The organism is Paenibacillus sp. DRB1-1 (genome assembly GCF_052119485.1).
Lineage (GTDB): Bacteria > Bacillota > Bacilli > Paenibacillales > Paenibacillaceae > Paenibacillus > Paenibacillus polymyxa_B.
Genome location: NZ_JBODQH010000001.1, coordinates 3,721,200 through 3,778,870 on the forward strand (window position 1 = coordinate 3,721,200; position 57,671 = coordinate 3,778,870).

The following is a 57,671-nucleotide window of genomic DNA, read 5'->3' on the forward strand; positions in this document are numbered from 1 at the left end:
AGGAGAAGGCGCTGGAGAACATACGGCACAAATTAGCGTTACTGCCGGATGCATCAGGCTGTTACCTGATGAAGAATAGCGAAGGCACCATTATTTATGTCGGCAAGGCCAAAGTGTTGAAAAACCGGGTCCGTTCCTATTTTACAGGTAGCCATAACGGCAAGACGCAGCGACTGGTTTCCGATATCCGTGATTTTGAATATATCGTTACAGGCAGTAATATGGAGGCGCTCATTTTGGAGTGCAACCTCATTAAAAAGTACCAGCCGCGCTATAACGTGCTATTGAAGGATGATAAAACCTTCCCGTATTTGAAAATTACGAACGAGGCACACCCTAAGCTGGAGGTGACCCGTCGCGTTCTGAAAGATAAAGCAAAATATTTTGGACCGTACCCCAATTCCTACGCGGCACATCAGACGAAGAAGCTGCTGGATCGTATGTATCCGTTACGCAAGTGTGGTGTGATGCCAAAAGAAGTGTGTCTGTATTATCACATGCATCAATGTTTGGGGCCTTGTGTGAAAGAGGTCGAGAAGGAAACGTATGACCAGATTGGTCAGGAGATTGGTTCCTTTTTGAGCGGGGGACATGAGGAAATTAAAAAGGATCTTCAGCGTAAAATGCAGGAGGCCGCAGAGGAATTATATTTTGAGCGGGCCAAGGAGCTGCGAGATCAGATTATCAGCATCGACGCGATGATGGAAAAGCAAAAAATCACCACATCGGATGCGAAAGATCGAGATGTATTCGGTTTTTCAGTAGATAAGGGCTGGATGTGTGTACAAATCCTATATGTCCGCAAAGGTAAAATGATCGAGCGCCATATGTCGACTTTTCCTTTCTACGGTGAGGCTTACAGTGATTTTATGTCCTATGTGACGCAATATTATAGTGACAACCCGGCAGTGCCGCAGGAAATATTGCTGCCGGATTCTCCTAAGCTGATGCAGGCGGAACAGGTCAATGTCGATCAACCGGTTGCGGCAGAAACTGCACTCCACAGTGCACCTACAGCCGATGCTACCGGACAGGCAGATGACAAAGCGATACAAACGGAGACAGAGCATTCTGCTGACTCACTGCTGGTGGCTGAAGAACGAGCAACTTATGCAGCAGCAACGAATCAAGACCAAGTTGGTGACCAAGACACTGGAGTAAAGGAAACAGAAACCCAACTATCCGGTGGACTGGAGGACCCAGCTACGGCGGCTCTCGCTCTGGCTGAATGGTTGGATGTAAAGGTACTTGTACCGCAGCGTGGACTGAAAAAGCAAATGACAGGCATGGCGACGGAAAATGCACGTGTTGCTTTGGATGAGAAATTTAAGCTAATCGAGCGGGATGAGGAACGGACATCCAAAGCTGCAAGCAATCTCGGACGTGCCATTGGGCTGGATAGCTTGCACCGGGTGGAGGCGTTTGATAACTCCAACATCCAGGGTTCCGATCCAGTCTCCGCCATGATCGTGTTTATTGATGGCAAGCCTGCCAAGAAGGAGTATAGAAAATATAAGATCCGTTCTGTGCAGGGACCAGATGATTATGAAACGATGCGTGAGGTTATTCGGCGTAGATATGAACGTGTGCTTAAGGAAAATCTGGAACGTCCCGACTTGATCGTTGTGGATGGTGGACGTGGACAAATTAAGGCGGCGACCGATGTACTGCAAAATGAGCTGGGTTTGTTCATTCCTGTGTGTGGTCTGGTGAAGGATGCCAAACATAGAACTTCCCAACTATTAGTGGGAGAGTCCTCTGAGGCCGTGACACTTGCACGCAATAGCGAAGAATTTTATCTGCTGCAACGGATTCAGGACGAGGTTCACCGTTTTGCCATCACGTTCCACCGCGAGCAACGCGGCAAATCTATGGTAACTTCCCGGCTGGACTCTATTCCAGGCATCGGCGAGAAACGGCGTAAGTTACTGCTTAAGCATTTTGGATCACTCAAAAAAATAAGAGAGGCCAGCGTCGAAGAATTCCGGCCTCTCTCTATTGGGGATAAGCTTGCGCGTCAGATTATAGCTGCCCTTCGGGAGGAGGAGTCGTAGAATACGGCTCCTCTTTTTTGATAGGTTCAAACATAATTCGATTTGGCTTTTTAGGACTAAACCAATAAATGATGTAACCCACAATGGCTGGAAGTAAGATCCAGAATAGACCAGCGCTCACATTCACAGTGTCTCCCAGACTCATCACACTAAGCCCCATTAGAATGCTGTCAAAAATAACGTGGCTGAACATGGCGGCAATAAAACCGTAACGCAGGAACACAAAACTGAACAGCAAACCAAGAAAAGTCAGCTCAATAGGTCTAGAAATCACCGGATAGATTGGATAAAGTGTATGTCCCAGTGCCCAAATCAGCGTGGTGATCAGACAAGCAACAAAAGTGTTTTTTACTATTTTTTTGACCATCGGAATACCAAACAGACGGTAGACAGTCTCTTCTCCAATACCTGCCATCCAGGCCATAATCGGCAGTAACCATGGATAAGCCATATTGTAAGGGGATTGCGTGGCATCGGTTGTGGAGAATGTATTAAATGTGCGCTCCAGTATAAAGAATAAGATGGATTGTACCCCGAGTAAAATAAAGGCCCACAAGTAGCCAACATACATACTGCGAAGCACATACAGCCCATAGCCCGGCTCTTTCGCACGCGGCCATGCATTCAGTCCAACCTGACGCATAAGTCCGTCACCGCCGACCAAGGAGAAGTAGAGCGCTACCGCCATGAAGAAGGTAACACCAATCTGGAACACCATAAGAAATATAAGCATGCCCTTACCGCCTGCTTCTGCTTGCAATAAAGGCAGCATGTTCATTGTCCCAGCTATACTAGCAATAAAGTATATAATTGACAGAACAATCCCACGTACAAATGAAGTATGTCGTCGGGTGAGTGACGCATACACAATGGCAAGTACGCCCAGCACAAAACTAAATAGGGCATAACCCGCATAGGTCATCCAATTCGCCCAAAATGTTTGCTTTTCGATATAATCGGTATAGGACGACGGGGCCGAAAAGCTTTGAGAGAAGGAGCGAACATCACCGTCTTCGAAAGTAAAAGCCAGTGTAAGTACCGAGGCGCCGATTTTTTTATCGTCTACGGTATACTTTAATCCGCCTTCTTTTTCAGTGGTGGCGAGCTTCAAGTCCGACGGCTTAAAGCCAAAGCGCTTGACCCATACTGCGGCCGCCTGCTCCTTCGCTTCAAGTGTCATGCCGTCCTCAGCTACACGTACAAGCCTGTTACGTGCTTGTTCATCCGTAGAAATATCAGCCTGTGTGTAATTGGTACTGGAGGTGATCCGTTTAAAGCTAACGACCTTCCCAGTGGATAAATCTACATGAATTTGTAGTTTGCTTTTCGCTGAGGATTCAGGCAGATCAACCCGAAAGGTTTCGTAAGGGTAATTTTTCTTCCATGTACGGTCGTACTGTTGAAGCAGTTTTTCTCTAGATAAATAACCGTACAAATCTGTTTCGGCCTGATAGGTCACGACAGGCTCCTCTGGCTGTGATTCAGTATAGCCCAACTCGGAGCGGGCAAAGTCCAATGCGTGTATGACCGCTTCTTGTTTGCTGATGACCTTTGCGTTCATTACTGATTCTGGACTCGGATTGCTAAGCGAGGGAATAAGCAATTGAAAGATAAAAAAGCAAATCAGGCCAATCCCGCCCAGCAAGCCTAATTTTTTGAAGTTGGCCGTGAGCACGACCGGTTTCCCGATAGGATTCATGAGTTTCCTCCTTAATCTGTAAATAAGAACATCCATTAAAGATATCATACTGCACAGGTTCCCGCCAACAGACCAGCGATATTCATGAAAATAGAGTGAAAGCACTTTAAAGTTCCAATAAAATAAGATAAGCTGCGATTAAACGATGCCCATTCGCAAAATAAAGCCAATTTCACGTTTTTTCGGCGAAATCGGTTTTGTGATCTGGATATAGAAGGATTATAATCTTGAGGCAATGCCTATGAAATACATAGGTAATGATATACAGTTGAGCCGAATTTCTATGGGAAAACGGGGGAACCATGTTACTGGGGTGAATTTTACAGCCGATCCTGGTGGATCGGAAGTGTAAATAGGGCATACTGTGCTGCCCGAATCCGTCAGCTAACCTCGTAGGCTGTGAGCAGGAACCAAGTCAGGCACTCGGTTTTCCGGTGTCTTTTTTTGTGTGTATAAAAGTGTATGGATTGGTTAGACCGCTGCGGGTGCAGATTATTCTTCCGATTGCTGTTATCCCCGAATTTTTTGATTGTATAACCACTTTAATGGTTAAAATCCGAAGATAAAGGCAAACGCTTCGCTTCTTCAGAACAATTCTGCCCCCTTCGCTGCTGCCCGCCAATAGCACAGGGGGCCGAGTAGTGCTTGACATGCATTCTTCTTTATCCAGGGAATGCTAAATTATAGTTACTTTGTCACCCTTACGATAAAACCGTGGTTTTAAGGCGGTGGGTAGCGAAGCGGTCCATTTGAATCTGTAGAAGCGGTAGCGTTCGCCTTTGCCTCTGAATTTTAACCTTGTCAAGGTAAAGAAAATCAAAAAATTCAGGGGCAACAGCGATCGGAAGATCAAATGGAACGCGTAGCGGGCTTACACCGTATTAAATCACTGTTTTTATAGTTTTAAGGAGTAGGAGAAGTGATGAATAGATGAATCCCAATGCAAGCTGGCTCCGTCTTTCTCCACCGCAGATATTCGTTGCGGGCTTTGCCATTATCATTCTAATAGGTAGTTTATTGTTAATGCTGCCGATCTCCAATACAACAGGAAAGCCACTTGCGTTTATAGACGCTTTGTTTACTGCCGCTTCCGCGACCTGTGTTACAGGGCTTGTCGTAAAGGATACGGGGACCTTTTTTACAACCTTTGGTCAAGTTGTTATCGCTGCGCTCATTCAGATCGGCGGTCTGGGCTTTATGACTATGGCTACCTTGATCGCGCTGGTGTTCAAACGTCGGATTTCCTTACGGGAGCGCCTCATTTTACAGGAAGCGATGAATCAGACCTCTGTCGAAGGAATTGTCGGATTGATTCGTAAGGTGCTGCTGTACTCGCTGGTCATTGAAGGCGTATGTGCTGCAATATTTGCGATTCGCTGGTCGTTTGATATGCCTGTAGGCAGGGCGATTTATTTTGGGATTTGGCATGCCATCTCCATGTTTAACAATGCTGGTTTTGACTTATTCGGGCACTTTCGCAGCCTGACAGGTTATGTATATGATCCGATTGTTAATTTTACAGCTATGTTCCTGATTATTTCAGGCGGCATTGGTTTTGTAGTGATGTCGGACCTGGCAGAATATCGCAAGCGCAAGAGACTGTCCTTGCATACTAAGGTGGTACTCAGCATGACGGGCGTTCTGATTGTAGTCGGCACGCTCGTGATTTTTGTATTTGAATTTACGAATCCAAAGACTCTTGGCTCGCTTGATTGGGGTGGCAAACTGCTGGGATCTTTATTCCAGTCCGTCACCCCTCGTACCGCAGGTGCCAATACACTGGACATTGCAGGCTTGCGGCAGGCTACGCAGTTTTTTATCATCATACTCATGTTTATCGGGGCTTCTCCTGGCTCTACTGGAGGCGGGATTAAGACCACAACATTCGCGCTGCTCATTGGAGCCGTGATTTCGATGCTACGGGGACGTGAAGATATTGTGCTGTTCAGGTACCGACTTGCGCAGGGACGAATTTACAAGGCTTTGACCATTACCCTGCTGGGGCTGCTGTTCGTGATCGGGGTGACCATGATTTTGTCGGCAACCGAAGATCATCATTTTTTGATGATCTTGTTCGAGACGGTGTCTGCGTTTGGTACGGTGGGGCTGTCGATAGGGCTTACACCTGATTTGACAGTCATAGGCAAACTGGTGATTACCCTGACGATGTTTGCAGGTAGACTGGGGCCACTCACGCTAGCTTATGCACTAGGGCCGAAAAAGGGTAAAGAATTATATCGTCATCCGGAAGGCAAAATGATTATAGGATGAATCCATTTCATAATACCCTCAGTAGCTTTGATAAAGAGTACATATAGATCAAAATGGTTTGATTTTGTCTATATGCACTAAATAATTCGTTGGTTTAATCATTTCAGGATTTTGCAAAATCCTCATTTATGAAATTGATTCAGATAAGGGAGTTTTCGAGTAGATATGAAAACGCAGCAGTTTGTAGTTATTGGCTTGGGGCGGTTTGGCTCAAGCCTGGCTTTGCAATTGGTGGATATGGGGTGCGAGGTGCTAGGCATCGACCGGAATGAGGATGTGGTGGACAGTATGAGTGAGATGTTGACACATACTGTCGTGGCCGACGCTACTGATGAAGACTCATTGCGATCACTGGGCATCCGTAATTTCGATTGCGGCATTGTTGCTATTGGTGATGACATTCAAGTAAGCATCCTGACCGCCATTTTGCTGAAGGAGCTGGGTGTGAAAAAAGTCGTAGCCAAAGCCATATCTGTGCTGCACGGGCGTGCGTTAGAGAAGCTCGGTGTGGACCGGATCATTTATCCGGAACGGGATATGGGTATCCGCGTAGCTCATCAGCTAGTCACGCCTAATTTGCTCGATTATTTGGAGTTGTCCAAAGAATACAGTATTGTGGAACTCAATGTACCTGCATGTCTGAATGGCAAAACGCTAGCAGAGCTAAATGCCCGTACTCGCTTTGGCTGTAGTGTCGTGGCGCTTCATACGGCGAACGGTATCCTGATCGCACCGACGGCTATGGATCGGCTAAAAGCAGACGATATTATGGTTATCATCGGCTCGAATGACAATATCGGTCGCTTTGAGGATGAGGTTGTTAATGTTAATGAAGAGGGTTAACCCTCTACACCATACGGTAGCCTGCAAACGACGCACGTGTCTCGCTAATCCAGCGTCGTGCTGTCGGACCGAGATCGGTCGTCTCCGAGTAAATGAGGGAGGTCGTTCGGCGTGTCTCCTTCAAATCGGGCAAGTACAATGCAGTCAGTCCATTATCCCGCAGCAGTTCGCTGCGCAAATAGGATTTGGGTAGCAAGGCAGAAGCCTTACAGGTTGGAAGCAGGCGTACAATCGCCTCAAAGGAGTCGATTTCCATTCGGATATCCGGCATGATGCCGCTGCGCTGGAACAAGTCATCCGTCAGACTGCGGTACCAGGTTCCTTTGGAGAATATAATCATCGGCAATCCTTGCAGATCTTTCATCGAGGCCGTTTCTGTCTTGACGGTTAATTCATGTCCAATGGGAACAACGAGCTCCAAATGATCATCAAATAGCGGAATGCAACGCAGCCCGGCTTCATGAATGGCAGACCCGACAATACCGGCGTCTGCTTTTTTATCACGTACAAAGGCGACGATTTCATGGGTTTTACCGGTGAGCAGCTTCAGCTCGGTTTGAGGATGCTTGCTCATGAAAGCTTCGACGAGGGTAGGCAGCGTCGTTTGGAGTGTCGTGAGGCTTGCGCCGAGTGTAAGCATACTCTGGGCTTCATTTTTGTGCTGGGACAGCTTTTGTAAAAAGCGAAGCTGTCGTTGCCGTTGCTCTAGCGCGAATGTATAAACAAATCGGCCAGTGGACGTAATTTCGAGCCGTTTGCCCCGACGATCAAAGAGATTCACACCCAGCTCTTCCTCCAGCTTGGCAATTTTGCGAGACAGGGCAGGTTGGGACAGATTCAGCAGTTTAGAGGCTTTATTCAGGCTGGACTGCTCGACAATGACGGCAAAAGCGTTCAAATCCTCAAACAAATCATCCACTTCCTCTCTATATGCAAAAAAGACATAATAATTAATACGTATATTGCAATTCCATTATAAGCCGAAAAGGAGTAACATGAAAGCGACACAAGATGTTCACACTTTTGTTTTTCCTTATAAGGGACACCTTGTTGGACATTTCCTGTCGGGAACTGTCATTTTATATGTTATATTACTATTGAAAACGCTATTATTGGGAGAAGGGAGCATGACCTAGATGAGAGGATTTTATTCCAGAAAGCTGCATTCGCTTCTTGGCGTCATTCCGTTGGCTCTATTTTTTGTTGAGCATTTGGTGACGAACTTCACAGCGGTGGAGGGCGGCAAGGAAGGATTTAATCGCAGCGTGGCCTTCCTGAATGGTTTGCCGCTGGTTATTGTGCTAGAAACGTTATTCATCTACTTGCCATTACTGTTCCACGGAATCTATGGCTTGTATATCGCTTATCAGGCTGACCCGAATGTCAAAAGGTTCGGATATTCACGTAACTGGCGCTTTCTGTTCCAGCGTATTTCTGGCGTCATTACATTTGTATTTATTATCTGGCACGTATACGACACACGCTTTCAGGTGGCTCTGGGTAAAGTAACTCATGAGGAGCTAGGCGGCGTTATGCATGGCATCGTGACGAACCCGGTTTATTTCATTTTGTATTTAATCAGTGTCGTTTCGGCATCCTTTCACTTTGCTAACGGACTGTGGGCATTTATGGTCAGTTGGGGGATTACTGTGGGACCACGTGCGCAAAAAGTATCTTCTTATATCTGTATGACCCTGTTCGTGGTGGTGTCTATCGGCTTCATCGCTTCCCTGCTTGCATTCCGCAGCGCGGAATTTCAGGAAACGGCAACTGCCTTGGTGCAATGCAGCGCTTTTAAACAGCTACTGTAAATGAGTCATATCCATTATACATCGTGTTGAGATTCTATTTTTAAACGTAAAAGGGGATTTGGTTAAAATCCTGAAAAAAAGGAGTGAGCAGAAATGGCAGCATCCAACATTATTGTCGTGGGCGGCGGTCTGGCAGGTCTAATGGCTACGATCAAGGCGGCAGAGGCGGGAGTTCACGTTCATTTATTTTCTTTGGTTCCGGTCAAAAGGTCCCACTCCGTTTGTGCTCAAGGCGGCATCAATGGTGCGGTAAATACCAAGGGTGAGGGAGACTCACCCTGGATTCACTTTGATGATTCGGTCTATGGCGGGGACTTTCTGGCCAACCAGCCTCCGGTAAAAGCGATGTGCGAAGCGGCTCCGGGGATCATTCATCTCATGGACCGCATGGGCGTCATGTTTAACCGGACACCGGAAGGACTGCTGGACTTCCGCCGCTTCGGTGGTACCCAGCATCATCGGACCGCCTTTGCTGGTGCGACGACAGGACAGCAGCTTCTGTACGCTCTCGATGAGCAGGTACGGCGCTGGGAATCTGCTGGTTTGGTGACCAAGTATGAAAACTGGGAGTTTTTACAGGCTGTACTGGATGATGAAGGCATCTGTCGAGGGATTTGCGGGCAGGATTTGCGTACGATGGAAGTGAAGACTTTTGCGGCGGATGCAGTTATTTTGGCGTCTGGTGGCCCCGGGATTATTTTCGGTAAAACCACGAATTCCGTCATTAATACGGGCACAGCTGCTGGTGCGGTGTATCAGCAAGGCGTACGCTATGCGAACGGTGAGTTTATCCAGATTCATCCGACGGCTATACCAGGGGATGACAAGCTGCGTCTCATGTCCGAGTCGGCACGGGGAGAGGGCGGTCGTATTTGGACGTATAAGGACGGTAAGCCATGGTATTTCCTCGAAGAAAAGTATCCAGCTTATGGAAATTTGGTTCCTCGCGATATTGCGACACGTGAAATATTCAGTGTATGCGTTGATGATGGACTGGGTATTAATGGCGAGAACATGGTCTACCTTGATCTGTCCCACAAGGACCCGAAAGAGCTGGATGTAAAGCTAGGCGGCATTATTGAAATCTATGAAAAATTCGTCGGTGACGATCCGCGCAAAATCCCGATGAAAATATTCCCGGCTGTTCATTATTCAATGGGCGGCATGTGGGTCGACTACAATCAGATGACGAATATACCGGGCTTGTTCGCGGCTGGTGAGTGTGAATTCCAATATCACGGAGCGAACCGTTTGGGTGCGAACTCGTTGCTGTCAGCCATTTACGGCGGGATGGTAGCTGGACCTAAGGCTGTGGAATATATCAAAGGCTTGAAAAAATCTGCACAGGATATAGCTACTTCCGTATTTGATGCGGCAGTTAATCAGCAGACGGAGAAGTATGAGCGTATTTTGCATATGGACGGAAAAGAAAATGCTTATGTTCTTCATAAAGAGCTTGGCGAGTGGATGACGAACAACATGACTGTGGTTCGTTATAATGACAAGCTGGAAGCTACGATCCACAAGATCAAGGAGCTGAAGGAGCGTTACTCTAACATTAACATCAATGACGCTTCGCGCTGGAACAATGCGGGTGCGGCGTTTACACGGCAACTGTGGAATATGATGGAGCTGGCCGAAGCGATGACCAAAGGTGCGCTACTGCGCAACGAAAGCCGCGGGGCCCATTACAAACCAGACTTCCCGGATCGCAACGATGAGGATTTCCTGAAAACGACGATTGCGGACTGGACACCGGAAGGGCCACAAATCTCGTATGAAGCGGTGGATGTTTCGCTGATCAAGCCGCGTATTCGGGATTATTCCAAGAACAAATAACGGAAGGGAGTGTATTTAGATGTCGGAGCAAGCAGTGAAGTCGAATAAAACAGTGAAGTTCGTTGTGACCCGTCAAGCTGATCCTAAAGCCAGTTCCTATACGGAAGAATTTGAATTGGCTTATCGTCCGGGGATGAATGTGATTAGCGCGCTGATGGAAATTCAGCGTAACCCGGTGGACAGTCATGGTAAAGAGACGGCTCCGGTGTGCTGGGAGTCGAATTGCCTAGAGGAAGTATGCGGAGCATGCTCCATGGTGATTAACGGCAAGCCGCGTCAGGCCTGTGCGGCGCTCGTCGATAAGCTGGAGCAACCGATTACGATTGCGCCGATGAGCACGTTCCCGGTAGTTCGGGATTTGGTCATCGACCGCAGCCGGATGTTTAATGCGCTCAAGAAGGTCAAAGCGTGGATTCCGATCGACGGTACCTACGATCTAGGCCCTGGTCCTAGAATGGCAGAGAAAAAGCGTCAGTGGGCGTATGAGCTGTCCAAGTGCATGACCTGCGGTGTCTGTCTGGAAGCTTGCCCGAACGTCAACGAGAAGACGACGTTCATCGGACCTGCGGCGATATCTCAGGTTCGCCTGTTCAACAGCCATCCGACAGGGGAAATGAATCAGGAAGAGCGGCTGGAGGCGTTGATGACGGACGACGGGCTGGAAGGGTGCGGGAACTCGCAAAACTGCGTACGTTCTTGCCCGAAAGGCATTCCGTTGACAACTTCTATTGCCGAAATGAACAAGGAAACGACCAAGCATATGTTCAAGCGCTGGCTGACTGTATAGCACTGGACAGCGTATAGGTTATGCCCAAACAGGCTTTTTCTCAAACTGGAGAAAGCCTGTTTTTTTGCGCTCAGGAATGATGGAGGGTAACATGGAGGAAGGAGCACGGGATAGCAGTTATGGTATAATTATGGTATTGTGTATCGTTTTTGGTGAAAAGGAGGCTGGACAGGTGACTGTACAACCGATAACGAATCGACCTGTCACTAGGTCGGATGTAATGAAGGGATTAAAGGATCTGGGAGTTCGGAGCGGCATGACATTGCTTGTTCACTCGTCGATGCGCAGCTTTGGACGCTTTGTTCCAGGCGGGGCCTCGGCCATTCTTGCCGCTCTAACCGAAGTGGTTGGCCCGGAAGGGACGCTGGTAATGCCGACACAGTCTCATGACTTGACTGATCCCTCGACTTGGATGAACCCGCCTCTGGATGAGTCATGGTGGGAACTGGTACGCGAGGAAATACCCGCTTATGATCCGGCTTGGACGCTGACCGGAGGGATGGGCGTCATTGTAGAAACGTTCCGCGGTCTGCCGGGAACCAAGCGTAGCGGACATCCGCATGTTTCTCTGGCGGCACGTGGACCTGCTGCTTCAGACTTGCTGGAAGCGCATGAGCTTGATTTTGGGCTGGGTGAGCATTCGCCCTTGGCAAAGCTGTATGAGGCAGATGCCTATGTACTGCTGTTGGGCTGCGGACATGACAGCAATACGTCCTTGCATTTGGCGGAATATCGAACAGCCTATAATGGACGAGAAGTGATCACGCATCAAGCTCCTATGATGGTGGATGGAGCAAAAGCGTGGGTATCTTTTCAGGATTTTAATATTACCTCAGATGACTTTGAGAAGCTGGGACTTGATTTTGAACGGGACTGTCCCTCAGCCTTTATGCGGGTGAACATCGGAGAGGCTTCATGTTTTTTCGCGAGGCAACGTGATTTGGTAGACTATGCGGAGCAGTGGTTGTCCAACTACCGCTAAAGCAGCTTCTGGACAGCAAGAATTTCTAAAAAGTGAGATCAAGGAATAGATTGCAGGGGGAATGCATATGGAGAAGACGCCGCACACCCGCCGCGAGAGTCAGGATGGCCCGCATCAGGGGGCCGCTATCCCTCCCGGTTCTTCGCGGCGTTCCATTTCAAATGAACCAGCCAATCCTTCGCGCCGCCATTTTTTGAAAAAAGCGGCTTTAGCCACAGCCGGAACCGCGCTTCTGGCTGGAGGATATGCTTCCTTATGGGAGCCTAATCATTTGGAAATTACACGCTTCAACTTGTCTCTCCCTCGTCTTCCGTCTGCTTTTGACGGAATCAGGGTCGTACATTTTAGTGATGTGCACTTGGGTTTTCACATGGATGAGCAGGATCTACGCGAGCTTGCGGACCGTATAGCAGGTCTGAAGCCAGATTTGCTCTGTTTTACAGGCGATATTGTGGATGACTATGCAGTATCCATGAAGGCTGCTGTTCCAGTTATGGCTTCTATGCACGCCACACTTGGCAAATTTGCTATTCTGGGCAATCATGATTATAGAGGTTTACCAGCCGGAGTACAGGAATTGTATCCGAAAACCGGGTTTACGTTGCTGAGAAACGAGCATGCGATTGTAGAGCTTGCGGGACAGCGTGTAGCCATGGTCGGTTTAGAGGATAACATCATGGGCAAGCCCAATCCGCAGCTTGCCATCCACGGACTACCTGATGAGATGTGCAAGCTCCTGCTGATGCATGAGCCGGACTATGCAGATGTGGCGGCGCAAATGTCCTTTGATCTTCAACTGTCAGGGCATACGCATGGAGGACAGGTACGCTTGCCGGTCATTGGAGCGCCGATGCCGCCTCCGGGTGGACGCAAGTACATCCAGGGATTATTTCATGTGGGGACGGAGAGAATGCCGCTGTATGTCAGCCGAGGCATTGGCATGACACATCTGCCGATTCGCGTGCTGTGCAGACCGGAGCTTAGTGTTATTACGTTAAAATCCGGCCAATAGGCCATGATCTTTTTTTCATCTTTATCATATATGTTGGAACTACATAAAGATGGCTTGAATGTAGTGTAGAGATGTAGTCGTTTCGGACAAAGGAGTGAGGTTCAGATGGATCGTATTGCTGTCATTTCAGATATTCATGGCAATTGGCCTGCCTGTGAGGCGGTGCTGGAGGATATTGCTTCCCGAGGCATTAGCCGTGTGTTTTGTTTGGGGGATCTGATCGGCAAAGGGCCTAGCCCGTGCGAGGTTCTGGATGCTGTCCGTCAACGTTGTGAAGTGGTCGTGCGGGGGAATTGGGATGAGCTGGTTAGTATTACGGATGATCTCAATTTTAGCTGGCAAGCTGAACGCTTGGGGGCAGAACGAGTGCAGTATTTGGCACAGTTACCGTTTCATTATGATTTCAGAATGAGCGGACGCCGTATCCGTCTGGTGCATGCCTCGCCGCAAAGTGTATATCACCGTGTGCAGCCATGGGATGAGCCGGAAAAACGGCTTGCCATGTTCGATCCATTAGCAGAAGAAAATGGAAAAGTTGCTTTTGCTCCGGATGTCGTGGGATATGGTGATGTGCACAATGCTTTTATCCAGCATTTTCAGGGAAAAACACTTTTTAACGTCGGTAGTGTCGGGAATCCGTTGGATGTTACGCAGGCTTCCTACTGCATTTTAGAGGGGGAGATGGGAGAGGAGCAGCCTACGTCCTTCTCCATTCATTTTGTACGTGTACCTTATGATATAGAACTGGCGGTAAAGCAAGCGGAGGAAGCTGCTGTACCTTCTTTGCCGTATTATATTCGAGAGCTGCGCACAGGAATTTACCGGGGGATTCAGGACCTGGATTAAGTATGGAAACATCCATTTCTAAAAGCCAATCCATCCGCAGGAGGGGACATTGTGCTGACCAGAGAAATGCTTCGTCTTGGGCTACCGGAGCTTTACGCCCGTCGAGTCCGATTGCGCCAGCTAAGAGCAGAGGATTATCCCGCGCTGGAACGGATCCTATCCGATCCATTGGTGATCCAATATGTGAATCGAATTCGCAAGCCAGTCTATACACGAATGCGGCGTCTGGTTGCGCAAATTAAAGTATCTGCTGATTCACTAGATTCCCTGCATTTTGCGGTGGAATGGCATCAGAGAAATGCAGGAGAGAGCAATTTACTTGGTGAGTCCAATGAGCTTACCTCCTCACCGTTGCTCGGTATCGTCTCTTTTCAGCAATGGAATGAAAGAACGGGTGAGGCGCAATTGGGCTATATTCTGGATCGTCCTTTTTGGGGACAGGGGCTGGCTACAGAAATGGTAGGAGAAATGCTGAATTTTGGTTTCGGATCTTTGAAGCTCAAGCGGATCGAAAGTCGTTGCCAAGAGGATAATCAGGCTTCCATGCGCGTGCTTATTAAAAATAAGATGCGCCTGCTGCGTACAATTGGTGCTTATGATCCCTCAGGCGAGGTACCGAGTGTATTGGTATTTTCGATGACCCAAGGGGATTATGCGTAGAAATGGCAGTGGAATATTTTGTTACAAAGATGAAATATAACTGCAAAACAACTCTAACACAGGACGGGTACAATACAGACATGACCCCCTTTTGAATAATATATGTTGCTGGGACCCGATGATTCGGGTCCTCTTTTTTTGTTATCCTATAGCTAGAACCGAACAGGAAAGAAGGGCTGGCATTGGCTTTAAATATATGGAGTGCAGACATTCATCATTTATTTGACCAATTCACTGAGCTTGTGGATGGTCATATTCATCATAAAAAATCGGAGCAACAACTCACGATTCCCCCGCATATGGGTAAGGGAAGTATGACTCGCACACGGATTCGTCCAGGTATGGAAATCGTGGTCACGGATCTCACCTTTGAACAGAATATGAAGCTTCATATTCAGGAGGCTTGTCCGCTCTTTGAACTCAGCTATTGCTTAAACGGTGAAATATACTGTGAATGGAACGGCAAAGAAAGTCATACCAATCGCTTGACCGGGAATGTTTTATATTTAGAGGATGAACTGGTTTATGAGGAAAAGAAGGCAGGTGTTCACCACCAAATGGTGGAAATAAGGTGTTCTCCCCAAGAGCTAATTTCTTACGCCGGAGATATTGCAGAAAAGCATAGCATAGAAACATGGTTACAGCGTTACAAAGGGAATATTGACGCCTACGCGGATACGCCCGCCATGCACAAGTGTGTTTATGACATGATACATTGTAACTACAATGGGACGATGAAACGGTTATACATGGAAAGTAAGGCAATGGAGTTTATTGCATTGTTTGGGGAGATGGATGGACATGTAACAAGGGGGATAAGCCATTTTATAAGTCGTGAAGATATTTCAAAGCTCCATAAGGCTCGTGAATTCGTCATTCTTCATTTTGAGCACCCCCTGTCGATTCAAGCGTTGGCCCGAAAGGTTGGGCTTAATGAATTCAAGCTAAAGAAAGGATTCCCCCATTTATTCGGAATGACTATTTTTGAAATGGTGCGTAAGCAAAGAATGGAAAAAGCTCTCTGGTACTTGGAAGTTGAACAATTAAACATTGGAGAGACGGCATTTTCAATCGGGTACAGCAACGCCAGTAATTTTACGACAACCTTTCGAAAGTATTATGGTTGTAATCCTAGCGAATATATCAAAAAAATACGTAATCCAGATACATTTACGAATAAATTTTAATGAAACAATCCTTCAAGCATGTCCATCATGTTTGGAGGATTTTTTATTGGTGCTCCTTCTATAGGCATAGAAAATACCTTTGCAGGTAGAGACCCCCTTACTTTATAGATGATAATGGTTATCAGTTGAGATGAGAAATGAAAAGATTAAAGATGCCCATTATAGGTTGGAGGAACTACAATGAAAGATCGTTTTGCCATAGCCATGACTAATCCTCAAGCAGTACAGCAGGTAGATTCGCGTCGCTGGTACGCATTAGCTCTTATTTTACTTCCTACTTTATTAATTTCACTGAACAACTATATGATGCAGGTTGCCCTTCCGATGATGCAGGCGGACCTGCATGCCAGTTTTTCAGAGGCACAGCTCATATTTACGGGATATTCTCTGGGATTGGCTGTGGCCTTGATATTGGGCGGCAAACTTGGAGATATGTATGGTAGAAGACGCATGTTATGTATCGGGGTGTTGGGATTTACATTGATGGCTCTGTTAGGGGGGATCGTATCGAAGCCTACGTTAATCATTATGATTCGTGTGCTTCAAGGGATATCAGCTGCCATGATTCAACCCCAGGTTCTATCTATCATGCAAAGCAGCTTTCTTCCCAAAGAGAAGGGACTGGTATTTGCAATTTACGGAGCTATCATTGGGGTTGGGTTTACACTTGGTTTAATACTGGGTGGATTTTTGGTAGACTGGAACCTTTTCGGCCTGGGCTGGCGCATCATTTTCTTTTTTAATGTCCCCTTTGGGCTGTTAGTGTTACTCTTTTGTCCTATTATTACGGAATCCTATGGCAGATCCGTGCCGAATATGGATTGGAGTGGGGCTTTTCTATTGCTTCTTGGTTTATTGCTGTTTGTCTATCCGTTGACAACCGGGCAAAAGCAGGGCTGGGCTTTATGGACATGGGGGTGTCTGCTGTTGTCCATTCTGGTTTTGGTTGCTTTTATAGTTACGCAGATGGGAAAAGAAAAGAGGGAAGGCTCGCCTTTTATTCGTCTATCTATATTTAGAAAGAGTTCATTCGGCGCAGGGATATTGACGGTAATTGTCATCTATCTTAGTATGTTTTCGTTCTTCTTTATTTTAAATTATTATGTACAATCCGGTTTGAAATACAATGTTCGATCCACAAGCATGGTCTTTTTACCGCTTGGTGTTGGCTTTTTTCTCACCTCATTATGGTCGTCCAGGCTAGTAAAGAAGTGGGGGAATAAGGTGTTGAAATCAGGTATGCTAATCATGGGGATTTGTAGCTTTCTGCTCATTGGATCGTTACATCTAGATGCAATCCATTTATGTCATATTCAAAATATCATGATACTAGGTGTATATGGTCTGGGTCTCGGGATGGCCACAACGCCACTGGCCCATGTCGTCCTTGGTGCTGTATCGGCTGAAGAGGCAGGAACGGGTTCAGGCTTGTTTACGACCTTTATGTACTTGGCTAATTCGTTGGGAGTCGCTTTGATCGGGTTCTTGTTCTCTTCCTTGCTCAATCACACGCTTTCAGAAGCTAATCTGTCAGATTATATCAGAGCATTCTCTATTTCTGTGGCAGTGAGTGGAGTTCTTGCCTTGGCTGGACTCATTTGCATTTCATTTTGTTACAAAGATGAAACATAACTGCAAAGTTACTTTAACATAGAGTGGGTACAACATAGATATGACCCCCTTTGAATTATATATATTGCTGGGACCCGAAGCTTCGGGTCCTCTTTTTTATGATTTTAGGAACGGTTCAGGCTGGTTATCAGCTCTAGAAGCCATTCATTTAGGGAGAGAAATGAGTACCCCTCTGACTGGGCTTTGGACGTATCCATGTACCACGATTGTGTAATACCAAATGGAGACATGTGCTCGTCTGCTGTTTTTTCTTTCACCACAGCTTGTTTTCCCGTTGCCTGCTCAATGATCGAAATGATCTCTCCAATTCTCACTGTACCGTCGGAACAAGCATTTACAGGACCTGTTAAATAAGTGTGACCGAGCCAAAGCAGAAAATCTGCGGCTTCATCGGAACGAATAAATGAGATTTGTGCTGTGGAATTAGGTACTCCGATTTCTGTTCCTTCACGAACATGTTCGATATGAAAATGAAGCCTTTTCGTATAATCATCTGTTCCCAATACAATCGGAAAACGAACAGCGACTACAGGGAATGTAGCTTGTTGCATAAAAACTGCTTCTGCCTGCCGTTTAGCCTCCTGATATGTAAAATCGTCTTTCCCGCCCTTGCGAACCGGGTAAGTTTGAGGATTAAAGATGTTCTCTGTCAGCACTTCCGGGCTCGAATCATAGACGGATAGGCTGGAGGTCACAATATACCTCCTGGCTTTAGCATCAAAAATCCGGCAGGCTTCGCTGGCTTCATCTGGAGAAAAGCAAATATTATCATAAACAATGTCCCACACTTGCTCACCTACCGCCTCTGCGAGCGCTTGCGGGTCGGTACGGTCTGCACAGATCCGCTGAACGCGGTCACCAAACGAATCGCTTGTTTGGCCTCGTGTGAGGATGGTAACGGAGTTCTCGGAACTCTCCAGCAGACGTTCCACTAGTCTCTTGCCAAAAAAGCGCGTTCCACCCAATACAAGTACCTTTTTCATACTTTAATCACTCCTTATAAGCTTGTTTTCATAGATCAGGATTTTGTAAAAATTCGATTCCAGTCGCTTATTGGTTTTTTGCAAAATCCTCAAATATTAAGGTAGACGAAATAATGACTGTAAAGGGTACAGAGCGAATGAAAAGAGCTTAACATACTTTGATGAAGTGTTCTTAGTGCGGAGCCATTTTGCAATCTATCATATACTTAGTTTATTTACATAGTTCATCTAACAGTTAAGTAAAAAAAAGGAGGATCATATGCCATACGTAGAGATTCAGGATTTAGAAATGTATTACGAAAAAATGGGTACAGCTGTGGAGGTAATGTGGCTTTATACTGCGCGGTGAAGCACCCTCAAATGTTCGCGACCGTTACGACCATAGGCTGTAGTGGAGTCGCATGTCCTGAGGGGGCAGATGAATTTGAACCGGAGTGGCTCATCAAAAACGAACGTTATGAAATGATTCATCAAATGGTGGAACGGCATGAGGAGGCACATCAGGGGAATTGGCAAGAATTTATGCGACAGAGTGCACAGGATTGGCGCCAATATCCGCAATTGACACGTAACGAGCTAAGCAGCATTACGTGCCCTGCATTATTTATCGCGGGTGAACATGATGATTTCGCCACCGAAGAGCAGCTTCTGGAATTATGCTCATGGGTACAAGACTCACGTTATCTAATTGCTCCGGGTTGTAGTCATCGACCGCACATGCTTAGAGAGAAGCCGATCTTAATCAATGATTCTATTCTTTCATTTTTGAACAAGCATGCAATCCGTTGATCATAAAATCAAATTATTCGCATAGCGGTGGAGCGCCGCCTAATCTTACTCTCCTAGAAGCTTCAAGAAATTGGCCGGCACCGTAATTTGCTGATTATTAATTATAATCTTCCGAAGCTCCTCTATGGAGTCCTCTTCACCTCTAGCGTCTTTAATTTCCTTGATCTCACGATGTAGACGCTCCATTTGGAGATCTAGCGCATTAGCGGAATCCGCTGCGTTCTTTAATTCACGTGTCAGACTTTCGGGAACGGACTGGTTGTACTTATAAAAGATTTTATGCTCCAGGCTGGCCCAGAAATCCATCGCAATGGTTCGAATTTGCACCTCTACGCAGACTAGCTCCTCACAATCCGACATGAATACAGGAACTTGAACCAGCAAATGCAGGCTCTGGTAACCGTTCGGCTTGGGATTCTTGATGTAATCCTTAATTTCCAGTACCTTCAAGTCACTTTGTCTCTGAAGCATGTTACTGACATCATAAATGTCAGAAATAAAAGAGCAAGTAATACGTAAGCCGGCGATATCCTTGATATGATCTTTGATAGCATCCAGCGATAACTCGCTATTTTTACGAATCATTTTATTCATGATGCTCTCAGGAGATTTAAGGCGTGATTTAGTATGCTCAATAGGGCTGTAATCGTGCAATGCTTGAAATTCCTGCTTTAATATTTCAATCTTGGTTTCCATTTCGTCGAGCGCAAATTTATAGATTAGCATAAATCGCGTGATATCATGTTTTAGCTTTTTGAACTTGTCCATAGGATCTTCCAAGTGCATATGTAATTCTCCTCACACATAGATGTCATAATCTTGCTAAGCGTTCGCCTTTGCAATGGAATTATCACCATATAAATACAATCCCCAACAATCCCATTGCAGCAACGTTCGTAAGATCAAATGATTTGCGGAGCGGCAATTCCCGCCTTAAATTTTAAAGCGCCACAGGAATTTTACGTTTTTCTTTAAAATAGACCCATTCCCGGAAGCCGATATCCTTCAGCATTGCCTTTACTTCTTCCCAATCATCGCCTACCCGCGAAGGCTTATGGGCATCCGAACCAAAAGTAACCTCTACACCAAAATGGTGCGCTCTTTCTAAAATAGAAGCAGACGGGTACCATCCGCCACTTAACTTGGTTTTACCCGAAGTGTTAATTTCAATCGCCACATTGGATTCCGCAATTACCTGCAAGGTTTCATCAATGGCTTCATCGGCAGGAATGTCTGAAAAGGCAGGGAAGTTCCCCTTCATTGCGTCAATATGACCCAAAATCTGAAACATGCCACTTCGCGCAGATTCCTGAATGAGCGTATAGTAGGCTTGTTTGACCTCGATTTTACGAGCGTCGCTTAATTTGTTCCAACGGTTACGGTTAAAAATGCTATCCCCTTCGACATTGTGAATCGACCCAATGAGGTAATCAAATGGATAAGGAGCCAGAGTGGAACGATATAATTCAGCAAAATCAGGAAAATAATCCGTTTCCAATCCGAGGAGCACGTCAATACGGCCTTCATATTCCTTTTTAAGCTGTTGTACCTCTTCTACGTATTCAGCAAGCTGTGACTTAGCCATATAAATTTTAGGAAAAGCCTGATCCTGTTCGCTGCCCAGGAAAGGGGAATGGTCCGAAATACCAATCGCTTGTAAGCCCGACTGAATGCCTGCTTCAATGTAATCTCGAATGTTTCCGTCTGCATGACCGCAGCGGAAATGATGGGTGTGCAGATCAAATTTCATAGTCTGTCTTCCTTTCGTAATCAGGGTTTATATTTCGTATGGTGTTCATAGCGAATTACGTTATTCAGAACTGGTGAAATTCGTCTCCGGCATCCCCTTCAGATCACTTAAAAATTGCTGCATGGCTGAGTTTAGATATCGGCCGGATTTATAAATCACTCCTACCGGATGACTAACTTCCAGCTCGGGAATATGGATCATTTTTAATGTGCCTGCACGCAGTTCAGAAGTGACCGATAGTCTGGAAATAATGGCAGCACCGAGATTAATTTCGACCATCCGTTTGACTTCCTCGCTGCTGGACAACTCGATCACGACATGAGGTACGATTTGGTGCTTTTTAAATACATCATCCACGAATTTTCGTCCCACCGTATCGGGAGAGAGCAGAATCAGCGGAATTTCCCGAAGGGCTTCAATGGTAGCATGTGGTTGTGAGGCCAGTGGATGAGTAGGAGACACGACTAGCTCAAAGGAATCGTAGTACAGAACCGAAGTGCTTAAGTTGGGATTACGTTCAATCAGATAACCGATGCCAACATCAATAAGTCCGTTCTCCACCTGCTGATAAATCATTGAGGAAGCCATGGATTGAATGGAGGTTTTGATGAGAGGGAACTGATCCTGAAAGTAGGAAAGCACGCGCGGTAAAATTTGAATAGCGATGGATGTTGTGGTGCCCAGCGCAATGTGACCCTGCGGTGTTTCGTTTAGATCGTATAATTTTTGTCTTAATTCCTCAACAACCTCTAATATGCGCTCGGCGTGTTCCAAAAAAACAGCTCCCCGGTCGGTCAGGGTGACAGGCTGGTTGCGGTCAATCAGAATGGTTTTGAACTCATCCTCTAGACTTTTAATTTGGGCGGACACCGCCGGCTGCGTCAAATTGAGAAGTTCTCCGGCTTTGCGGAAGCTCATCGTTTTGGAAATCATGATAAGTGTTTCAAGTTGACTGATGTTCATGAAGTTCCTCCTCTCTTTTCTTAATCTTATCGCAGCTGTATAGAATGAATATTTTTAGCCAATCCATAGGTTCATATGTAAAACCGTCGTTATGCTTTATTTCATTAAATTATAGGTTATTCGAGCAGGAAGGGCAATGAATCGAAGCAGAGCACCTTAAAGTGTGGTATATTGGGAAATAAAGACTAAAGTCCTGATATCCTTCAAAAATAATCAATCTAAAACCGGTAAGAAGTAAAGATATAGGACATTATTCACATTTTTTGTGATTTAGCTATAAAAAATTACCGGGTAGCTGTCGATAAGTGATATAGAGAGCATTTTATTGAGGATCGATTCGTTTTACAGTAGTATTTAATTAAAAAATTCTAATTTAAATGGGACTTTTGTTGTATGTCTAAAAGCCCATCGTAAAGGGGCGCTTTGATCGTGAAGGCAGAAGTGATAAATCCTTTTTTGGAGTCGGCGCGACGGGTCATTGAACAATTGATCCAAGTATCTCCTTCACCCGGAAATCTTGGTGTGAAAAATGTCGAGCTGGTGGACGACCACATCTGGATTATGATCGGGATGACCGGACAGCTTAGCGGAAATATTGTGTTCGGCCTGAATGAACAGGTGGCGCTACGTATGGTATCAGCGATGATGGGCGGATTTGTGTTGACTGAAATTGATGAGATGGGAAAAAGCGCAATTTCAGAATTGGGCAATATGATTAGTGGTAATGCCAGTACGATTTTGTCCAATCAGGGAATTGTCGTGGATATTACGCCTCCGCAGGTCATGAAATCAGAAAACTTGACCACTTTTGTGCCTCAGCGTGCCCTTTATATTCCGCTCACGGTGGAAGGAATCGGTGAGCTGGATATTCAGGTGATGATCTCTTAATATTAAAGGAGCAAGTTTCTTTAGTGTGGAGGGATGACCGTGAGTATACTACAGGACAAGATAGTTGTGATTACAGGTGCATCTAGTGGAATTGGCGCCCTTTGCGCTCAGTTGTTAAGCGAAAAGGGCGCGATTCCTATTTTAACAGCACGCTCGCAGGAGCGACTGAAGCAAGTATCTGCGGGAATCAGCGGCAGGCATGAGCTTATCCAACTGGACGTCACCCGCCAGGAGCAGGTAGAGGCTGTTGCTGCACGAGTATTGGAACAGTACGGACGGGTCGATATATTGCTTAACAATGCGGGCTACGGAAAATTTGAGTATTTTAATGAAACGGACCTGACGGAGTTTGAACAAATGATGGACGTGAACTACATGGGTGTTGTTCGCTGCATCAAGGCGTTTCTGCCGCAAATGACAGAGCGGGGCCATGGACAGATCGTCAATGTAGCATCGATGGCTGGGAAAATCGGGACAGCCAAATCGTCTTCTTACACGGCGACGAAGCATGCTTTGCTCGGTTTCAGCAATGCGCTCCGGCAAGAGCTGCGCGGGAGTGGAGTGACTGTAACGACGATTAATCCGGGGCCGATCGACACACCGTTTTTTGAGCTGGCAGATCCTACAGGAGGATATGTTCGCAATGTAAGCTGGTTTATGCTAAAACCTGATAAGGTAGCACGGCATATCGTAAGAGCGATGGAGCTTGGCAAGGAAGAGGTTAATCTGCCACGGTGGGTATCTCCTTTTCTCAAGCTGTATCAGTTAGCTCCCAGACTAACCGACAAGCTGGGTCATGGCGTGATGAATAAGAAATAAAAGATGTCCCGTAAGCCATTAGCTATGGTGAGGGACATCTTTTATTTTTGTGATTTGGTAACAGGGCTATTTTCGCATATAATGGAGAGTAACGAATTTACGTATAGGGGTTGGACCTTTTCATGACATTGAATTTTGAATCGCTCGGCGTTGAACAAGATCTGTTGGACAAATTGACTGAGCATGAAATTACACAGCCTTCGCCAGTTCAGGCAGAGGCTATACCGGAAATAATGAAGGGAAAGCATGTTTTGGCGCGTTCACAAACTGGCACAGGCAAGACACTGGCTTATTTGTTGCCGCTGTTGCAAGCGATTGATCCACAGAAAAAGGCTACGCAAAAGCTGATACTAGCTCCAAGCCAGGAACTGGCCATGCAAATTGTACGTGAGGGTCAGCGGTACGGAGAGCATCGCGGAATCCGTGTACTCGGTCTGATTGGTGGGGCGGCTATCAAACGTCAAATCGAAAAGCTCAAGGACCATCCACAGCTTGTCGTGGGCACACCAGGACGTGTACGGGAACTCATCGCTTCGAAAAAGTTGAAAATGCACAATATTACAGCCATTGTCATCGATGAGGTGGATCAGATGTTCCAGCTCGGCGGAGCAGGCGATGTAACAAACATATTGGGCACCGCCCAACGTGATCGTCAATTGGTATTCCTGTCCGCGACGCTGAACGATGAGATCCAGTCGCTGGCGAAACGGGAGATGCGTGACTACGTAGAAATTGGGATTGATCCCGACCAGAAGACAGCCAGTGGATTGGAACACTATTACTTTGTATCTGAAGAACGGGATAAGGTGGATATGCTGCGCCGTCTGGTACGTCATTTTAATCCAAGAAAAGCGCTGGTGTTCGTGAATACAACCAATGCCATCGGGGAGATTGAAGCCAAGCTCAAGCATATGGGGCTGACTACGGCATCCTTGTATGGAGATGCGGATAAAGTCACGCGTAGCAACGTGTTGGCCCGATTCCGCGAGGACAAGCTCAAAGTGCTGGTCGCTTCGGATGTGGCAGCCCGTGGTCTGGATATTGAGGGCCTTGAAATGGTCATTCATTTTGACCCGGCTACGGATAGTCAAGCTTATGTTCACCGTGCAGGACGGACAGGACGGATGGGACGCAAAGGATTGGTGGCGTCGGTTGTCACCGACCGTGAAACGTTCATCATGCGTAAGTTCTCCCGTGAACTGGGCATTGACATCGCAGAGCGTGCGTTGCACGGAGGTCGAGTAGTTGTGCCGCGTCCGGCGGATGCCAAGCGTGCACCTGTAAGACCATCCGAGGCCAGATCCATATCTGACGGAGCACAGACGGAAAACCGTAAGGCACCTGTTCGTACCGAAAACGGACGTCCTGGCAGGAATTCCGCGAACGGTTCAGCTCCAGGCAAGAGCAAAGGAGCAGCCTTGTCCAAAGCAGGAAAAGCACAACGCGAGCGTGATCGCAAAAACAAGGGTGCACCAAGATGGCTGAAGGAAAAAGGATCAAAACCGAACGAGTAAGGGAGAAGAGGGGGAGCCATGGAACAACAGCCTGTGTTGCAAATTAACGGACTGACCGGCGGATATAGCGCCAAGCGCCCGGTGCTGCATCAGATTTCGCTGGATGTGAAACCGGGCGAAATGGTAGGATTGATCGGTCTGAACGGGGCCGGGAAAAGTACGACCATGAAGCATATTTTGGGCCTGATGACACCGCAGGCCGGAGAAATTCGTGTGCAGGGTCATAAGCAGGATGAAAATCCCGAGGAGTACCAGGGAGCCATTGCTTTTGTACCTGAATCTCCAGAGCTGTATCCTGAAATGACGGTGATGGAGCATATGGAATTCACGGCCAGAGCGTACGGAGTTAGCGAAGCAGATTTCCGCACGCGCAGTGATCAAATGCTGGACTTGTTCCGTATGCGGGATAAAAGTGGAAGTATGTCGATGCACCTGTCTAAAGGGATGCGCCAGAAAGTGATGATTATGTGCGCATTTTTAGCAGGACCGCCGTTGTATGTCATAGATGAGCCTTTTTTGGGTTTGGACCCGCTTGGTATTCGTTCCCTGCTAGACTTTATGTTAGAGATGAAGCGTTCGGGTTCGTCCATTCTGCTCAGTTCTCATATTTTGTCCACGATTGAAAATTATTGTGATCGTTTCATTGTACTTCATCAGGGTGCCATCATTGCACAGGGTACGCTGGACGAAGTGACAGCACAGGCGGGTAAGCCGGGCATGCCGCTGGAAGATGCATTTTATGAGCTGGTACAGGGCAGGGAATGAGCATGGATTTGCAACGTTTGCATAAAGAAAGACGTGTAGCGTTCTGGGGACAGGTGCTGCCCTATCTGGGCTATGTCATTCAGAGCGGTCTGGCGGTGGTCTTCGGCTTTGCACTGATTGCCTTTGCCGCATGGTACACGTCGCTGCTGATGCATACTCCACCGGATTTGCCCATCCGCTGGATCATGCTTATTGTGGCTATTCCGATTGCTCATGCGAGCTTTCGTACGTATCTAAACGCGGCGGATATTGTTTTCCTCCGTCCACAGGAGCACGCGATGCACGATTATTTTAAGGCCAGCCGGATTCGGGGTGTGGTGTATAAAATATTCGGTTTGCTATTGCTGTCTATTATCGTGTGGCCGCTGTATATTCGCAGTGATGTCGCGCCTAAGCCGCTGCTACTAACCCTGCTACTGTTCGTGCTGTTAAAGCTGCTATTTAGCTACGGCGGCTGGCAAGAGCTTCGCATGGTATCGATTGGCGGAAGTGTAGGCTATCGTCTGCTTCGGTGGGTGTTGGCTGTGCTGATGGTAGCCGCATGGCTATGGCAGCCTCCACTACACAGCGTGCCATTTATCATATTGGTCGGTGTGGTGTACGTGCTTGTTCTGCGTTTTCCGGTCAAGCTGCTAGTGGCTTGGGAAAAGCTGATTCGTACAGAGGGGATGCAGGCTGCTCGGGTGATGCGCACTTTGGGCTGGTTTGTCGATGTGCCCGCCCTTACGCAGAGAGTGACGCCACGTCGTTGGTTGTCCTGGTTGGGAGGTAACATACCTTGGAACAGAAGGGGAGCGTATCGTTACCTGCTGTTTAAGACGTTCCTGCGTACAGAGCCAGCAGGTATTGTCATTCGGCTTGGAATTCTGGGGTTGTTAATTATATATATCACCCATGCTAGCTGGATTGGTATTGCAGTATATTTATTTTTCATATTTCTCATTGGTGTACAGGTCACTTCACTACGGCAGTATCACAAGGATTCGTTATGGCTTCAGTTATATCCGATTCCTGCGCATAGTCGTCGTGCGTCTTTTCTCGACTTTGTTGTTCGGTTGACGTTGCCGGCTGCTGTGGTGCTGTGGCTTCCTTTTCTGGTAAAAGGAACGGAAGATCTACTGTCTACACTGCTCACGCTGCTTGGGGGAGTTGCAGTAGTGTTCCTGTTACGAGGCGCTCAAGCCAAAAAATGGCGTTTGGACGGCCAGGATGAAGAAGAAGTGTAATGTGTATCTATGTAGATAAAGTAAAGGCTAATTCGTAAGCAGCAAGAGCTGCCTGCGAATTAGCCTTTTTTTTGTACGCTCACTGCTATCGTAGCCGTGGGTGCAGATAATCGTCTGCTTATATGAAGATCGTTTTGCTGATGATAACTAATAAAATGAACAGTACCAGAATTGTTCCTGTGCTTGTAAATGCGCCGTAACCACCGTAACCGCCTCTTGTTTCTTCTGCTCCCATGCTCATTCCCCTCTCGGTCATTGTGATAAAGGATACATCGTATCTTATGAAGTGGATTTTCAGATTGCGTGGGCCAATGCTCAGGTATGTTGCCGAATCGCCTTATATTTTTCATCAGATGTAGGGGAGGAGAGAGGAAAAGGCACGTATTATCGAGAATAGAAGAAGTACGTAGTCATTATCACTTGGAAAGTGGGAAAGACGAGATGCTGATAGATAAGCTGCTCGTGAACATATTTCTTGTGTTTGTACCATTATTAGTATATAGCGCTTTGTCAGATCATCGGCATATGAAACATACCCCGTTGCTTATGGGAGGGGTGCTGGGTGTGTCTTCTGTGCTTTGCCTAATGTTTTCGTACATTTGGTATGGATTATATTGGGATCTTCGATATGTTCCTCTGATCCTTTCTGTTTTATATTTTGGTCCTAAGGCAGGGCTTCTGAATATAACGCTGATGGTGATGGCTCGTATGTATATAGGTCCTGAGTCTATAGTGGTAGGATTTCCCAGCATGATGTTGTGTTATTTGGGCCCTCTCTTGGTGAGAAAGAAGTTTATGCAGCTCAATAGTATGTTGCTTCGGGTGGGCATGAATATGCTAATGAGTATATGGACCAATATTGCCATGCTTATAATTCTATTAATACATTCCTGGGCCAATGGCAGGCTGGATAAGGATGAGATTGAGCTGATCCGGGCAATACTCTGGTTTGGTGTGATCCAACTCCTAAGCATTGGAGCCTCCTCTTTCTGGATGGAGTTTAGTTTGGAACGGGAAGAAATGAGAAGGAAGGTTAAATATGCTGAGCATCTGAATACGTTAGGTGAACTGGCTGCCTCTATGGCTCATGAAGTGCGGAATCCGTTGACCGTTGTTAAAGGGTTCCTGCAAATGGTTCAGTCAGGGCTAGAAGGGAAAAATCGCAGATATATCGCTTTGGCACTAGCGGAGGTCGACCGGGCCGAAAGAATTATTAGCGACTATCTGAACTTATCCAGACCGCAGATTGGGAACACAGAGCTGATGGATCTGTCTGGCATGGTTCAACAAATTGTTTTGCTTTTGAAACCGATGGCGACCAAGCAGGGCGTAAGACTGTATACTGAGCTAAGGAATGAAATATACGTATATATGGATCGTAATCAGCTGTTACAGGCATTAATACATGTGACGAAAAATGCGATCGAAGCTGCGGATGATGGAGGCAGGGTATACATAAAGCTGGCGATTCAGGAAGAGAAGGCATGTCTGCATATTAGGGATACGGGAAAAGGCATGAGTCAGGAGCATCTGGAGCGAGTGGGCACTTTGTTTTTTTCAACCAAAGAGGTAGGAACGGGACTGGGAACGGTCGTCTCCTTTCGAATCATTGAAGCCATGAACGGAAGTATACACTATGAGAGTGAGCCTGGAGTCGGAACCGAGGTAGTCATCCTGCTGCCACTCGCACAGGAATCTTTGCTCGCTGCTGAAGGATAGCTTGTTTCGAAGTGTGATTCACAATGGTTCAGCCCATTAAAAAGCGGTATGCCGCAACATCCGGCATACCGCTAATGATGCTATATTTAATCTGTTACATATTAGGTGTTCAACAAATCTTGTGCGCCACGGTAAACAATGTCATACAGGTCTTCCAGATACTCTTCCTCGATACATGAGAATGCGATTCGGAGATCATATTCACCCAGCGCAATCGTTCCTACCCCATATTGTTCCAGCAAATGTGTACGCAGTCGTTCAGCGGACAAGCCGTTCAGCTTGAGGCACATAAAATAACCTGAATTGAAAGAATAGTAGCTCCATACATCTCCGTATTTTCCACTATCGAGCAACGCTTTGACTTTGTTAGCCCGTCCCTTCATAATCTGGAACTTTTCTTTCTTCTGTTGTTCAAAGTCCGTTGACTTGAGGGCATCCAGGACGAAGGTTTGAGATGGGTGAGGACCGCTCGAAATCGTTGCCCGAATAATCCCTAATGTTTTTTGTTCCAGTGCGCTCAGTACATCCTGATGTTCCGAAGCAAAGGTAATAAATCCGACACGGAAGCCCCAAACGAATTCTTCCTTGGTAGCTCCGTCAATTTTGACTGGTAGAATTCTCGGATGAAGTCCAGCTAACTGACCGAATAGTGATTCATGCAGGGAGTCCTCGAAGAACAGACCAAAATAAGCGTCATCCGTCACAACTACGACATTGATGCCCGCTTCCGCGGCTTCCTGGATGGCAGCAACAATTGCTTTACCCTCTTCCACTCCCGGTGTGTAGCCTGTCGGGTTATTCGGGAAGTTCAGCACAACAATCGCTTTGCCGTATTCTTTCTGCGCCAGTAGCGCCTCGCGTAATCCATCACTATTAAAACGTTGATCCTCTGTGAACAACGGGAAATTCACCAAACGTCCATGACGGCGAATACCGAAAGTCAGCTCATAGTTTTCCCAGTTTTTATCTGGGTAAATAACAGCGTCTCCTTCATCCGTGAACAGATCGGCAACGATGCTCAAACCGTGGGTCAGCGCGTTCGTAACTACGGGAAGGCCGTAACTTTTTCCAGCCAATGAAGGGTTCTCCTTCAGCATTTTGTCACGCCATACACTACGAAGTTCAGGTTTGCCTGCAGGGGGAGCGTAAGGGTATAAATCCTTGGGATTGTAAGCGGACAGCTTCTCCTGAATGACCTCCAAATGCATAGGACCATTGCCTTCAGTAGCAATGCCAATCGTAGCGTTGTACTTTTTAGCAAGCTTCCCTGCCTCTGCGGATTGACTCAAAATCCCTTCTTTTGGGAAATAAATTTCTTTCCCTAAAAGAGAAAGCATTTGATATACATGCTCGTTGCCTGTCTGAATGTTTTGGTTTAACTGCGCTGCCAGTGGATTCATTCCCGTTTCATCCTTCCAAGTCATTTTGATTACATATTATAGCATTACACACGGTAAGCGTCACGCAAAAGCATCTGGAACATAAAAACGCATTTTTTTGCTTAATGACGGCGCTGAGCTTATATTATAAATTAATGGGATAAAGGACAACCAAAGATGAACAAAAGGAGGTGCAGATTTTGCTGGATACATCTGCGTCATCGTTTATCCTGTTGTCGGCCTTCGCCAAAATTGTGTGTGAGCCGGGCTGGAAGTGGCAGGTACGCGAGAAGCCGATGCCAAACTATGATTTATTTTATGTATGGAGCGGAGAAGGAACAGTGGTCTTAAACGGGACGTCGTATCCGGTAAGCAAGGGGAGTTGCTTCCTGTTCAAGCCGGGGGATGATACCCGTGCCACACATAACCCGCAAAAGCCGCTCATACTTACCTATATTCATTTTGATCTTATCGAACAGCCAAAGCTTATCCCTGCAAGCTACCGTATGCTGGAGGAAACGTTCGAGGTAGAGCATATGCTTGCCAGATACGTTCGACTACGCCTGGAGCGTGCTTACGGAGCTGACGAGGAAGGCAAGCTGATCCTGAAACAACTGATGATTCATCTGCTGCGTGCGGACCGCAAGGAGCCTCAGGAGCAACAGGCCAGTAACCAGCTCACCGAGGTCATTCGGGAAACGGCCAACTATGTGCGTCAGCATCCGGGACTTCCTCATCGCGTCGAGGATTTGGCTGCACGGGCGGGGCTGTCACCGCGTTATTTTTCGATTAAATTCAAGGAGCTGCTGGGTGTGTCCGCGCAATCTCATATTATCAGCATGCGGATTGAGCGTGCACAGCATCTATTACTACATGCCGGAATGAATGTGACCGAGGTGGCAGAGGCTTTGGGGTATCGTGACATCTTTTTTTTCAGTCGCCAATTCAAGCAGTACACGGGGAAAAGTCCGTCTGAGATCCGGTAATGTTATGGACGGTGGACAAGCTTCTTCGGATTTAGGTGTAATGGGATTAATGAATAACGAATATAAAGGATAAATTCTAAAAAAAGGACCCGAGCAGTTACGCCGGTCCTTTTTTTATGAGCAATTTAGCATCATCCGATCCCGATGCTCATATGTGTAGCTATAATACGATTACGGTAAATCCACTTATACTTTGGGATCATGTCGAAAGCAACCCAGACGTTGTCCCATTTTCACCGCATCTCCCGGCTTCAGTGCGGGGTCTGGATCAAACGTGCCGTTTTCAGTTAGCAAAACGACAGTTGATCCAAATTCGAAATAGGCGAGATCGTCTCCTTTTGTCCATGAGACGGCTTTATCATCCGTATATTTGATGCTACTCACATTCATTGCGCCAACCTTGACGACCGCCACCTCACCATATTCATGGGCAATGTACGTAATCTGTCGTTCATTGCGGCTAAGAACTGCTCGCATATGTTGCAAGCCGAAGTCATTCACTGGGTATACCTTGCCGCGCAGATGTTCTTTTTCTACCAGCGTACCGGATACTGGTGCATGAATGCGATGATAATCCGTCGGGCTGAGATAGAGCACAAAAGCATAGCCGTGTGTGTATTTTTCAAGACGCGGAGAGCGGTTAAGAAGCTCTTCCAGGGTATAGTCCTGCCCTTTGACATCCAAAAGAGTGCCGGACGTAATTGGGCCAGTGAAAGTAATCCGTGCATCCACCGGACTGGTCATCACCTCGGCGTTCGTATCAATCGGGCGCATGCCCGCTTTTAATTTGCGTGTAAAATAGGCGTTTAGGGAACGGTATTCCTTCCATTCCTGTTCCGCCTCATGCGTCTGGATCTGGTACGTACGTATAAAGGTGGGGATAAAAAGTCGGCTTGCACCGCTTTGCGCGAAGGAGCCTACAATCCGGCACACCCACTTGCGCGATGATAGCTCCGTCATGAGCCGCAGCCACTGTTTTGCCATTACAGATCCCCCTTGTTCATTTCCGAGCCGTCTTGGCCGGAACCTGTCCGGCCGCTCTGAACTATATTGACACAGAATGTGACGTAAATCAATACAGTGGACGGCCTGGTGAACGTTCGGTGTCTGACGAAGGCATCCGTTCGAGAAGCCAACGAGCGTAAGCCATCGGCTGAGAGTATGTTTCTTTCCAGACATTGTGCATGCCCGCCTGGCTGAAGCCATAGCGCTGGTCACGACCGTTACATTCGATAAAAACAATCTTGCCCTTATGGGTAATTCCCAGATCCAGACCGACGTCGGCGAGACGAGGAAGGTTTTGTGCCAGCCGGTGCACGATTTGTAACGAGAGTCGCTCCAGTTCATTCATCAGCCGGACTGCGTTCGAAGTCTGAACCGTCTCTGTTTGTGATAACACTTCCAGTAAGGAACGGGCCGTACCACCCTGTGCCACATTCGAGACGAAGGTGTGGGAAGGAGCAATTTTAGCATACATGCCTGTTACACCCCAGATACCGCCATATCCGCGCTGAACCGACACACGGACATCAAACGGACGATTGTTGTACAAAGCAAGCGGTATGGTTTCCTGTACGATATGAGGCGCATGCAGCAGTCGTTTGTGTAGAAATAATGGGAGTTCTTCGACATTCAAACGTAGTGTGGACCAACGCTCAGGTATAGCCGGATGAGCACATTGCAAAGTCCAGCCTCCGCGGGAATGCCGCAGACGCATAATTCCTCTACCCACGCTGCCGCTACTGGGTTTAATTACAACATCTCCGGTTTCCTCCATCAAGGTATGGATGGAGGAAAGGTTGCCTTGCAATGTTTTGGGGAGGTGTATGCGTAGCAAAGGGTCTTCCTGCAGAATTGCATGTATATGGTCTTTGTGGAAACGGTTTTGTTCATTAAAAATATAGAATCCCTTTTGGACAAGCTTGTTGATATCTTTAGCATTTTCATTTTGCCGATAGAGAGTCCGATTGTGGATGACCGGCGGCAACGGAAGAGTCATCTGCCGATACTCGTTGCCGTGTTTAACAAAAGCCCGGCATGTTCCGGTCGCTATATGAATATCCTCCAGACGAAGAAAGCAGGGGATGAGCTCGTAGCTTAACCCGGCGTCCTCGTAATTGGCGATAGATTCATATCGCGTCCTCATGGCGGGAATGCCCCGGTAGGTTGCCGGGTTGAGCATGACGCCGACATGCAACATGAGTATGTCCGCCCTCCTTGTAGTCACTCCAACTGATCATACTGTGATTCTAGTCCATCATATGTATCAAAGATCGGCCAGGCATGGACGCTAGCCTTGCGGTAAGCCCAAAGTTAGAAGCGAGGCACCTTTCAGGGGGGCAGACGATATGATACAAGATGATTGTTGAAGAGTGTTGGAATAGGGTCAGAAAGTAGGTGAGGTGATGCAGAGGCCGAAGGTGGCAGTCGTTACACCGGGCTCCTTTGTTATACCTTCGCCCCGCAGCAGTTCTGTGGAACGGGTAATTGCCCACATGGTACCGCTGGCTAGTCATGAGCTCCAAGCGCAGATCTATGGCATAAAGGGAGCAGAGGCACCTGATCATGGCGATGTCGGCGGAATTCTCTGCATGCGTTATACGCGGGGAGCAGGTTATATTTCTGAGGTGATTGCTGATTTAAAGAGATGGTTACCAGCGGTAGTAGATGTACACAACCGCCCGGCAGTTGCGTATGCAATTCGCGAGGCTTTACCCGATAGTCGGGTTGTACTGACTTTGCATTCGACCACGTTCATCCGGGAGCCCAACCTCAAACGGGAGGAGATGGGTAGGCTGCTGGGATCGATGGATCGCATTATCGTGAACAGTGCGTATTTGGGGGCAATCGTAGCTTCTGACTGTCCCGACGCGGTCAGGGAACGCATCGTCATAAACAAGCTGGGTATCCATCCCGGCGATTTCCTGCCAAGATGGACTCCTGCAGCAGAAGCGGCCAGATCGGCGCGATTGGATGATTTCGGCTGGTCAGGCCGTCAAATCGTGTTATTCACGGGCAGACTGATGCCAGGAAAAGGCGTTCACCGACTGCTCAAGGCCTTGCGGCATGTCGTTCGCGCTTGCCCGGACGTACTGCTGCTCATTGCAGGTAGTGCCTATTACGGGCATGACCGCCTCACGCCGTACACGGCGTCGTTGCATCGGCAGATGCGTAAACTAAGGTTGGGGAAGCATGTGCAATTCCTAGACTATGTTCCGCATCCAGCATTGGCCTCGCTATATCAGCTAGCCGATGTGACCGTTGTTCCTTCAGTGAAGGATGAGGCCTTCGGGCTGGTCAATCTGGAAGCCATGGCAGCAGGAGTGCCTGTGGTCGCTTCACGAATCGGCGGTATTCCGGAGGTTGTACAACACGGCGAGACAGGCTGGCTTGTGCATCCGTCTCACGGTGAGCAGGAAATGGCCGATGCCATCATCAGGTTGCTCCAGCAACCTGGCTTGCGACGACGGATGGGAGAAGCCGGGCTTGGCGAGGTACGAAGACGATTTTTATGGCAGCACTCAGCACAACGCTGGGCACAAATCATAACGGACTGCGCAACGGAGTGACGTAGGCGCTGTTACGCGCATAGGCTATCTTATAGGCATTAGCCATGATTTCCAGCCGGGTGAATGAAGCGGGGCGACCGCTGGTTCACTCCTGTGCCAAAGGAGCGATCACCATGAACCATCGTACGAACCATAGCCTTAAGGATAAAAGAACAGCGCGGCGTAACCTCTCCAATGCAGTTCCCTCACCCCGTGTTAATAAGGAGAAAGCGGCTTCGACTTCCGGCAGTCATAGACCGAGCCAGCGCGGGACGGCAACGGTCCCTGCCCCCGTAGAGAAGGATACCTCGGTTCAAGCTATAGAGGAAGCGGCATGGAAGAAGCATAAGCTTCCCAAAACGCTAGAGGAAGCGATGCAGATGAATCGAGCATCTGTACTGCTGTTGTCTGTGCCTGAGTCAGATACGGAATACAGGACGGATAACGACATACCGTCTATTACGACGGAAGGTCAGGCAGAGCAAGATTCGTTACTGGATTGTTCCATAACCAGTATTCACATTGCGGAAGGAAGACACCGCCCAAAGCAGCGCGTGGTCTTGCCCGAGCAAGATATCGATCTAGCTTTCGATACGGAGAAAGAATTAGAACTGAATGCCATTCACGACGGATCAGCGACCAGTGATGAAGCTTCTGACGATCATATGGCTTCACCTCAATATGGTAGCATTTCTTTTCACCTCCCGGCCCGAGCGGATAGGGCTGAAGTGAGCGTTTTATTTGAGAAGCCTTTTGTAGATACACAATATGTAATCACCGCCAATGGGAGTGTACCGGGAGTGATGGTATCCGTCACACAACGTCAGAGGTATTCGGCAGTACTTACTGTGGAACGCATACACTCGGGACCGATATGTGAAGGGTTGGTCCTTTGGATTGCCATGGGGCAATAATAAGAAGCTAGGAATATAAGTTGCCAATAATCAACTTCATACTAGAAAAAGGCGTCCCATAGTGGGACGCCGTATACATAAGAGGTAAGGGGGTAGACTTGTAATATCGGGGAAGTTTGTATTTATTACTTATCTCACACCTACAGCGTCAAAAGACTTAATAGCAGAGGTTACCGCTATTGAATTATCACCATAACTATCTCTGGCCGCTTGGATAACAGCAGCACGCGCGGTGGAGAAGTTAGATGTGGAAGTCAGATAATTGGTGAAGGCATTATAATAAATATATACGGCTGCATCACGTCCGATTCCATCTACCTTGACACCATGGAAGGTGCCGCCTTGTGCCAGTAGATAGTAGGCTTTATTAATAATACCGCTATTAATGTGGGCTCCACCATAATCCTCGTTGTTGGGGTCAGGATAGAGATTACTGTAGTGATCGACTTGACCATACTTGACAGGATCGGAAAGGGAGCGTATTGCGTCGCCCTTAATATTTGGTGTATAAGCAACTTTGCCAAAATCCCAATTGGTACGCTCAATGTCGTTGCCTATAATATCTGAGATGGCTTCACTTAATGCACCAGATTCAGCGAAATACACGAGCCCTGATGAATGCTCGGTCACACCGTGTGTTAGCTCATGGGCAACAATTTCGAGGTCGCTGCTGAAAGGGGCAAATAACGTGCCGTCTCCGTCTCCGTAAAGCATATGAGTGCCGCCCCAGTGAGCATTATTGTAGTTCTTTGCGCCGTAATGTACTGCCGAAGCGATGGCCATGCCATGCCCGTCAATGCTGTCGCGTCCAAATCTATCCTTGTAATAATCGTAAGTACGGATAGCGTAAGCGTGGGCATCCACCGCAGCCGGATCTTCCCATACGTTATCTGAATCTGTATACAGGGTGCCGGGGAGCGACTCGGTGTTGTGGACGTTATAAGTTAAAATGCCTTTACCACGAGTCATATCCTTTAGTTGATACTTTTTGCCCGAAGCTGTTGTTTCAAATGTTTTGGTATCACCGAATACACCGCGCCCTGTGCCGATCACTTCGTTAAGGATGTCATACTTGAATACGATTTTTCCATCATTAGCGTCAATAAAGTAACGTGTGCGCAGCAGAGTGGGTTGTAAAGTATTAACTTCAGTTACATAGACTAGACGTGTTGAGTCTCCATCGGGATAGATGTACAGTTCTGCTTTAGGGTCCACGCTTGGTTCCAGATTGGCAATTTTGGGGATAGAAGATGCAGGCTCTACCGCTTCCAATTTACTGTTCTCCAGTTCAGTTGCTTTATCCAAATCCAAGGAGTCCTTATCAAAAGAGATTGACAATTCATTGTTAGATGCTTTTTCGTAAGTGTCTTTACTTACACTGCTTGTACCCTCGTAAGGTTCAGGAACGATTTGGACGGAGGAAGAGGGAGATTGAACCCGTATAGCTGCATCTTCATATGCGGTATATACAGCCTCAGTAGCACTGATTTTTGGAGTTGTATTTTCTTTAGCATCGGCTTGTTGATCTTCTGAAAGGACCGCTCCCAAATAAGAGGTGATTTGACCAGACTTGTTTACATGGATGGTCTGTTCGGCTCCAAATACGGGAATTCCGTCTACGTATTGTTTTAACCGATAATGCTTTGTACCAAATTTGTCTCTGGTACGATCCACGATACGAAATTGCTCGCGCACATGGGAACCGATGTGGGTATTGTCCAGACTCAATAATGTTTTTTGTTGTCGATTTAAAAAGCTCCAGACCAGATTGTCGCCTGTTACCGTTGAAGGAGACTTCCAGTTGACCGTTTGGAATGTTGGCGTAAACTGAGTCGGATCGGAAACAGAATTTTCAGCTGCGGAGGTCCCCGGTGCTATAGATCCTAATAACATAGCTCCTCCTAGAAGTGAAACCCATACTTTTTTCAATTCATACTCACTCTCCCTAATTAATGTTGGGGTAAAAACACCCTGTTTGCAGAAGCCTTGCATTATATATGTAAGTCTTGTTGCTCCTTTGAAACGTGAAGAGGCTGGATAAAAATTACCTTTTGTAAAATATTAAGGTTTATTTTTTTTTGCAATTTCAACGTCTCGGCTCTGATATTAGCACAGAGGTTGTCGAACGAGAAGGTTAATTTTACAAAATACCCCAAAATGAATCTTTAGTCCCTGATTTACTGTTTATTTGTCTTATTTAGTCGAAAATGATCGAAGGGACCCGATGAACAAGAAAAGGGCGCCCCTTTGAAGGGACGCCATAAATAAGGGGGGAAGGGGCGCAGACTTGTACACTGCACCCCTATTTTTTCGTCCATTGTATGAGCCAGGGCCAAGTGACAGTTGCACAACGGCAAAGGTCTATGGACGGGATATGAGGATTATAGCGTATATGATTTAGTTTACGCCTACAGCGTCGAAAGATTTGGCAGCTGCAGTTGCTTCTGCCGAGTTCGCACCGTACAGATCTTTTGCCGCTTGGAGCACAGCAGCGCGTGCGTTGGAGAAGTCGGAAGAAGAAGTCAGGTAGTTCGTAAAGGCACTATAGTAAATTTGGACCGCTGCATCGCGGCCAATTCCATTTACAGTTACGCCATGGAAAGTACCACCTTGTGCCAACAGATAGTAGGCTTTATTGATAATACCGCTGTTCGTATGAACGCCGCCGTTATCGGAGCTGCCTGTATACAAGTTGGAATAGTGATCTGGTTGATCGTACAGGGTAGGATTGGACATAGAGCGCAGAGCATCGCCTGCAATGTTTGGCGTATAAATATCATCGCCTACAAGCCAGTTTTTACGCTGAATGTCATTGCCGATGACGTCCGAGAAAGCCTCATTCAATGCACCGGACTCTCCGTAATATTCCAAATTCGAAGTATACTCTGTGACACCGTGCGTAAGTTCATGACCTACCACATCGGGGTCCCCGCTGAATGCGATAAATGTGCTACCGTCCCCGTCTCCATAAGTCATTTGGGAGCCATTCCAGAAGGCGTTGTTGTAGCGGCTACCGTAATGGACTGTCGAACGGAGTTGCAGGCCGCGTCCGTCAATGCTGTTGCGTCCGAATTTGGACTTATAGTAATCATATGTTTTGGCAGCATACGCATGGGCATCCACGCCGGCTGGATCATTCCATACATTATCGGCATCGGTTAGAAGGGTACCTGGGATGCTTTGACGGTTGGAGGCTGTATAAGTCACAATCCCGTTACCGCGTGTTGTATCTTTTAACTGGTAGCTACTGCCAGAAGCCGTCGTGGTGAATGATTTGGTATCACCAAGCACACCTTTACCTGTGCCTGTCGCTTCATTAATGATGTCATACTGGAATACGATGCTGCCATCATTGGCATCAATAATGTAGCGAGTACGCAGTGGGGCAGGTTCTAAAACATTGACTTCTGTTACATAAACCAGCTGCAGGTCATCCCCTTTAGGATAGAAGTACAGATCGGCTTTAGGATCTACTTCTGGCTGCAGATTAGCGATTTTGGCAATGGAACTTTTTTCTGCCTCCACCGCTTCAATTTTGCTATCTTTCAGGGCAGATGCTTTATCAAGACTCAGCTCGTCCTTATCAATAGATAGCGTTTTTTCGTTGTTAGCTGCTTCGGCGTAAGTGTCTTTGCTTACACTGCTTTGTTCCTCAGCATCTTTAGAAATCGTATCGTCGGAGGTAGGGAGGGCTTCAATCCGTGCAGCTGCTTCTTTATATGCAGTGTAGACTGCTTCAGAAGCGCTGATTTTTGGAGTTGTACCTTGCGTAGCTTCAGCTTGCTGATCCTCAGTAACCACCGCTCCTAAGTAAGAGGTGACCTCACCAGATTTGCCCACATGAATAGTCTGTTCAGCTCCATATACGGGAATCCCGTTTACATACTGTTTCAGCCGATAATGGCTCACACCGGACTTGTCGCTTGTGCGATCAACGATTCGGAATTGTTCACGTACACTAGAGTCGTCCGCACCCAGTAACGATTTCTTTTGCCGATTCAAATAGCTCCATACAATGTCGTCCCCGGATACCGAGGAAGGGGCTTTCCATTGCTCGGCGTGAAAGGTCGGTGTAAGCTGAGTTGGCCCCGAAACGGAACTCTCCGCTGATGCACCAGACGCGACAGACCCTAATAACATAGCTCCTCCAAGAAGCGAAACCCATACTTTTTTCATTAAAAATTCACTCTCCTCGATTAATGTCAGGATGAATCATCCTGTCTTGAATAAGGCATTGCGCCATTTATGTAGGTCGTGTTGTCGTCTGGAATAGAAGAAAATGGAACATGAAGAGAAATACCGAAGTGTTTTTCATGAAGCGTACGTGAAAAGAGGGTACTGCAATATGAAGCATGTAGCCTAAAAAGGTGACAAACTCCTCCTTTCCTGTCGTATATAAAGAAAATAGAATAATGGTGGATAATGGAAAAGAATTTCCTTATGCAAAAATAACAAATGTTGATTTTTTGAACTCCCATCATCTGGCTCTGATATTAGCACAGAGAATGACGGACGAGAAGATCTATGTCACAAATTTATCCAAAATGATTCTTTAGACCCTAATAACTCATTTATTTAATAGGATTAATAAGCTTTGTAAAATAAAGTCGAAAATTGCTGTGTCGAAAAGACTCCACGATTGCCGTTACACACGGCTTTTGGACCGCATAGGTTATGTTGAACTGTCCTAATCATGCTGTCCATCTATACAGCAGGAAGGGAGGTGAGACGGGAGCATGAAGAAGCAGGGAAGAGCTGGATACAAGATCAAACGGAGGCGGCATTCTGGCGCTTACTATCATTCTAAGATGTGGCTGCCGTTACGAATGCCGAACATGCATAAAAATCCGGTAGCCCCTGCCATGAGGGAGGTACTTGACACGAAGAGAGGGGCACAGATCGGCGAAGAGCGACCATCTGAACCGTCATCGGTGGGAAAGTTTTTCGTATCTGTCATTATCCCGGCCATGAATGAGCAAAAAACAATCGGAGCTGTGATTCGCGAAGCGCGCCGTGTCCATCCACATACAGAGGTTATCGTCGTTGAGAACGGATCACACGATAGAACGGCGAAGGTGGCAGCAGCGGCGGGAGCTCGTGTACTTTCTTTCCCGGAACCGCTCGGACATGATGTTGGCCGTCGTATTGGAGCGGAGGCGGCATCCGGACAGATCCTGCTTTTCCTGGATGGGGATATCGTCATTCCCTGCGTTAGACTCCGGCCGTTTATACACGCCATATGTGCAGGGGCGGATGTGGTGCTGAATGATTACCATGGACCTGTGAATCGTACGCCCGTACATCCTGTAGTGGAGGCAAAGCATGTATTGAATATCTTGTCGAATCGTGCTGATTTAGGGGGAGCATCTATGACTGGCATTCCACACGCCATAAGTCAAAAGGCTCTAAAGAAAATAGGACTAAAGTCCTTGGAGAAACCTCCTTTATTTCAAGCTATGTCCATCGCCTCCGGGTTACGAGTGGTGACTGTATATGGAATAGCTGTCGGTAAAATAAATGCGACACGTAAAAAACAGAACGGCAAGGACCCGCTGGCAGATGTAATTGTTCAGGATCATCTGGATGCCATTGCCTGGCTTACATCGCGTCTGGGAACGCGTGCGGGATATACGGATTTGGGGCGCAAACGGATCAGAGACGAGGTGAAACTGTGAGTAGACAGTATCGCAGAGGGAAGCGTGAAGAACCGAGCTGGGGGATCAGACGTGTTCAGCGAAAACGAGGAACGACGACTTCAATGCATAGCCGTAGGGTGAGAAAACCCACACCTCGGGCGAAAGGAATGACCGAAGTGACTCCGCCTGTGGAACGCGAAGTTCCGGTAGATATTGTATTACAGGGAACGGCAGCGGCCGTGGTCAGCGCCTGTAATGAAGAGTCAACGATTGACCGGGTACTGGGCGAGCTGGAAAAACTTCCTCTTACGGATATCATTGTCGTATTGAACGGCTGCACGGACGGCACGCGCTCCACCGTAGCCAAACATCATCCCAGTGTGACTCTCGTCAACGTGCCGGATCGACTGGGGCATGATGTTGGCCGTGCAGTAGGCGCGCGTATGACGCAGGCTGATATTGTGCTGTTTGTGGACGGAGATTTGCCGATTCCAGCATCTGATTTGTTGCCTTTTCTCCACGCCGTGGATCAGGGAACGGATGTTGCGCTTAATGATCTGGGCAGACATTTGCCGCCCTATGTCCAGCAGGACAGCGTGACACGGTGCAAAGCATTCCTGAATCGCGTACTGCGCAGGCCGGATCTGGGAGCAAGCTCATTGACTGCCGTACCGCATGCATTATCTCGGCGTTTACTGGATCAGCTTGGCTCAGCCGTGCTTGCCGTACCGCCAAAAGCCCACGCCATGGCAATTTTGCATGGCATGATCGTGGCGGCAGTACATGCTGTCGATGTCATTAAAACAAACCGTAAGCGGACCTTCAATGTTGGCAAAGGCAACGCTATGGAACAGTTGATCGTCGGTGATCATGCAGAGGCACTGACGGCGGTGTTTCAGGTAGCCGGGTATTCCCCGCTCGGGCCTGTTCCAACACGGGTAGACGTTGCCAAAGGGAGGAATGCACAATGAGTCTGACGAGCATCATTATTCCGACTTATAACGGCCTGCATCTGTTAAAGCCGTGCATTGAGGCGATTCGGACACATACGATAGATGTGCCGTATGAAATCATTGTTGTGGACAACGCTTCGAATGACGGAACGGATGATTTTTGCGCATCCGAGCGGCTGATCAGCATACGTCTTCCTGAAAACAGAGGTTTTCCAGCAGCATGTAATACGGGGCTCCGGCTGGCTTCGGGTGACCAGTTCGTTATTTTAAACAATGATGTGACGGTTACGCGGGGATGGCTATCGAATATGTTGGCTGCATTGCAGAGCGAAAGCATAGTGGGATTGGTGGGACCGGTGACGAATTACGTCAGCGGTATTCAGCAGATACACGGATTAGAAGGAGATTTGGCCAGTTGTCTGAGATATGCGGAGCAGAATAATGCAAGTAATCCCTCCAGATGGCAGGAGGTCAAGCGGTTGGTCGGATTTTGTTTGCTGTTCCGGCGCGATCTGATGGAACGGATCGGATTGCTGGATGAACGGTTCAGCCCCGGACATTATGAGGATGACGATTATTGTCTACGCGCACGCGTGCATGGCTACAAGCTGCTCATGTGCAACGACTGTTTTGTCTATCACGAGGGGAATGCGAGCTTCTCACGCTCGGAAACTTCCTGGATGGAAGAGCTGATCGAGCGGAACTATCGTTTGTTTATAGAGAAATGGAGTATAGATCCCAGAATGTTCATCGAAACTGGAAACGCTGGGGTTGTATGCACTGAACATGCTGTCGAAGGAGGAAGGAAGATATGAAAGGGGTTATTCTCGCAGGAGGAACCGGATCGCGCCTTCATCCGTTGACTACATTACTCAACAAGCATCTGCTTCCGGTCGGCAAGTATCCCATGATCGTATATGGTATCGAGAGGCTGCGACAGGCGGGGATCACCGATATGCTTATTATTATTGGTAAACAATCGGCCGGACTGTATACCGATTTTTTGGGCAGTGGCAGCGATTATGGTGTCCAACTGACATACCGGATTCAAGAAAAGGCGGGCGGCATTGCGGAAGCACTCGAACTGGCAAGAAGCTATATGCAGGCAGAAGAGAAATTCACTGTTTTGTTAGGTGATAATTTGTTCAAGGAAGACTTGGGACCTGTGATCGAACGGTTCAAGCAACAGCCCCCGGGGAGCGCCAGAGTGTTGTTGAAAAAGGTGGCAGATGCTCGTCGTTACGGGGTACCCGTATTTGATCCTGAGCGCCCGGAGAGCATTACGCGGATTGAAGAAAAGCCGCAGCATCCCCAATCCAAATATTGCGTTACGGGTATCTATATGTACGATACTGCCGTGTTCGATAAGATCCGGCAAATTACACCTTCGGCACGGGGTGAGCTTGAAATCACGGATGTTAACAACTGTTATGCCGCTGAAGGCAGGCTGGAATATGATATTTTACGGCGCTATTGGAGCGACGCAGGAACCTTCGATTCCCTTCAGGAAGCTGGAGTGAAAATGAAAGGACTTCTACCCTAATTTCAATGAAACACCATCCGGCCGGGCCAGGCATATAGTATAGGCATAATGCCACCCGGAGGAGTGAACGGCATGAAACGCCTGAATATGCAAAGGAAACACAGCAAGCGGCTCGGAAAGAAAGGATATTGGTCAGGATATAAAAGGGGTCAGGAGCAAGGCAACAGGTTGGGCCAGGCTTCGTTCGGCAAGGTTTTTGAAGGCGTCAGTATTATCATTTCGTCCTGCAATCAGCTTCAACAGCTCCGTGCATGTATTCACCGTATTGAGGAGAATACGAGCCATCCTCACGAAATTATTGTGGTGGACTGCGGCTCGACGGACGGGACATCCACCTATTTGCTCCGTAAAAGCATCGCTGTGCGTTATGCACTGCTAAAAAAGGATGTTCAAATGATAGGTAGCCTGAATCAGGGGCTGATGATGGCAAAAGGTACAACTATTGTGGTACTGGATCAAAACTCCATGGTGACCCCCGGCTGGTTGGATCGGTTGTTAGGGTGTTTATACAGCGATCCGCGTATTGGTGTTGTCGGACCTGTAACGAATGGTCCATTCGAAGAACAGCAGATTGAGATTCCTTATATGAACGAAAATGGAGCACGTCAATTTGCCATGAACTTCAATATCCCCAAACCGGCTGCATGGCGAGAGACCGAAAGCTTAGCCGGATTTTGTTTATTGCTGCGCAGAGAGACACTTGAAAAAACGGGCTACTGGGACGAAGGCTGCCACAGTACTCAGGAGGCCCATGCAGATTGGCTACTGCGTGTGCGTTTGTTGGGGATACGTATGGCAATTGCCGGAGATGCTTTTATCCACTATGAAGAAAGAGATCGGGATACGGTGTATGGTTTTCCTCAAACGACCGAAAAAAGCGGTTCAATGGAGGAAAGCAGCCGGAACCGATCCTTTTTTGTACAAAAGTGGGGGGACGCGGATAAGCTGTTCCACAACCTGAAATTCAGTACAGCGGAGACGGACGGTCAGATATCAACAGGTAAGGAAACACACGTATCAGCGGCAAGCTTTTATCCCATCGGAGCGGTTGTTCAGGGACCGTCTGGAGCAGTATTTCGGTTAGAGCCGGGAAGAAGGCGGTATCTGCATGGAGTCAGTGCTGCGGGAGGTGAAAATGTGCGCCTTGTCAGATTGTCTCAGCTGGATTTGTTGGCACTTCCCTTGGTAGGGAAGCCGGAGGCCACAGTTTCCGGCAGCATTGATGCACCTGTAGCTGAGCCGCCAGAGGAACCTATTCCTGTACTGGCGGCTCCCGATCTGAAGAACATGTCCATGTTGCCCACACTTCATATCCCGGCTCAACGTAAGCGATGGATCGAGTTACTGTATGCTGAAGGTGGGCAACTGTACCAAATCGGCAACGGCTGGAAAAGACCGTTTCTTACCCTCTACGCTGTGATGAGCTGGCGGGCTGAGGACTATCCAATTCAATTTTTGTCCTCCGAAGAATTGTCGGCATTGACGGAGAAGCAGCCTATTATTGCTCCACCGGTGCTGCGAGGACATTTGTAATGATTAATAGGCTTTTTTTAGGCGAACCGACTACTCGCTGCGGCATACGCTGTAGTAGCGGAAAGCCCGTAGTTATTTCGTGCGTTCCGCAAGGCGGAACACATAAAGGAGGGGCTTATGCATAACGAGTTAGATGATTTGCTGATCCATATTTCGCACTCGCAGCAGCAGATGTCGAGGCTGCTGGATGCGGAACGGCAGGTGGTCGTGCGCATGGCACAGATCATACATGAACTGCCGGATGAGGAGCCGCGATTTGATGGAATTCCGGGCATTCTCGATAGTTCGGGACAGGTAAACAAAAGTATTGTTGCCTATTTGAACGGTATTGCCGACCTTCAGGAAGCCATGGCTGAAATGCTTGTTCGTGTGGTGAAGGAGACGGCATACCCGGAAGAGGAGTAGTGTAACAACCGAAGGTAGGGAGTGAACACATGAGTAGGGAAAAAGCAATGATTCACATGCTGGACGCAGCTTCCAAGATGCAGCGGAATGTGTCTATGATTTTGGAGGCCAAGGCGGTCGAAGCTGAAAAAATGCGTAATTGGGCGCTGAACCATCTGGCGCCTTCCGCATTTGAAACCGATGAAGAGCAGTTGGGACGGCCTTTGGAAATTCATGAGCAGATGGTGGAAATGCTGGAGGGATTGACCCGGCTTCAGACTGGACTGTGCAGCAACCTTAAAGCATTGCTGGATCAGGATGAGCAGCAGGGTGGCGGCATGGAAGGGATGATGGGAGGAATGGGCTCGGGGGATATGAACTAATGAGCATGAGGCGTGAACGTGAGATCAAGCTGGATATGATGGAGTCTATTGCTGCCAGCCAGCACGCCGTTGCTCGGATGCTGACCAGTCTTGCGGACTTGACGCCCCATGCGGATATGTCGGCTACCCGTCTGGAAGAAACCATCCGTCTACTCAGCAACTACCAGGGAAAAATCACGCAAATGCTGGAGGGTATTCCATTAAGACGACAGGTATATGGGAAACCGACTAAACCGTGGCTCCATGTGCCTGTTCAGAAAAATGAAACCACCACGAGAAAGCAAAGGAGGAATGAAAATGAGTACAAGGTGGGAACGCGCCACTCGGGACAAAGCCCGCAAAAGACGTAAAGATGCCCGGCGTTCCAGCATGCGGAGATTAAAACGGAGAAGAAGACGTCTCCTTGCTCTAAGACGCCGTAAAAGAGGACTTCATTCTGCACGTAGAAGACATCCTCATTTGCGGCGGCGGAAAAAACCTCAAGCTAAACCTCAAGCTAACCCGGTGGCAGCCCCTTCTGCGGAGAATCCACAGCCTGGGACTGTGGTATTGGAGCATGATCCGCAGGCATTTCAGCAGGGATATGATGCAGCTTACAACGAGGGTTTCAATTCAGGCTTTGCCAAAGGTTATGAAGATGGACACCAGCTCGCTTACAAAGCTCAGTAAACTGTGCAAATCATCTATTACTGTTCTCCCCCCCGAAGCTAACAGCTTTGGGGTTATTTGCGGTTCGGCAGTTGGACGGGCAAACGCCAATTTTGTCCGGGCGGTGGCAGTCGTCCATGATGCGTTTGACCCCTCCGCATATAGTTTAGGAGTGACAGAAGTTTATCCTACAACAGGACAGGGTGAAGGATGTGAACGATCAACAAAGCGGAAATGAACGCGAAGCGTACCGATGCGGCTATCGGGAAGGACGCAGAATGGGCGGTTGCGCGGCTGCTCTGTCACAGGTCGTGGCAATACAGCCTGCTGTTCGTCATTTGAAAGTGTTATATATTCCGCAAGGTTTCGCAGCTATAGACACAGGTGTGCAAGAGGCATTAGGCCAAATATGCAGCTCATGCGCCATCGGTACGCCTGCTACGATGCTAGCTGACGCCGAGGCTCAACGTCCAGACCTCGTGCTGGTCATGAACGGGCTGCATGTTTTTCCGGCGGATCATCTGGAGCAGGTACAGCAAATACGAGCCCTTGGCATTCGGACGGCCATATGGTTTGTAGATGATCCTTACTTTACGGAGGATACGGCGTTGATCTGTCAATCCTACGATGTCGTATTTACGCACGAAATTTCTTGCCTGCCGTTTTATCGCGATCAGGGAGTAACGAGGGTTCACTATTTGCCGCTGGCTGCGTCAACTCGTATCTTTTATCCCCGGCGGGTAGAGCGGGAACATCAGCATGATATTTGCTTCATTGGAAATGCCTTCTGGAACCGTGTGAAGCTGTTCGACTACCTTGCTCCCTTCTTGGCGGACAAAAGAGTGCTGATCGTAGGTGGGCACTGGGATCGGCTGACCCGGCGGGATGTGCTGGAACGCTTTATCCGTCCAGGTTTTATGGAGCCGGAAGAGACCGCTCAATATTATAACGGCTCCAAAATTGTCATCAATATGCACCGCCCGACAGACCCTGGACTGGATAATCGGAATACACACCAGCTTTCAGCGGAGTCCATCAATCCTCGGACATACGAAATTTCTGCTTGTGGCACGCTTCAAATGACGGATATTCGGAAGGATTTGAGCCGTTATTACCGACCAGGCTATGACATTGAAACCTTCTCTGGAGCAGAGGAACTGAAAGTGAAGCTGGACTACTATCTCAAGCATGACTGGGAACGCGAACGCATGGCCTGGCGCGCATTGCACACGACTATGCAAAAGCATATGTACTCCAATCGCATGGAAGAACTGCTGGACAAGGCGATGGCCTAAAGTAAACACCATAAACAGTGAGGAGTGAAAGTGATGACGATATCTACGACAGGACCGTATGACCCGGCTGTTCACCAGACGGCGGCAGCCTCCTGGGAAAGGGGGAGAATTGCGGGAGTGCATGACGGATACGACGAAGGATATCTGCGCGGACGTGCTAACGCAATGGTTGGGCGGATGAAAGCAGTTTTCCCATTTCGACAAATCCATGTACTGTATGTCGTCTCCGGTAAAGGCCTTCCGTATTCTCCGCTGGATGAGGCGGTCATTACCACGTTGCAAAGCATGACAGCTCAGGTTACCGTAACAGACCCACGTCAGCCGGTAGGAGATATTGCCGCTCAGCTCCGTCCGAATCTGATGCTGGCACTGGATGGAATGGATCTTCCGTTGGAGCAGGTTACTGCGGTACGCCAGTTGGGCATCCCCACCGCCATCTGGCTAACGGACGATCCATATTATACCGACACGACGACCAAAATCGTTACGAATTATGATTATGTGTTCACGTTAGAAATGAACTGCCTGGAGCTGTACCGTCAGTTGGGTTGCACGTCTGTGCACTATTTGCCCTTTGGGGCATTTCTGACTCACTATTTCCCACTCAGCTCGCCCGCTTCGGTACGACGTGAGATTGGGTTTACAGGCTCAGCCTACTGGAACCGCATCTATTTCTTCAATCCGATTATGCCTCAGCTCATGGCTCGTAACATTAAAATCAACGGAATCTGGTGGGATCGTCTCCCGGATTATCAGTCGTATGGTGACAAAATTGAGCTGGGTCGCTGGATGTCTCCGGTCGAGACCAATGATTCGTATAACGGCAGCAAAATCGTAATTAATCTTCATCGTTCCCATCAGGATGATTCGGTGAACAACAACTCACTGAAAATTCCGGGGGCTTCGCCCAACCCGCGTACGTTTGAAATTTCTGCCAGTGGCACGTTGCAACTGACAGATACAAGAGATGATCTGGCTCGTTTTTACAAGCCGGGGGAAGAGATAGAGACCTACAGCTCTCAGCAGGAACTGCTGGAGAAGGTTGAGTTTTATTTGACGCATGAAAAAGAGCGCCATGAGATTGCCCTGCGTGCTCTGGAGCGAACCCTGCGGGAGCACACCTATGGTCACCGGATTGACCAACTGTTGTCGGTCATATTTCCATAAGGTGATTTACACGTCCGATGGTTGCTATTTTAAAGGAGGTGAACTCCGATCAAGCCGAAAATGATGCTATTCAGCCATGTTAGCAACGTCCGCAGTATTACGGGGGCAGAGAAACTGCTATTGCAATTTTGTCTAGACATGCGTACGTACTTCGATTGTATTCTCGTAACGCCTGGTGAAGGGCGGCTGACCTCAATGGCCCGCAAGCGCGGAATCACCGTTCTGACACAGAACCTGTTCATGCTGCATGGCATGTATACCCCATATGAGGGATTGGCGCAAGATGCGGAGAATTTGCGGACTCATGTGGCGTATGCACCATTGTTCCAGATGCTTCGGCATGCTCGACCTGATGTGGTGCTGGTCAATACCTGTGTGAACGTCATGCCTGCAATGGCTGCCCAAGAGCTTAATATTCCAGTGATCTGGAAAATAACCGAGGTCATTAACCAGAATGCCCATACGCCAGTTTCTGTTTCTATCATTGAGCGCTATAGCCAATGGGTCATCGGCATTTCGCAAGCTGTAATGCGTCCTTTGCATGGTGGGGGATTGACACGTCCGCATACGGTGTTGTCTCCCTGCCGGGATATGGATATGCCGTCTCCCAAAGAGCATGTGCTGGAACGGAAAAGAAAGCGTGAAAAACTGGGGCTGCGGGATTTTCATATTTGCATTGGTTATATTTCTTCCTTTATCTACGAAGCCAAAGGGCTGTTACCTTTTGTCCAAATGGCTCTAAAGCTGTGCGAAACCAATTCACGTTGTCGTTTCTGGATCATCGGCAGCTCGGTGGACTCGGAATATTACGTAAAATGTGTCTCTTTAATCCGCCAATCTCGTTATAGCCGCCGCTTCCAGTTCAATTCATTCGAGGAATCCGTGTCAACGGCCTATAGCGCAATGGATATTGTTGTAATCCCAAGTATGGTGGAGGAAGGCTTTGGCCTGACCGCCCTGGAAGGGCTAGTTTACGGTAAGCCCGTGGTAGCCTTTGCGCAGGGTGGACTTGTGGAATTGATGGAGGCGACCGGAAATACAGATTTTTTGGTAGAGCCGGGCAACAGCGACATGCTGGCGCAAAAAGTGGGCTATCTGCTCGATCATCCCGAGGAAGTGGAACGGATTGGTGTGCGTAACAACAGTGCGGCTACACGTGTATACGGACCTGATTCCTACCGAGGCAGTTTACACCTTATGGTCAGTCAATGGGTATGTCATCATCCGCATTGGTTCCCGTTGATTCAGCAGCCAGGTGGACCTGTATGGACGAGGGAAGGCGAAGGACTGCGTCAGGTCACTGCTATACCGGAGGGATATACCAGCACGATTCGAGAATTTCCCGAATCGGTGGTGTGTCAACTGCCTGTGCTGGGGCTGCCGCCAATCGAATATGCAGCCATTCAGGGCTTGCCACAACCAGCACCCCCTTTACCTGAGTCACCGCCCGAATTGCTCCAAGGCAAGCGTAGTGTTCGGGCGAGATGGCCAAAGGGCCGCAAGCGTACCAGATTGCGGAATCGCAGGTATAAGAGAAGCGGCGGCAAGAGTCGCCTTAAGAAAATTCACGGGTCCCCGTTGTCGAAGGGACTTTATCCGAAAGCTAAGTCCAGACAGAAGCTCAAGCGGAAATTCAAGCACCGGTCACGACGACACAACGCGCACAAGCAGAAGCGAGTCACGCTCAAGGCTGGACAGCATACAAAACAACGGTCCGGGTGAATCTACGCCGGACCGTTGAGATGAACGTTAAGCTGGAGCACAGCCAGTCTGCTGGATGGCTATCATTCATTGAACGCCACAATTCAATGAAACAACGACAGCAAAGGTGGGTTCCAAAACCATGAAAATATTGACCGTGCTCGGCACAAGACCGGAAATTATACGGCTCAGCCTGATCATTCCGAAGCTGGACCGCCATGCAGATGAACATGTGCTTGTGCATACGGGCCAAAATTACACCGAAAGCCTGAGCGGGCAGTTCTTTCGCGAGCTGGGACTGCGTGCCCCGGATTATGTACTTCAGGAGAAAGCGGGGACACTGGGCAAACAGTTGTCCGTCATGTACTCGCAGATGGAGGATATTTTAAACAAGGAACGTCCTGATCATGTGTTATTGCTCGGTGATACGAACAGCGCCTTATGTGCTTTGCTTGCGGAACGTATGGGTTACCCGGTCGTGCATATGGAGGCGGGGAACCGCTGTTATGATCTGGATGTGCCGGAGGAGAAGAATCGGCGTGTCATTGATGCAATATCCACCATTAATATGCCTTATACGGAGCAAAGCAAGCAGCACCTACTACGCGAAGGCTTTCCAAGTCAACGAATTATACTGACTGGAAATCCGATCTACGAAGTGATGCAGCACTATAAGAAAGAGGTATCGGGCAGTGGAATTTTGAAAAAGTTGGGACTGTCGCCAGGAGAATATTTCCTGGTCACTGCCCACAGAGCTGAAAATGTGGACCATCCACCGCATTTGCTGGCTATTTTAGATGGTCTTAACCGGGTAGCCCAGCAGTTCGGGCAGCGGGTCATTTGCAGTATTCACCCCCGCACTGCCGCCCGAATCGCAAGCCATCCGCCGATCCAGCTTGACCCGCTAGTGGAGTTTCACGAACCGTTCGGTTTTTTTGACTTCGTTCTGCTGGAGCGGCATGCCCGCTGCGCTTTGACGGACAGTGGTACCGTACAGGAAGAATGCTGTGTCATGGGGATACCGACGGTTACGATGCGCCGGACGACCGAACGGCCGGAAACGGTAGATTGCGGCAGCAATATCGTGTCTGGTCTTGATGGCGAGGTTATAGCAAACGCCGTAGCTCTAATGACCGGGATGACCCATAAGTGGCAATGTCCTGCGGGCTATCTAGCGGAAGATGTGTCGGATAAGGTAGTTAAATTTCTGCTTGGAGGGAAACGGCATGTTTGAAAACCAACGTATCTTGGTTACCGGCGGTACCGGCTCCTGGGGGCATGAGCTGGTTGCCCAGTTACTGCCGCGTAACCCCAAAGAGGTCATTATCTTTTCACGTGGAGAATCCAGTCAGGTTGCAATGAACAGACAGTTTGAGGATGAACGACTCAGCTTCTGTATTGGAGATATTCGGGATAAGGATGCGCTGACTACCGCTTGTCAAGGAGTGGACTATATATTTCATCTGGCAGCGCTCAAGCACGTTCCCGTCTGTGAGGATCAGCCCTATGAGGCTCTCAAAACCAATGTCGTAGGCACCCAAAACGTGATCGAGGCCGCTGTTGCCAATCAGGTAAAGAAAGTCATTTATATATCGACTGACAAGGCCGCGAATCCGTCCAATTTTTACGGCATGACGAAGGCGATTGGAGAAAAACTGATTGTTTACGCCAATCTGCTGAATAGCGATACACGTTTCGTGACGGTGCGCGGCGGTAATGTTTTGGGCACAAACGGAAGCGTGGTGCATCTGTTCCAAAGCCAGATTCGCCAAAAGGGTAAGGTTTCGATCACAGATATGAACATGACTCGCTTCTTCCTGACCCTGCGTGATGCGATCAGTCTCCTGTTCAAAGCCTCGGTGGAAAGTGTCGGCGGGGAAATTTTTATTATGACCATGCCAACCTGCCGTATTGTGGACTTGGCTGAGGTGCTCATTGAGGATTCAGGTGTGGAAAACGTAGAAATTGTAGAAAAAGGTGTACGTCCCGGCGAGAAAATTCATGAAATTCTGATGAGTGACTTTGAAAGCCTGACGACGGTAGTCTATGACGAGCAATATTTGGTCATTCTCCCAACGCTGAATATTCCTCAATTAAAGGACCGCTATACTCAGTGCCCTCCCGTGTCATTCAGCAGCTTTAGCTCGGAGTTTAATTTGATGTCGAAAGAGGAGATTCGCAGCATTCTCCAAAGCGGGGGGTTCATCAAATGAAGCTGCTTATTTTGGGTGGTAACGGCATGGCGGGCCATGTTCTGGTTAAGTATTTCCAAAACCAGAGCGGGTATAACGTGTTCTACACCACCCGTGATCCCGAAAATAAAGGCGGTCTGCTGCTGGATGTAAAGGACAGCTTTATGGTGGAGCAGCTGGTACGGAGTGTACGGCCAGACGTTATTATTAACGCGGTAGGCGTACTGAATCAGCATGCCGGGGAGGATCAGATTGCAGCATACCAAATCAATGGATTGCTGCCACATCTTCTCCGGCGGACAGCGGACAGTATCGGTGCCCGATTGATTCATATCAGCACGGATTGCGTATTCGAAGGAAATCGGATACCTGGTTTATATAAAGAGACGGATCAACCCGATGGGACAAGTGCCTATGCTTTGACGAAAATACTCGGAGAAGTAAAGGCCGCAGGGCATCTGACCATCCGTACCTCCATTATCGGGCCGGAAATTCGGCCGGGAGGCATTGGTCTGCTGCACTGGTTCTTGCAACAGAGCGGAGACGTTAACGGGTATCGCCGGGTCTTTTGGAACGGGGTTACGACGCTGGAATTAGCGAAGGCGATACAGGTGCAGATGAATGAGCCGCTGGACGGACTCATTCATCTGGTTCACCCTGAACCGATAAGTAAGCATGATTTGCTGCTGCTGTTCAAAGATATCTGGAATAGGGAGGATATTCGGATCGTGCCGAAAGATGAGCCGGTGCAGGACCGGACGCTTCGTTCTACCCGGGCCGATCTGCACTACGATGTTCCTCACTACAGCATCATGCTGAAGGAGCTGCTGGAATGGACGGAAGCACAGCGGAACAACGTCGGCCTGTCATAGTCATTACTGGAGCGGCGGGCTATACCGGGATGCATGCCTGCCGCCATTTTGCAAAGCTCGGCTGGGAGGTAGCGGCGCTGACTCGCACTGTCGCTTCCGTCTCAGAACTGATCTTACTGGCTCGCGATGATGAAAATAATAGTCCAGAGGCGGAGACCCGTAGCTGTATTACGCCTTATGTGTGTGACTTGCTCGACAAGAAACGTCTGGGCGAAGTAATTAGACAGATTGCTCCGGATTATGTGCTTCACCTGGGTGGCAAAAATTCCGTCCCTGAATCTTGGCAGAGTCCCCTGCTATACATGGAATCCAATGTACTGTCCACCCTGTATCTGCTCGATGTACTGCGACCTTTCCCCAAAGCCAGAATTGTCGTGGCGGGTTCTCGGCTAAAGACGGCTTTGCAGGCTCCGTATCATCCAACACATCCATACAGCCTTAGCAAAAGCCTTCAAGAGGCAGTCGCGCTCTCGTGGGGCGCGCTGTTCGAACAATCCGTTATGCTGGCAGAGCCTTGCAACTTGATCGGTCCGGGTCCATCTACCGGATTTTGTGCATTACTCGCGGGGTATATCGTTCAGACGGAACGTCTGAAGGGGCAGTCCGTAACTGAAACTGCCCCGTTCCGGGTATCTTCTCGACATGCGCAACGTGATTTCCTCGACGTTCGTGATGCCGTTCGCGCATACGGTGTGCTATTGGAACAGGGTGTGCCAGGCCGAGTTTACTCGGTCTGCACAGGCCGCATTGTGGAACTGGGCAATATCGTGGAACGTATGGTTGCGCTGGCCCAAACATCTATTCCCATACAATGGGGGGATGTGGAAGAGTCAGCATCCACTGAGGCATACCGTGCGAAAGAGCTGGAGGACATGGGCTGGAAGCCGACCATACAGCTGGCGCAATCTCTGGAGGATATGATTCAATACCGCCGAGCTGGAAAGGAAGGAACGATATGAGACCGAAAGTAACGATCGTCATTCCCTTTTATAACTGTGCATATGTGGATCAGGCTTTGCAAAGTGCACTAGAGCAAACTTATGGGCCCCTCGAGATTATTGTCGTCGATGACGGGTCCACGGAACATGTTGATATGCTTCAAGCCTATCTTCCGTATATACATTATTTAGGCAAATCCAACGGTGGAACAGCCAGCGCCCTGAATCATGGTATCCGACATGCCAGCGGGGAATATATTGCCTGGCTCAGCTCCGACGATACCTATCATAGGGACAAAATTAATAATCAGGTTTCATTTATGGTGGAAAACGGTGCATACATCTCCCATACCAATTTTAATTTCATCAATCAATACAGCCAAGTCACAAGCTATCAGGCAGCCGCCGTGTTTCCGTCTATGACGGAGTTTTACCGTTTTTTTCAGCAAGGAAATCCGGTTAATGGATGCACGGTTATGTTTAAAAGGGAGCTGTTTGCACATATTGGTTTGTTTGATGAACTGCTGCCGTACACACATGATCTGGATATGTGGTACCGAGTGATGCTGGCGGGATATCCATTTCCTTTTCTGAACGAGTCCTTGGTTAACTACCGCTGGCATGATGAAATGGGAACCAAAAAACATTGGCCCGCTGTGGAGCGGGAGTACAACATAACCCAAGCACGTTATCGAGATCGCTTCAGTCAGGTGTTGAGCGGTTTATCCTCATGAAGCCGAAAGTCTGTCAGGGGGGATTGATATGGTAGATACGGGGATTGTTATGCCACTGTACAAACAGGATATCGGCTATCTGCAAGTTGCGATCTCATCCGTACTAGCCCAGAGCTACAGGGCATTTCGCTTCATCATTGTTATTGACGGAGCGCCGGAAATGGTGGGGCCGGCGCTCCACGCAGCAATGGGAGACCCACGCGTTCAGTTGGTTACACTCCCTCAGAACAAAGGAGTATCCCACGCCCTTAACCGGGGATTCGATGAGTTGTTTAAAGATCTTGCGATCAAGTATGTGACCTGGGTATCCAGCGACAATGTTTATAATTCTTCCTTTATTGAACGATTGCGGCAGGAGCTGGAGCAGGGGCCAGACTCACTCGGCCTTGTGTTCTCTACCTTCCGCCAGGTTGACGCATGTGGGAACCCGTTGTATGACGAGCAGCATCAACAAGCTTTGATCCGGTACCAAGGTCAGCCGCATCATGAATTGCTGAATGCCAGCATTGTCGGGGTTTCATTTATGTACAAAAGCAAATATGCCCGCCAGATTGGCGGCTATCGGCTGCAACCAGTTGAGGATTATGATTACTGGCTGCGGCTGACCGAGACGTGCAGCATGAAATTCATCCCGGAGATCCTGATGGATTACCGGGTGAATTCCACATTTAGTGTATCGGCCGGCCTGCACAGCCAGAAGGAGCACCGACGCTGGCGACGCGCATTCCAAATCGCCAAGCATGAGGCGAGAGCACGTCGGGGCATCCCACTTGAAATGACGATTTTAATGCCTGTCACGGATATGGCTCAAGCTGAATCAATGCTGGATAATCTGCTGGAGCAGCACTACAGCAATTGCGTGGTACGGTTGCTGGATTTAACGCCAGAACAGGGAGCCGCCGCTTTCCTGTCGATGATGCTCGATCCTCGGTTAATCGTAACGCCACGTCAGCATTATTCGGTCCAGGAAGCACTGGTTCAGGCTATTGGTGAAACAACGACCCGCTTTGTTGTATGCTTCGGTGTCAAACCTTATATTGCCGTGACGGATTTGCTGTATCTGACAGATTTGTTGCGCCCATTACAGGATACACATGCCTTTTCCTACTATACAGATGACCACTCAACCATCGGCAGCAGCCGAGGGGTTCAGTCCGTACCGCCGGAATGGAATTACGTGTATTACACCCACAGATTGCATCAAGCACTGGAGCAGGGCAACTTTTAAATAACAGGAGACAGCGCCGGGATGGTGGTCAGTTCCGACTGAAGAACACGATGCTCCTGTACAACATTACCAAATTGATCCAGTCCAAAGTTGGAGAGCACGACATTGGAAGGTACAGCGGAGACTACGTTGTATTGTACCTCATAGGCAAGTACCCCTTGCACAAAGAAGGTGCGTCGGGCAACGGAGTTTACAGATAAGTTAACCGATGTCACGTATAAGGGGATTTTGGTATCCGGTACAAGCGAGAAAAAAATTTGGATCGTCACGGTTGCCGCGTTCACTGTATCCTCGTTGACCAAATTTACAACGACATTGGAGCAGGCAGTACCAAAATCTCTAGTGTTGGTCATATATCCGGTTGTAAAAGCCAATCGAATCATCCTCTCAATAAACAGAATATTGGAAAACCCCTGAAGGGATGCTTCTATACTATGAATCTATTGAAAAGAAGGCTTGTATGGTTGTCTGTAGACTGAGCTGAAAAAAGTACATTTTGATAGAAATACTTCAGGCATGTCCATTTATATAATGAAGGGAATGCTCGCGATGCCTTTGAATTTTCAGGTGACACCCAGCGGCTTACCCAAATTTGAAC

General features: G+C 48.1%; 54 protein-coding genes and 1 riboswitch (2 of these 55 cut by a window edge). Of the genes, 41 read left to right on the forward strand and 13 right to left on the reverse strand.

The window, feature by feature from the left end:
- A protein-coding gene (gene uvrC, locus ACQW03_RS16525; RefSeq protein ID WP_220030151.1) for an excinuclease ABC subunit UvrC crosses the window boundary here: on the forward strand, positions 1–2,054 show its 3' portion. It extends 31 nt beyond the left edge of the window; 2,054 of the gene's 2,085 nt are visible here — the last part of the coding sequence; its start codon lies beyond the left edge, outside the window; the stop codon is at positions 2,052–2,054.
- Here the strand turns inward: uvrC and ACQW03_RS16530 are convergent.
- A complete protein-coding gene (locus ACQW03_RS16530) occupies positions 2,023–3,753 on the reverse strand; it encodes a CPBP family intramembrane glutamic endopeptidase (protein ID WP_076294219.1) in 1,731 nt (576 codons plus the stop codon). The genes uvrC and ACQW03_RS16530 overlap by 32 nt on opposite strands.
- A 261-nt stretch (positions 3,754–4,014) precedes the next feature.
- A riboswitch (cyclic di-AMP (ydaO/yuaA leader) is annotated at positions 4,015–4,167 on the forward strand.
- A 516-nt stretch (positions 4,168–4,683) separates the two neighbouring features.
- Here ACQW03_RS16530 and ACQW03_RS16535 point away from each other — a divergent pair.
- Together ACQW03_RS16535 and ACQW03_RS16540 are read left to right on the forward strand one after the other, a co-directional pair.
- Positions 4,684–6,024 carry a TrkH family potassium uptake protein gene (locus ACQW03_RS16535; protein WP_441950658.1) on the forward strand — a complete coding sequence of 447 codons (1,341 nt, stop codon included), beginning with the start codon at positions 4,684–4,686 and terminating at the stop codon, positions 6,022–6,024.
- 165 nt (positions 6,025–6,189) lie between these two features.
- A complete protein-coding gene (locus tag ACQW03_RS16540; RefSeq protein ID WP_023990146.1) occupies positions 6,190–6,867 on the forward strand; it encodes a potassium channel family protein in 678 nt (225 codons plus the stop codon).
- A gap of 4 nt (positions 6,868–6,871) precedes the next feature.
- On the opposite strand, the gene ACQW03_RS16545 is transcribed toward ACQW03_RS16540, so the two are convergent.
- Positions 6,872–7,777: a LysR family transcriptional regulator gene (locus tag ACQW03_RS16545; RefSeq protein ID WP_013311798.1), complete on the reverse strand. Its 906-nt coding sequence runs from the start codon at positions 7,775–7,777 to the stop codon at positions 6,872–6,874.
- Between the two features lie 226 nt (positions 7,778–8,003).
- Between ACQW03_RS16545 and ACQW03_RS16550 the strand changes: the two genes are divergently transcribed.
- From ACQW03_RS16550 to ACQW03_RS16590, 9 genes are all read left to right on the forward strand, one after another.
- Entirely contained in the window at positions 8,004–8,678 is a 675-nt protein-coding gene (locus ACQW03_RS16550) for a succinate dehydrogenase cytochrome b558 subunit (protein ID WP_023990144.1), read from the forward strand.
- 93 nt (positions 8,679–8,771) lie between these two features.
- Positions 8,772–10,517: a succinate dehydrogenase flavoprotein subunit gene (sdhA, locus tag ACQW03_RS16555; RefSeq protein ID WP_013311796.1), complete on the forward strand. Its 1,746-nt coding sequence runs from the start codon at positions 8,772–8,774 to the stop codon at positions 10,515–10,517.
- A 19-nt stretch (positions 10,518–10,536) separates the two neighbouring features.
- Positions 10,537–11,304 (forward strand): succinate dehydrogenase iron-sulfur subunit, encoded by a 768-nt coding sequence (gene sdhB / locus ACQW03_RS16560; protein WP_023990143.1) that lies wholly within the window; start codon positions 10,537–10,539, stop codon positions 11,302–11,304.
- A 172-nt stretch (positions 11,305–11,476) separates the two neighbouring features.
- On the forward strand, positions 11,477–12,286 hold the full coding sequence (locus tag ACQW03_RS16565; RefSeq protein ID WP_441952412.1) for an aminoglycoside N(3)-acetyltransferase: 810 nt from the start codon (positions 11,477–11,479) through the stop codon (positions 12,284–12,286).
- Positions 12,287–12,353: 67 nt separating this feature from the next.
- Complete coding sequence (locus tag ACQW03_RS16570) at positions 12,354–13,298, forward strand: metallophosphoesterase (protein WP_441950662.1); 945 nt, start codon at positions 12,354–12,356, stop codon at positions 13,296–13,298.
- A 105-nt stretch (positions 13,299–13,403) separates the two neighbouring features.
- On the forward strand, positions 13,404–14,144 hold the full coding sequence (locus ACQW03_RS16575; RefSeq protein WP_025724028.1) for a metallophosphoesterase family protein: 741 nt from the start codon (positions 13,404–13,406) through the stop codon (positions 14,142–14,144).
- A 51-nt stretch (positions 14,145–14,195) separates the two neighbouring features.
- Positions 14,196–14,804 carry a GNAT family N-acetyltransferase gene (locus ACQW03_RS16580; protein WP_071642787.1) on the forward strand — a complete coding sequence of 203 codons (609 nt, stop codon included), beginning with the start codon at positions 14,196–14,198 and terminating at the stop codon, positions 14,802–14,804.
- A gap of 182 nt (positions 14,805–14,986) precedes the next feature.
- Entirely contained in the window at positions 14,987–15,991 is a 1,005-nt protein-coding gene (locus ACQW03_RS16585; protein ID WP_071642785.1) for an AraC family transcriptional regulator, read from the forward strand.
- Positions 15,992–16,171: 180 nt separating this feature from the next.
- Positions 16,172–17,623, forward strand: coding sequence for an MFS transporter (locus ACQW03_RS16590; protein WP_441950666.1), 1,452 nt, complete (start codon positions 16,172–16,174; stop codon positions 17,621–17,623).
- A 104-nt stretch (positions 17,624–17,727) separates the two neighbouring features.
- Here ACQW03_RS16590 and ACQW03_RS16595 read toward each other — a convergent pair whose 3' ends face one another.
- On the reverse strand, positions 17,728–18,606 hold the full coding sequence (locus ACQW03_RS16595; RefSeq protein WP_441950668.1) for an NAD-dependent epimerase/dehydratase family protein: 879 nt from the start codon (positions 18,604–18,606) through the stop codon (positions 17,728–17,730).
- 264 nt (positions 18,607–18,870) lie between these two features.
- On the opposite strand from ACQW03_RS16595, the gene ACQW03_RS16600 reads away from it, so the two are divergent.
- A complete protein-coding gene (locus ACQW03_RS16600) occupies positions 18,871–19,395 on the forward strand; it encodes an alpha/beta fold hydrolase (RefSeq protein WP_289779918.1) in 525 nt (174 codons plus the stop codon).
- Between the two features lie 45 nt (positions 19,396–19,440).
- Here ACQW03_RS16600 and ACQW03_RS16605 read toward each other — a convergent pair whose 3' ends face one another.
- The 3 genes from ACQW03_RS16605 to ACQW03_RS16615 all read right to left on the reverse strand — a co-directional run bounded on the left by ACQW03_RS16605 (position 19,441) and on the right by ACQW03_RS16615 (position 22,108).
- A complete protein-coding gene (locus ACQW03_RS16605) occupies positions 19,441–20,181 on the reverse strand; it encodes a GTP pyrophosphokinase (protein ID WP_104497952.1) in 741 nt (246 codons plus the stop codon).
- Positions 20,182–20,335: 154 nt separating this feature from the next.
- Complete coding sequence (locus tag ACQW03_RS16610) at positions 20,336–21,145, reverse strand: histidinol-phosphatase (protein ID WP_025724022.1); 810 nt, start codon at positions 21,143–21,145, stop codon at positions 20,336–20,338.
- A 60-nt stretch (positions 21,146–21,205) separates the two neighbouring features.
- On the reverse strand, positions 21,206–22,108 hold the full coding sequence (locus ACQW03_RS16615) for a LysR family transcriptional regulator (RefSeq protein ID WP_023990132.1): 903 nt from the start codon (positions 22,106–22,108) through the stop codon (positions 21,206–21,208).
- 429 nt (positions 22,109–22,537) lie between these two features.
- Here ACQW03_RS16615 and ACQW03_RS16620 point away from each other — a divergent pair, with 429 nt between their 5' ends.
- From ACQW03_RS16620 to ACQW03_RS16640, 5 genes are all read left to right on the forward strand, one after another.
- The gene (locus ACQW03_RS16620) at positions 22,538–22,996 is read left to right on the forward strand and encodes a chemotaxis protein CheX (RefSeq protein ID WP_023990131.1); all 459 of its coding nucleotides are present in this window, start codon (positions 22,538–22,540) and stop codon (positions 22,994–22,996) included.
- A 39-nt stretch (positions 22,997–23,035) separates the two neighbouring features.
- A complete protein-coding gene (locus ACQW03_RS16625) occupies positions 23,036–23,815 on the forward strand; it encodes an SDR family NAD(P)-dependent oxidoreductase (protein ID WP_076294210.1) in 780 nt (259 codons plus the stop codon).
- A 122-nt stretch (positions 23,816–23,937) separates the two neighbouring features.
- Positions 23,938–25,329 carry a DEAD/DEAH box helicase gene (locus ACQW03_RS16630; RefSeq protein ID WP_025722363.1) on the forward strand — a complete coding sequence of 464 codons (1,392 nt, stop codon included), beginning with the start codon at positions 23,938–23,940 and terminating at the stop codon, positions 25,327–25,329.
- A gap of 18 nt (positions 25,330–25,347) precedes the next feature.
- Positions 25,348–26,094 (forward strand): ABC transporter ATP-binding protein, encoded by a 747-nt coding sequence (locus ACQW03_RS16635; protein ID WP_013311782.1) that lies wholly within the window; start codon positions 25,348–25,350, stop codon positions 26,092–26,094.
- A 2-nt stretch (positions 26,095–26,096) separates the two neighbouring features.
- Positions 26,097–27,320, forward strand: coding sequence for an ABC transporter permease (locus ACQW03_RS16640; RefSeq protein WP_441950673.1), 1,224 nt, complete (start codon positions 26,097–26,099; stop codon positions 27,318–27,320).
- A 118-nt stretch (positions 27,321–27,438) separates the two neighbouring features.
- On the opposite strand, the gene ACQW03_RS16645 is transcribed toward ACQW03_RS16640, so the two are convergent.
- Positions 27,439–27,555, reverse strand: coding sequence for a hypothetical protein (locus ACQW03_RS16645; protein WP_023990126.1), 117 nt, complete (start codon positions 27,553–27,555; stop codon positions 27,439–27,441).
- Positions 27,556–27,761: 206 nt separating this feature from the next.
- Between ACQW03_RS16645 and ACQW03_RS16650 the strand changes: the two genes are divergently transcribed.
- Positions 27,762–29,039: an ATP-binding protein gene (locus ACQW03_RS16650; RefSeq protein WP_441950675.1), complete on the forward strand. Its 1,278-nt coding sequence runs from the start codon at positions 27,762–27,764 to the stop codon at positions 29,037–29,039.
- Positions 29,040–29,140: 101 nt separating this feature from the next.
- On the opposite strand, the gene ACQW03_RS16655 is transcribed toward ACQW03_RS16650, so the two are convergent.
- Complete coding sequence (locus tag ACQW03_RS16655) at positions 29,141–30,439, reverse strand: aminotransferase class I/II-fold pyridoxal phosphate-dependent enzyme (protein ID WP_441950677.1); 1,299 nt, start codon at positions 30,437–30,439, stop codon at positions 29,141–29,143.
- A 179-nt stretch (positions 30,440–30,618) separates the two neighbouring features.
- On the opposite strand from ACQW03_RS16655, the gene ACQW03_RS16660 reads away from it, so the two are divergent.
- A complete protein-coding gene (locus ACQW03_RS16660; protein ID WP_061830088.1) occupies positions 30,619–31,404 on the forward strand; it encodes a helix-turn-helix domain-containing protein in 786 nt (261 codons plus the stop codon).
- Positions 31,405–31,590: 186 nt separating this feature from the next.
- Here ACQW03_RS16660 and asd read toward each other — a convergent pair whose 3' ends face one another.
- A complete protein-coding gene (gene asd / locus ACQW03_RS16665) occupies positions 31,591–32,388 on the reverse strand; it encodes an archaetidylserine decarboxylase (protein ID WP_071642760.1) in 798 nt (265 codons plus the stop codon).
- Between the two features lie 88 nt (positions 32,389–32,476).
- On the reverse strand, positions 32,477–33,604 hold the full coding sequence (locus ACQW03_RS16670) for a YheC/YheD family endospore coat-associated protein (protein WP_071642758.1): 1,128 nt from the start codon (positions 33,602–33,604) through the stop codon (positions 32,477–32,479).
- A gap of 205 nt (positions 33,605–33,809) precedes the next feature.
- On the opposite strand from ACQW03_RS16670, the gene ACQW03_RS16675 reads away from it, so the two are divergent.
- Positions 33,810–34,973 (forward strand): glycosyltransferase family 4 protein, encoded by a 1,164-nt coding sequence (locus tag ACQW03_RS16675; RefSeq protein ID WP_076294208.1) that lies wholly within the window; start codon positions 33,810–33,812, stop codon positions 34,971–34,973.
- Positions 34,974–35,086: 113 nt separating this feature from the next.
- Entirely contained in the window at positions 35,087–35,866 is a 780-nt protein-coding gene (locus ACQW03_RS16680; protein WP_441950681.1) for a WIAG-tail domain, read from the forward strand.
- Positions 35,867–35,995: 129 nt separating this feature from the next.
- Here the strand turns inward: ACQW03_RS16680 and ACQW03_RS16685 are convergent, their stop codons facing one another.
- Both ACQW03_RS16685 and ACQW03_RS16690 read right to left on the reverse strand, forming a co-directional pair.
- A complete protein-coding gene (locus tag ACQW03_RS16685) occupies positions 35,996–37,795 on the reverse strand; it encodes a M4 family metallopeptidase (protein WP_441950683.1) in 1,800 nt (599 codons plus the stop codon).
- 468 nt (positions 37,796–38,263) lie between these two features.
- Positions 38,264–40,042: a M4 family metallopeptidase gene (locus ACQW03_RS16690; RefSeq protein WP_071642750.1), complete on the reverse strand. Its 1,779-nt coding sequence runs from the start codon at positions 40,040–40,042 to the stop codon at positions 38,264–38,266.
- 560 nt (positions 40,043–40,602) lie between these two features.
- Between ACQW03_RS16690 and ACQW03_RS16695 the strand changes: the two genes are divergently transcribed.
- From ACQW03_RS16695 to ACQW03_RS16780, 18 genes are all read left to right on the forward strand, one after another.
- On the forward strand, positions 40,603–41,541 hold the full coding sequence (locus tag ACQW03_RS16695) for a glycosyltransferase family 2 protein (RefSeq protein WP_441950685.1): 939 nt from the start codon (positions 40,603–40,605) through the stop codon (positions 41,539–41,541).
- A complete protein-coding gene (locus ACQW03_RS16700; protein WP_441950687.1) occupies positions 41,538–42,473 on the forward strand; it encodes a glycosyltransferase family 2 protein in 936 nt (311 codons plus the stop codon). Before ACQW03_RS16695 ends, ACQW03_RS16700 begins: the two co-directional genes overlap by 4 nt.
- Complete coding sequence (locus tag ACQW03_RS16705) at positions 42,470–43,270, forward strand: glycosyltransferase family 2 protein (protein WP_023990114.1); 801 nt, start codon at positions 42,470–42,472, stop codon at positions 43,268–43,270. Before ACQW03_RS16700 ends, ACQW03_RS16705 begins: the two co-directional genes overlap by 4 nt.
- Complete coding sequence (locus tag ACQW03_RS16710) at positions 43,267–43,998, forward strand: sugar phosphate nucleotidyltransferase (protein ID WP_023990113.1); 732 nt, start codon at positions 43,267–43,269, stop codon at positions 43,996–43,998. The genes ACQW03_RS16705 and ACQW03_RS16710 overlap by 4 nt, the downstream gene beginning before the upstream one ends.
- A gap of 72 nt (positions 43,999–44,070) precedes the next feature.
- On the forward strand, positions 44,071–45,531 hold the full coding sequence (locus tag ACQW03_RS16715; protein ID WP_441950690.1) for a glycosyltransferase family 2 protein: 1,461 nt from the start codon (positions 44,071–44,073) through the stop codon (positions 45,529–45,531).
- A 117-nt stretch (positions 45,532–45,648) separates the two neighbouring features.
- Entirely contained in the window at positions 45,649–45,936 is a 288-nt protein-coding gene (locus tag ACQW03_RS16720; RefSeq protein ID WP_013311765.1) for a hypothetical protein, read from the forward strand.
- Between the two features lie 29 nt (positions 45,937–45,965).
- Entirely contained in the window at positions 45,966–46,298 is a 333-nt protein-coding gene (locus ACQW03_RS16725; RefSeq protein WP_071642740.1) for a restriction endonuclease subunit S, read from the forward strand.
- Positions 46,298–46,648, forward strand: coding sequence for a hypothetical protein (locus tag ACQW03_RS16730; RefSeq protein WP_441950693.1), 351 nt, complete (start codon positions 46,298–46,300; stop codon positions 46,646–46,648). Before ACQW03_RS16725 ends, ACQW03_RS16730 begins: the two co-directional genes overlap by 1 nt.
- Complete coding sequence (locus ACQW03_RS16735; protein ID WP_049827688.1) at positions 46,596–46,967, forward strand: hypothetical protein; 372 nt, start codon at positions 46,596–46,598, stop codon at positions 46,965–46,967. The genes ACQW03_RS16730 and ACQW03_RS16735 overlap by 53 nt, the downstream gene beginning before the upstream one ends.
- 182 nt (positions 46,968–47,149) lie before the next feature.
- Positions 47,150–48,241, forward strand: a complete 1,092-nt coding sequence (locus tag ACQW03_RS16740) for a CgeB family protein (protein ID WP_071642736.1) — start codon at positions 47,150–47,152, stop codon at positions 48,239–48,241.
- A 33-nt stretch (positions 48,242–48,274) separates the two neighbouring features.
- Positions 48,275–49,408 carry a CgeB family protein gene (locus tag ACQW03_RS16745; RefSeq protein ID WP_025722611.1) on the forward strand — a complete coding sequence of 378 codons (1,134 nt, stop codon included), beginning with the start codon at positions 48,275–48,277 and terminating at the stop codon, positions 49,406–49,408.
- A 60-nt stretch (positions 49,409–49,468) separates the two neighbouring features.
- On the forward strand, positions 49,469–51,130 hold the full coding sequence (locus ACQW03_RS16750) for a glycosyltransferase (RefSeq protein ID WP_441950696.1): 1,662 nt from the start codon (positions 49,469–49,471) through the stop codon (positions 51,128–51,130).
- A gap of 121 nt (positions 51,131–51,251) precedes the next feature.
- Positions 51,252–52,343 (forward strand): non-hydrolyzing UDP-N-acetylglucosamine 2-epimerase, encoded by a 1,092-nt coding sequence (gene wecB, locus ACQW03_RS16755; RefSeq protein WP_441950698.1) that lies wholly within the window; start codon positions 51,252–51,254, stop codon positions 52,341–52,343.
- Positions 52,336–53,322 carry a polysaccharide biosynthesis protein gene (locus tag ACQW03_RS16760; protein WP_441950700.1) on the forward strand — a complete coding sequence of 329 codons (987 nt, stop codon included), beginning with the start codon at positions 52,336–52,338 and terminating at the stop codon, positions 53,320–53,322. The genes wecB and ACQW03_RS16760 overlap by 8 nt, the downstream gene beginning before the upstream one ends.
- Positions 53,319–54,173, forward strand: a complete 855-nt coding sequence (locus ACQW03_RS16765; RefSeq protein ID WP_441950702.1) for a dTDP-4-dehydrorhamnose reductase family protein — start codon at positions 53,319–53,321, stop codon at positions 54,171–54,173. The genes ACQW03_RS16760 and ACQW03_RS16765 overlap by 4 nt, the downstream gene beginning before the upstream one ends.
- Entirely contained in the window at positions 54,134–55,132 is a 999-nt protein-coding gene (locus ACQW03_RS16770; protein ID WP_076294201.1) for an NAD-dependent epimerase/dehydratase family protein, read from the forward strand. Before ACQW03_RS16765 ends, ACQW03_RS16770 begins: the two co-directional genes overlap by 40 nt.
- Positions 55,129–55,845: a glycosyltransferase gene (locus tag ACQW03_RS16775; protein WP_104497933.1), complete on the forward strand. Its 717-nt coding sequence runs from the start codon at positions 55,129–55,131 to the stop codon at positions 55,843–55,845. Before ACQW03_RS16770 ends, ACQW03_RS16775 begins: the two co-directional genes overlap by 4 nt.
- Positions 55,846–55,873: 28 nt before the next feature.
- Positions 55,874–57,073, forward strand: a complete 1,200-nt coding sequence (locus ACQW03_RS16780) for a glycosyltransferase family 2 protein (RefSeq protein ID WP_441950705.1) — start codon at positions 55,874–55,876, stop codon at positions 57,071–57,073.
- Here the strand turns inward: ACQW03_RS16780 and ACQW03_RS16785 are convergent.
- A complete protein-coding gene (locus ACQW03_RS16785; RefSeq protein WP_441950707.1) occupies positions 57,070–57,447 on the reverse strand; it encodes a hypothetical protein in 378 nt (125 codons plus the stop codon). The two genes, ACQW03_RS16780 and ACQW03_RS16785, sit on opposite strands and share 4 nt — an antisense overlap.
- Before the next feature lie 175 nt (positions 57,448–57,622).
- Between ACQW03_RS16785 and ACQW03_RS16790 the strand changes: the two genes are divergently transcribed.
- Positions 57,623–57,671 carry the 5' portion of a sialidase family protein gene (locus ACQW03_RS16790; protein ID WP_441950709.1) on the forward strand. The gene runs 1,193 nt beyond the window's last position, so 49 of the gene's 1,242 nt are visible here — the first part of the coding sequence; the start codon lies at positions 57,623–57,625; its stop codon lies off the right edge, out of view.

Coding starts and splice junctions, on each gene's coding strand:
- ACQW03_RS16530 (WP_076294219.1), bottom strand. CDS start 3,753: ATGAATCCTATCGGGAAACCGGTCGTGCTCACGGCCAACTTCAAAAAA.
- ACQW03_RS16535 (WP_441950658.1), top strand. CDS start 4,684: ATGAATCCCAATGCAAGCTGGCTCCGTCTTTCTCCACCGCAGATATTC.
- ACQW03_RS16540 (WP_023990146.1), top strand. CDS start 6,190: ATGAAAACGCAGCAGTTTGTAGTTATTGGCTTGGGGCGGTTTGGCTCA.
- ACQW03_RS16550 (WP_023990144.1), top strand. CDS start 8,004: ATGAGAGGATTTTATTCCAGAAAGCTGCATTCGCTTCTTGGCGTCATT.
- sdhA (WP_013311796.1), top strand. CDS start 8,772: ATGGCAGCATCCAACATTATTGTCGTGGGCGGCGGTCTGGCAGGTCTA.
- sdhB (WP_023990143.1), top strand. CDS start 10,537: ATGTCGGAGCAAGCAGTGAAGTCGAATAAAACAGTGAAGTTCGTTGTG.
- ACQW03_RS16570 (WP_441950662.1), top strand. CDS start 12,354: ATGGAGAAGACGCCGCACACCCGCCGCGAGAGTCAGGATGGCCCGCAT.
- ACQW03_RS16575 (WP_025724028.1), top strand. CDS start 13,404: ATGGATCGTATTGCTGTCATTTCAGATATTCATGGCAATTGGCCTGCC.
- ACQW03_RS16590 (WP_441950666.1), top strand. CDS start 16,172: ATGAAAGATCGTTTTGCCATAGCCATGACTAATCCTCAAGCAGTACAG.
- ACQW03_RS16595 (WP_441950668.1), bottom strand. CDS start 18,606: ATGAAAAAGGTACTTGTATTGGGTGGAACGCGCTTTTTTGGCAAGAGA.
- ACQW03_RS16605 (WP_104497952.1), bottom strand. CDS start 20,181: ATGCACTTGGAAGATCCTATGGACAAGTTCAAAAAGCTAAAACATGAT.
- ACQW03_RS16610 (WP_025724022.1), bottom strand. CDS start 21,145: ATGAAATTTGATCTGCACACCCATCATTTCCGCTGCGGTCATGCAGAC.
- ACQW03_RS16615 (WP_023990132.1), bottom strand. CDS start 22,108: ATGAACATCAGTCAACTTGAAACACTTATCATGATTTCCAAAACGATG.
- ACQW03_RS16630 (WP_025722363.1), top strand. CDS start 23,938: ATGACATTGAATTTTGAATCGCTCGGCGTTGAACAAGATCTGTTGGAC.
- ACQW03_RS16635 (WP_013311782.1), top strand. CDS start 25,348: ATGGAACAACAGCCTGTGTTGCAAATTAACGGACTGACCGGCGGATAT.
- ACQW03_RS16640 (WP_441950673.1), top strand. CDS start 26,097: ATGGATTTGCAACGTTTGCATAAAGAAAGACGTGTAGCGTTCTGGGGA.
- ACQW03_RS16645 (WP_023990126.1), bottom strand. CDS start 27,555: ATGGGAGCAGAAGAAACAAGAGGCGGTTACGGTGGTTACGGCGCATTT.
- ACQW03_RS16650 (WP_441950675.1), top strand. CDS start 27,762: ATGCTGATAGATAAGCTGCTCGTGAACATATTTCTTGTGTTTGTACCA.
- ACQW03_RS16655 (WP_441950677.1), bottom strand. CDS start 30,439: ATGAATCCACTGGCAGCGCAGTTAAACCAAAACATTCAGACAGGCAAC.
- asd (WP_071642760.1), bottom strand. CDS start 32,388: ATGGCAAAACAGTGGCTGCGGCTCATGACGGAGCTATCATCGCGCAAG.
- ACQW03_RS16670 (WP_071642758.1), bottom strand. CDS start 33,604: ATGTTGCATGTCGGCGTCATGCTCAACCCGGCAACCTACCGGGGCATT.
- ACQW03_RS16675 (WP_076294208.1), top strand. CDS start 33,810: ATGCAGAGGCCGAAGGTGGCAGTCGTTACACCGGGCTCCTTTGTTATA.
- ACQW03_RS16680 (WP_441950681.1), top strand. CDS start 35,087: ATGAACCATCGTACGAACCATAGCCTTAAGGATAAAAGAACAGCGCGG.
- ACQW03_RS16690 (WP_071642750.1), bottom strand. CDS start 40,042: ATGAAAAAAGTATGGGTTTCGCTTCTTGGAGGAGCTATGTTATTAGGG.
- ACQW03_RS16695 (WP_441950685.1), top strand. CDS start 40,603: ATGAAGAAGCAGGGAAGAGCTGGATACAAGATCAAACGGAGGCGGCAT.
- ACQW03_RS16705 (WP_023990114.1), top strand. CDS start 42,470: ATGAGTCTGACGAGCATCATTATTCCGACTTATAACGGCCTGCATCTG.
- ACQW03_RS16710 (WP_023990113.1), top strand. CDS start 43,267: ATGAAAGGGGTTATTCTCGCAGGAGGAACCGGATCGCGCCTTCATCCG.
- ACQW03_RS16715 (WP_441950690.1), top strand. CDS start 44,071: ATGAAACGCCTGAATATGCAAAGGAAACACAGCAAGCGGCTCGGAAAG.
- ACQW03_RS16720 (WP_013311765.1), top strand. CDS start 45,649: ATGCATAACGAGTTAGATGATTTGCTGATCCATATTTCGCACTCGCAG.
- ACQW03_RS16725 (WP_071642740.1), top strand. CDS start 45,966: ATGAGTAGGGAAAAAGCAATGATTCACATGCTGGACGCAGCTTCCAAG.
- ACQW03_RS16730 (WP_441950693.1), top strand. CDS start 46,298: ATGAGCATGAGGCGTGAACGTGAGATCAAGCTGGATATGATGGAGTCT.
- ACQW03_RS16735 (WP_049827688.1), top strand. CDS start 46,596: ATGAGTACAAGGTGGGAACGCGCCACTCGGGACAAAGCCCGCAAAAGA.
- ACQW03_RS16745 (WP_025722611.1), top strand. CDS start 48,275: ATGACGATATCTACGACAGGACCGTATGACCCGGCTGTTCACCAGACG.
- ACQW03_RS16750 (WP_441950696.1), top strand. CDS start 49,469: ATGATGCTATTCAGCCATGTTAGCAACGTCCGCAGTATTACGGGGGCA.
- wecB (WP_441950698.1), top strand. CDS start 51,252: ATGAAAATATTGACCGTGCTCGGCACAAGACCGGAAATTATACGGCTC.
- ACQW03_RS16760 (WP_441950700.1), top strand. CDS start 52,336: ATGTTTGAAAACCAACGTATCTTGGTTACCGGCGGTACCGGCTCCTGG.
- ACQW03_RS16765 (WP_441950702.1), top strand. CDS start 53,319: ATGAAGCTGCTTATTTTGGGTGGTAACGGCATGGCGGGCCATGTTCTG.
- ACQW03_RS16770 (WP_076294201.1), top strand. CDS start 54,134: ATGGACGGAAGCACAGCGGAACAACGTCGGCCTGTCATAGTCATTACT.
- ACQW03_RS16775 (WP_104497933.1), top strand. CDS start 55,129: ATGAGACCGAAAGTAACGATCGTCATTCCCTTTTATAACTGTGCATAT.
- ACQW03_RS16780 (WP_441950705.1), top strand. CDS start 55,874: ATGGTAGATACGGGGATTGTTATGCCACTGTACAAACAGGATATCGGC.